The organism is Paracoccus aeridis (assembly GCF_004923205.2).
Lineage (GTDB): Bacteria > Pseudomonadota > Alphaproteobacteria > Rhodobacterales > Rhodobacteraceae > Paracoccus > Paracoccus aeridis.
The window spans coordinates 192,915-245,345 of the sequence record NZ_SELD02000066.1 but is presented as its reverse complement, the minus strand read 5'-3'; the positions used below and the strand labels follow the sequence as shown (position 1 = coordinate 245,345).

At 68.9% G+C, this 52,431-nt stretch carries 51 protein-coding genes and 2 tRNA genes (1 of these 53 cut by a window edge); 33 read left to right on the top strand and 20 right to left on the bottom strand.

Annotation, left to right across the window (positions count from 1 at the left end; genetic code table 11):
* The 3 genes from ELI80_RS15975 to ELI80_RS15965 all read left to right on the top strand — a co-directional run.
* On the top strand, positions 1-1,813 hold a 1,813-nt coding region (locus tag ELI80_RS15975; protein WP_236641541.1), incomplete at its 5' end, for a TnsB C-terminal domain-containing protein.
* A complete protein-coding gene (locus tag ELI80_RS15970) occupies positions 1,810-2,796 on the top strand; it encodes a TniB family NTP-binding protein (RefSeq protein ID WP_136653286.1) in 987 nt (328 codons plus the stop codon). The genes ELI80_RS15975 and ELI80_RS15970, both read left to right, overlap by 4 nt.
* Entirely contained in the window at positions 2,793-4,589 is a 1,797-nt protein-coding gene (locus ELI80_RS15965; protein ID WP_136653285.1) for a TniQ family protein, read from the top strand. Before ELI80_RS15970 ends, ELI80_RS15965 begins: the two co-directional genes overlap by 4 nt.
* 169 nt (positions 4,590-4,758) lie before the next feature.
* Here the strand turns inward: ELI80_RS15965 and ELI80_RS15960 are convergent.
* A tRNA-Lys gene (locus tag ELI80_RS15960) sits at positions 4,759-4,834 on the bottom strand.
* Between the two features lie 129 nt (positions 4,835-4,963).
* Between ELI80_RS15960 and dapF the strand changes: the two genes are divergently transcribed.
* Together dapF and mtaB are read left to right on the top strand one after the other, a co-directional pair.
* Positions 4,964-5,773 carry a diaminopimelate epimerase gene (dapF, locus tag ELI80_RS15955; RefSeq protein ID WP_161596492.1) on the top strand — a complete coding sequence of 270 codons (810 nt, stop codon included), beginning with the start codon at positions 4,964-4,966 and terminating at the stop codon, positions 5,771-5,773.
* The gene (gene mtaB / locus ELI80_RS15950) at positions 5,770-7,035 is read left to right on the top strand and encodes a tRNA (N(6)-L-threonylcarbamoyladenosine(37)-C(2))-methylthiotransferase MtaB (protein WP_136653283.1); all 1,266 of its coding nucleotides are present in this window, start codon (positions 5,770-5,772) and stop codon (positions 7,033-7,035) included. The genes dapF and mtaB overlap by 4 nt, the downstream gene beginning before the upstream one ends.
* Positions 7,036-7,159: 124 nt before the next feature.
* On the opposite strand, the gene ELI80_RS15945 is transcribed toward mtaB, so the two are convergent.
* Positions 7,160-8,251: an NADH:flavin oxidoreductase/NADH oxidase gene (locus tag ELI80_RS15945; RefSeq protein ID WP_136653282.1), complete on the bottom strand. Its 1,092-nt coding sequence runs from the start codon at positions 8,249-8,251 to the stop codon at positions 7,160-7,162.
* 100 nt (positions 8,252-8,351) lie between these two features.
* Between ELI80_RS15945 and ELI80_RS15940 the strand changes: the two genes are divergently transcribed.
* The 6 genes from ELI80_RS15940 (at position 8,352) to ELI80_RS15915 (ending at position 13,380) form a co-directional block, all read left to right on the top strand.
* Entirely contained in the window at positions 8,352-8,657 is a 306-nt protein-coding gene (locus ELI80_RS15940) for an ArsR/SmtB family transcription factor (RefSeq protein ID WP_136653281.1), read from the top strand.
* 123 nt (positions 8,658-8,780) lie between these two features.
* A complete protein-coding gene (locus tag ELI80_RS15935; RefSeq protein WP_136653280.1) occupies positions 8,781-9,023 on the top strand; it encodes an exodeoxyribonuclease VII small subunit in 243 nt (80 codons plus the stop codon).
* Between the two features lie 23 nt (positions 9,024-9,046).
* Positions 9,047-9,952: a polyprenyl synthetase family protein gene (locus ELI80_RS15930; protein ID WP_236641540.1), complete on the top strand. Its 906-nt coding sequence runs from the start codon at positions 9,047-9,049 to the stop codon at positions 9,950-9,952.
* A gap of 70 nt (positions 9,953-10,022) precedes the next feature.
* A complete protein-coding gene (dxs, locus tag ELI80_RS15925) occupies positions 10,023-11,933 on the top strand; it encodes a 1-deoxy-D-xylulose-5-phosphate synthase (protein WP_136653300.1) in 1,911 nt (636 codons plus the stop codon).
* 103 nt (positions 11,934-12,036) lie between these two features.
* Entirely contained in the window at positions 12,037-12,744 is a 708-nt protein-coding gene (locus ELI80_RS15920) for a VIT1/CCC1 transporter family protein (protein WP_236641545.1), read from the top strand.
* Positions 12,745-12,759: 15 nt separating this feature from the next.
* The gene (locus ELI80_RS15915; protein ID WP_136653279.1) at positions 12,760-13,380 is read left to right on the top strand and encodes a COG3650 family protein; all 621 of its coding nucleotides are present in this window, start codon (positions 12,760-12,762) and stop codon (positions 13,378-13,380) included.
* Here ELI80_RS15915 and ELI80_RS15910 read toward each other — a convergent pair.
* Both ELI80_RS15910 and ELI80_RS15905 read right to left on the bottom strand, forming a co-directional pair.
* Positions 13,377-14,243 carry an SDR family oxidoreductase gene (locus ELI80_RS15910; protein ID WP_136653278.1) on the bottom strand — a complete coding sequence of 289 codons (867 nt, stop codon included), beginning with the start codon at positions 14,241-14,243 and terminating at the stop codon, positions 13,377-13,379. The two genes, ELI80_RS15915 and ELI80_RS15910, sit on opposite strands and share 4 nt — an antisense overlap.
* Positions 14,240-15,217, bottom strand: coding sequence for an LLM class flavin-dependent oxidoreductase (locus tag ELI80_RS15905; RefSeq protein WP_136653277.1), 978 nt, complete (start codon positions 15,215-15,217; stop codon positions 14,240-14,242). Before ELI80_RS15905 ends, ELI80_RS15910 begins: the two co-directional genes overlap by 4 nt.
* Positions 15,218-15,348: 131 nt before the next feature.
* On the opposite strand from ELI80_RS15905, the gene ELI80_RS15900 reads away from it, so the two are divergent.
* The 3 genes from ELI80_RS15900 (at position 15,349) to ELI80_RS15890 (ending at position 18,778) form a co-directional block, all read left to right on the top strand.
* A complete protein-coding gene (locus ELI80_RS15900) occupies positions 15,349-16,833 on the top strand; it encodes an AMP nucleosidase (protein WP_136653276.1) in 1,485 nt (494 codons plus the stop codon).
* A gap of 217 nt (positions 16,834-17,050) precedes the next feature.
* Positions 17,051-17,356 carry an HU family DNA-binding protein gene (locus ELI80_RS15895; RefSeq protein WP_136653275.1) on the top strand — a complete coding sequence of 102 codons (306 nt, stop codon included), beginning with the start codon at positions 17,051-17,053 and terminating at the stop codon, positions 17,354-17,356.
* A 108-nt stretch (positions 17,357-17,464) separates the two neighbouring features.
* Positions 17,465-18,778 (top strand): MFS transporter, encoded by a 1,314-nt coding sequence (locus ELI80_RS15890; protein WP_136653274.1) that lies wholly within the window; start codon positions 17,465-17,467, stop codon positions 18,776-18,778.
* A 73-nt stretch (positions 18,779-18,851) separates the two neighbouring features.
* Here the strand turns inward: ELI80_RS15890 and ELI80_RS15885 are convergent, their stop codons facing one another.
* Positions 18,852-19,655: a response regulator gene (locus ELI80_RS15885; RefSeq protein WP_136653273.1), complete on the bottom strand. Its 804-nt coding sequence runs from the start codon at positions 19,653-19,655 to the stop codon at positions 18,852-18,854.
* 100 nt (positions 19,656-19,755) lie between these two features.
* Between ELI80_RS15885 and ELI80_RS15880 the strand changes: the two genes are divergently transcribed.
* From ELI80_RS15880 to ELI80_RS15870, 3 genes are read left to right on the top strand one after another with little or no spacing between them, the layout of a single operon-like run.
* Positions 19,756-19,896: a NepR family anti-sigma factor gene (locus ELI80_RS15880; protein WP_236641539.1), complete on the top strand. Its 141-nt coding sequence runs from the start codon at positions 19,756-19,758 to the stop codon at positions 19,894-19,896.
* A 2-nt stretch (positions 19,897-19,898) separates the two neighbouring features.
* Positions 19,899-20,486 carry an RNA polymerase sigma factor gene (locus tag ELI80_RS15875; protein WP_136653271.1) on the top strand — a complete coding sequence of 196 codons (588 nt, stop codon included), beginning with the start codon at positions 19,899-19,901 and terminating at the stop codon, positions 20,484-20,486.
* Between the two features lie 6 nt (positions 20,487-20,492).
* Positions 20,493-22,277, top strand: coding sequence for a histidine kinase dimerization/phosphoacceptor domain -containing protein (locus ELI80_RS15870; RefSeq protein ID WP_236641538.1), 1,785 nt, complete (start codon positions 20,493-20,495; stop codon positions 22,275-22,277).
* Positions 22,278-22,301: 24 nt separating this feature from the next.
* On the opposite strand, the gene ELI80_RS15865 is transcribed toward ELI80_RS15870, so the two are convergent.
* From ELI80_RS15865 to ELI80_RS15850, 4 genes are all read right to left on the bottom strand, one after another.
* Complete coding sequence (locus ELI80_RS15865; RefSeq protein WP_136653270.1) at positions 22,302-23,192, bottom strand: YihY/virulence factor BrkB family protein; 891 nt, start codon at positions 23,190-23,192, stop codon at positions 22,302-22,304.
* A gap of 61 nt (positions 23,193-23,253) precedes the next feature.
* Entirely contained in the window at positions 23,254-23,979 is a 726-nt protein-coding gene (dnaQ, locus tag ELI80_RS15860; RefSeq protein WP_136653297.1) for a DNA polymerase III subunit epsilon, read from the bottom strand.
* The gene (gene coaE / locus ELI80_RS15855; RefSeq protein ID WP_136653269.1) at positions 23,979-24,575 is read right to left on the bottom strand and encodes a dephospho-CoA kinase; all 597 of its coding nucleotides are present in this window, start codon (positions 24,573-24,575) and stop codon (positions 23,979-23,981) included. The genes dnaQ and coaE overlap by 1 nt, the downstream gene beginning before the upstream one ends.
* Positions 24,576-24,582: 7 nt before the next feature.
* Positions 24,583-25,446 (bottom strand): shikimate dehydrogenase, encoded by an 864-nt coding sequence (locus ELI80_RS15850; protein ID WP_136653268.1) that lies wholly within the window; start codon positions 25,444-25,446, stop codon positions 24,583-24,585.
* Positions 25,447-25,877: 431 nt separating this feature from the next.
* On the opposite strand from ELI80_RS15850, the gene ELI80_RS15845 reads away from it, so the two are divergent.
* The 7 genes from ELI80_RS15845 (at position 25,878) to ELI80_RS15815 (ending at position 33,101) form a co-directional block, all read left to right on the top strand.
* A complete protein-coding gene (locus ELI80_RS15845; RefSeq protein WP_136653267.1) occupies positions 25,878-26,327 on the top strand; it encodes a CopD family protein in 450 nt (149 codons plus the stop codon).
* A 145-nt stretch (positions 26,328-26,472) separates the two neighbouring features.
* The gene (rho, locus tag ELI80_RS15840; protein WP_136653266.1) at positions 26,473-27,744 is read left to right on the top strand and encodes a transcription termination factor Rho; all 1,272 of its coding nucleotides are present in this window, start codon (positions 26,473-26,475) and stop codon (positions 27,742-27,744) included.
* A 7-nt stretch (positions 27,745-27,751) separates the two neighbouring features.
* Positions 27,752-29,005 (top strand): tRNA uridine-5-carboxymethylaminomethyl(34) synthesis GTPase MnmE, encoded by a 1,254-nt coding sequence (gene mnmE / locus ELI80_RS15835; protein WP_136653265.1) that lies wholly within the window; start codon positions 27,752-27,754, stop codon positions 29,003-29,005.
* Positions 29,006-29,011: 6 nt separating this feature from the next.
* Positions 29,012-30,874: a tRNA uridine-5-carboxymethylaminomethyl(34) synthesis enzyme MnmG gene (gene mnmG / locus ELI80_RS15830; protein WP_136653264.1), complete on the top strand. Its 1,863-nt coding sequence runs from the start codon at positions 29,012-29,014 to the stop codon at positions 30,872-30,874.
* Positions 30,871-31,446: a 16S rRNA (guanine(527)-N(7))-methyltransferase RsmG gene (gene rsmG, locus ELI80_RS15825; RefSeq protein WP_136653263.1), complete on the top strand. Its 576-nt coding sequence runs from the start codon at positions 30,871-30,873 to the stop codon at positions 31,444-31,446. The genes mnmG and rsmG overlap by 4 nt, the downstream gene beginning before the upstream one ends.
* Positions 31,439-32,230 (top strand): ParA family protein, encoded by a 792-nt coding sequence (locus ELI80_RS15820; RefSeq protein WP_136653262.1) that lies wholly within the window; start codon positions 31,439-31,441, stop codon positions 32,228-32,230. Before rsmG ends, ELI80_RS15820 begins: the two co-directional genes overlap by 8 nt.
* Positions 32,223-33,101 (top strand): ParB/RepB/Spo0J family partition protein, encoded by an 879-nt coding sequence (locus ELI80_RS15815; protein ID WP_136653261.1) that lies wholly within the window; start codon positions 32,223-32,225, stop codon positions 33,099-33,101. Before ELI80_RS15820 ends, ELI80_RS15815 begins: the two co-directional genes overlap by 8 nt.
* A gap of 12 nt (positions 33,102-33,113) precedes the next feature.
* On the opposite strand, the gene hemW is transcribed toward ELI80_RS15815, so the two are convergent.
* The 3 genes from hemW to rph are packed head-to-tail and all read right to left on the bottom strand — an operon-like array spanning position 33,114 to position 35,600.
* Positions 33,114-34,274 carry a radical SAM family heme chaperone HemW gene (gene hemW / locus ELI80_RS15810; protein ID WP_136653296.1) on the bottom strand — a complete coding sequence of 387 codons (1,161 nt, stop codon included), beginning with the start codon at positions 34,272-34,274 and terminating at the stop codon, positions 33,114-33,116.
* 10 nt (positions 34,275-34,284) lie between these two features.
* Complete coding sequence (rdgB, locus tag ELI80_RS15805) at positions 34,285-34,890, bottom strand: RdgB/HAM1 family non-canonical purine NTP pyrophosphatase (RefSeq protein ID WP_136653260.1); 606 nt, start codon at positions 34,888-34,890, stop codon at positions 34,285-34,287.
* Entirely contained in the window at positions 34,887-35,600 is a 714-nt protein-coding gene (gene rph, locus ELI80_RS15800) for a ribonuclease PH (protein WP_136653259.1), read from the bottom strand. The genes rdgB and rph overlap by 4 nt, the downstream gene beginning before the upstream one ends.
* 89 nt (positions 35,601-35,689) lie before the next feature.
* Here rph and hrcA point away from each other — a divergent pair, with 89 nt between their 5' ends.
* The 8 genes from hrcA (at position 35,690) to cysW (ending at position 43,237) form a co-directional block, all read left to right on the top strand.
* Positions 35,690-36,739 carry a heat-inducible transcriptional repressor HrcA gene (gene hrcA / locus ELI80_RS15795; RefSeq protein ID WP_136653258.1) on the top strand — a complete coding sequence of 350 codons (1,050 nt, stop codon included), beginning with the start codon at positions 35,690-35,692 and terminating at the stop codon, positions 36,737-36,739.
* A gap of 3 nt (positions 36,740-36,742) precedes the next feature.
* On the top strand, positions 36,743-37,339 hold the full coding sequence (locus tag ELI80_RS15790; protein ID WP_136653257.1) for a nucleotide exchange factor GrpE: 597 nt from the start codon (positions 36,743-36,745) through the stop codon (positions 37,337-37,339).
* An 81-nt stretch (positions 37,340-37,420) separates the two neighbouring features.
* Positions 37,421-38,548 (top strand): S-(hydroxymethyl)glutathione dehydrogenase/class III alcohol dehydrogenase, encoded by a 1,128-nt coding sequence (locus ELI80_RS15785; RefSeq protein ID WP_136653256.1) that lies wholly within the window; start codon positions 37,421-37,423, stop codon positions 38,546-38,548.
* 80 nt (positions 38,549-38,628) lie between these two features.
* Entirely contained in the window at positions 38,629-39,279 is a 651-nt protein-coding gene (locus ELI80_RS15780) for an ATP-dependent Clp protease proteolytic subunit (protein ID WP_136653255.1), read from the top strand.
* Between the two features lie 241 nt (positions 39,280-39,520).
* Positions 39,521-40,564: a sulfate/molybdate ABC transporter ATP-binding protein gene (locus ELI80_RS15775; protein WP_136653254.1), complete on the top strand. Its 1,044-nt coding sequence runs from the start codon at positions 39,521-39,523 to the stop codon at positions 40,562-40,564.
* A gap of 21 nt (positions 40,565-40,585) precedes the next feature.
* Positions 40,586-41,584, top strand: a complete 999-nt coding sequence (gene cysP / locus ELI80_RS15770) for a thiosulfate ABC transporter substrate-binding protein CysP (RefSeq protein WP_136653253.1) — start codon at positions 40,586-40,588, stop codon at positions 41,582-41,584.
* A 22-nt stretch (positions 41,585-41,606) separates the two neighbouring features.
* The gene (gene cysT, locus ELI80_RS15765; protein ID WP_136653252.1) at positions 41,607-42,458 is read left to right on the top strand and encodes a sulfate ABC transporter permease subunit CysT; all 852 of its coding nucleotides are present in this window, start codon (positions 41,607-41,609) and stop codon (positions 42,456-42,458) included.
* Entirely contained in the window at positions 42,455-43,237 is a 783-nt protein-coding gene (gene cysW, locus ELI80_RS15760) for a sulfate ABC transporter permease subunit CysW (protein WP_136653251.1), read from the top strand. Before cysT ends, cysW begins: the two co-directional genes overlap by 4 nt.
* Positions 43,238-43,297: 60 nt before the next feature.
* Here cysW and ELI80_RS15755 read toward each other — a convergent pair whose 3' ends face one another.
* The gene (locus ELI80_RS15755) at positions 43,298-44,317 is read right to left on the bottom strand and encodes an LLM class flavin-dependent oxidoreductase (RefSeq protein WP_136653250.1); all 1,020 of its coding nucleotides are present in this window, start codon (positions 44,315-44,317) and stop codon (positions 43,298-43,300) included.
* A 224-nt stretch (positions 44,318-44,541) separates the two neighbouring features.
* On the opposite strand from ELI80_RS15755, the gene ELI80_RS15750 reads away from it, so the two are divergent.
* Entirely contained in the window at positions 44,542-45,327 is a 786-nt protein-coding gene (locus ELI80_RS15750; protein ID WP_136653249.1) for a hypothetical protein, read from the top strand.
* A gap of 23 nt (positions 45,328-45,350) precedes the next feature.
* Here the strand turns inward: ELI80_RS15750 and ELI80_RS15745 are convergent.
* The 7 genes from ELI80_RS15745 to fdnG form a co-directional block, all read right to left on the bottom strand.
* Positions 45,351-45,446: transfer RNA gene (locus ELI80_RS15745), tRNA-Sec, on the bottom strand.
* A 31-nt stretch (positions 45,447-45,477) separates the two neighbouring features.
* Complete coding sequence (gene selB, locus ELI80_RS15740; protein ID WP_136653248.1) at positions 45,478-47,394, bottom strand: selenocysteine-specific translation elongation factor; 1,917 nt, start codon at positions 47,392-47,394, stop codon at positions 45,478-45,480.
* Entirely contained in the window at positions 47,391-48,752 is a 1,362-nt protein-coding gene (gene selA / locus ELI80_RS15735; RefSeq protein ID WP_136653247.1) for an L-seryl-tRNA(Sec) selenium transferase, read from the bottom strand. The genes selB and selA overlap by 4 nt, the downstream gene beginning before the upstream one ends.
* Positions 48,752-49,669, bottom strand: a complete 918-nt coding sequence (gene fdhE / locus ELI80_RS15730; RefSeq protein ID WP_136653246.1) for a formate dehydrogenase accessory protein FdhE — start codon at positions 49,667-49,669, stop codon at positions 48,752-48,754. Before fdhE ends, selA begins: the two co-directional genes overlap by 1 nt.
* A 43-nt stretch (positions 49,670-49,712) precedes the next feature.
* Positions 49,713-50,399: a formate dehydrogenase subunit gamma gene (locus tag ELI80_RS15725; protein ID WP_136653245.1), complete on the bottom strand. Its 687-nt coding sequence runs from the start codon at positions 50,397-50,399 to the stop codon at positions 49,713-49,715.
* Complete coding sequence (gene fdxH / locus ELI80_RS15720; RefSeq protein WP_136653244.1) at positions 50,399-51,406, bottom strand: formate dehydrogenase subunit beta; 1,008 nt, start codon at positions 51,404-51,406, stop codon at positions 50,399-50,401. Before fdxH ends, ELI80_RS15725 begins: the two co-directional genes overlap by 1 nt.
* A protein-coding gene (gene fdnG, locus ELI80_RS15715; RefSeq protein ID WP_500048780.1) for a formate dehydrogenase-N subunit alpha crosses the window boundary here: on the bottom strand, positions 51,403-52,431 show its 3' end. 1,443 nt of this gene lie beyond the right edge of the window; only the last 1,029 of its 2,472 coding nucleotides appear in the window; its start codon lies off the right edge, out of view; the stop codon is at positions 51,403-51,405. The genes fdxH and fdnG overlap by 4 nt, the downstream gene beginning before the upstream one ends.

The window sequence follows — 52,431 nt, the reverse complement described above, 5'->3', positions numbered from 1 at the left end:
CGATCACTCCCTGAACCCGGCAGGGCAGTCAGGCCGGACGCTTACGCAGATCGCACGGTTCGCGCCTGAGGAACTGCGACGCGGGATATTCGATTTCACGGTTCCGAGCCCGAGTACGCTGCGCAGACACTACCGGATCTTCCGCGAGGCTGTGGGTGATGTGCTGGCACACAAGCCCAAGCAGCCCCGGGTGCACCACAAGCGCCGGGCGGCGTGTGCAGAGAGCCGCAGGCTAACCTACCAGTTGATACGAGAGGCACTCACACCCGAGACGCGGGGCATATCGGCGCCTTCGCGCGAGGTGGTCTCCCGCTTGCAGGAGATCAATAGTCAACGCCGCTCAGACCGGAAAGCGCCGCTCTACATCTATAGTCGGCGACAGGTCCAACGCATGATCGCCGGGTTGTCGGCCTTCGAACGAATCTGCGCCCAGGAAGGTATCGACAAGGCTCGGCACCGGTTCAGCTCATACCTGAGCGGTCCTGCGACGGTGTGCGTGCTCGAAACCGTGGAGATCGACGACTGGGAAGTCGACCTGATCACCCTGTTCAGGGACTTGGGACTCCTTTCGCTCCTCTCCGAAGACATAGTCGAGAAGCTTCCCGCCGGCAGGAGATGGGTATGCGTTGCGATCGACAGGGCATCGCGGTGTATCCTGGGTATCCGGATTGCTGCGACCCCGTCAGCAGAAGAATTCCGAAAGCTCCTGGAGATGGTGGTGTCTGACAAGACCGAGCTGGCGCGTGCCTGCGGCGCCAGCGGCACGTGGCATCAATGCGGCCGCCCGGTGATCATCGCGACAGACACTGGCGCCAGCTTCGTGGCGAGTGACTCAATCGAGCGCGTGATCGATCTGGGTTCCGCCCTCCAGTATGCGGCGGTCAAATGTGCCGAACTGCGCGCGATGATCGAACGTTGGTTCGGGACCCTCAACAGAACCCTGACACCTCGCCTGCCGGGGCACACCCAATCCAACCCGACAAAGCGTGGCGATTACGATGCCGAGGCGAATGCCTGCCTGGATGACGACGACCTGATCAGGATTCTGGTCTGCTACATCGTCGATGAATATCATCATACGCCTCACGACGGGCTGGGAGGGCAAACGCCCTCCAGGCGGTGGCGCGATCTGGAACAGGAAACCGGTTTCCTCCAGCCCCCGGTTGACCGCCTCACCCGCTGTGCCGCGCTCGGCATCGAGCTTCAGCTGCGCGTGGGCAAGCAAGGCGTCACTGTCTTTGGTAACCGTTACAGCTGTCCAGAGCTGCGAGACCATTACGCCACGGGCATGGACCGAAGCATGCGGGTTCGGATCGATACCGCCAACCTGGGCATGGTGGCCGTGGAGGTCGGCGGGAAATGGGTGCCCGCCAGGCCGCACACGAAGGACATGGAGGGGATCAGCCTGCCCGAGTGGGTCGAGGAGTGTCGCAGACTCCGCGAACGTTACAAGCATGAGGCCGAGTTGTCCGCCCATCTGCGGGCAAACGCTGCCCGCACGATCCGGGTGATCGCGTCGGACGCCCGGGCGAGGTTGCGTCGTCGAGAGGCGACCCCCTTTGGCCATTCGGTCGAGTACGTGCAGAAACTGCATAAAACCCTGTTCGAAGGGTTCCGCTTCCGGGACGAGATCGACACCCGGCTGGAGGAGGCTCCCGACGGCGTCGGCAGGGAGATCCTGCCAGCCACTGAGATCGAGGTGCCGACACCATCAGCCACCAGCATCCCGCTGAGCCTGCCGGACAAGGGGCAGGACGAGGACGAAGCTCCGATCCAACCTGACGACACCTGGCTTCTGGAGGACGGCCGATGACCGCGTCCCCCGATCGGATCGCCGAGGTTGCCAAGCTCGTAACAGGGTTGAAGGGCCGGCTGTTTCAGACGCCCACCTATCGCGAATTCCAGCAGGAGTTCGACTTCCTGCTGGCTCAGCGCCGGGCCAGTGCTGAGGACGGGCGACAACCGGAGGCGCGTGGCCTGCTCGTCGTCGCGCCGTCCGGCGCGGGCAAGACCACGCTCATCCGGAATGCGTTCCGGCAGCATCCGTCCGGCCTGCGCCTGCTGACCGATGACGACGAGCGTGCGGATGTGGTGAGCATGGCCGTGCCGTCGCCGGCGACACCAAAGGGAGTCGGTCTCAGCATGCTCGAGGCGCTCCGCTATCCGCTGCGTCGGGATCGCTCTGCCCATATCATCTGGCAGCTGGTAAAGGCGCAGTTCGCGCAGCGGCAGGTACTGTTCCTGCATCTCGACGAGGCGCAGGACTTCAGTCGGCACAACAACCGTGCCGACCAGCAGGCCGTTATCAGCACACTCAAATCGCTGATGCAGTCGCCGGAATGGCCCGTGGGCCTGATCCTCAGCGGGATGCCCGAACTGCTCGACCTGGTGAACATGGACCCTCAGCTCGCCCGGCGTCTGAAGCCCATCACGCACCGATCACTCAGCGTCAGTGTCGACGGGCCGATGCTGCTGTCTGCCCTTCGGCAATACGCATCCGTGGCCGGGATCACCGTCGACGATGAGCTTGCCCAGACGCGATTCATCAAGCGGCTGATCCATGCGGCGGATCATTGCTTCGGGATCCTCGTCGAACTGATCTGCGAGGCGATCGGTGAGGCATTGCTGGCGAACGCAGACAGCCTGTCTGTCCGGTCGTTCGCGACCTGTTTCGGCAAGCGCGCGGGCGTCCCCGACGGCCTCAACCCGTTCATAGCCGAGGACTTCCGCGCCCTTGATGTGCGCAGGCTGCTGCAGACCGAGCCTGGCCCCGGGCCGAAGGCAGGGCGCAGATGAGACTCGGTCTTCGCCTGCCCATCCTGCCCGGAGAGACGCTGCCGTCTTTCGTCTCAGCCCTCGCCGCCAAGAACGGGTCCTGCCACGCGCAGGATTTTTCCCAGGACATGGGTCTGTCATGGCGGCGAATCCTGCAACTCGATCCCGACACGGTTTGGGACCTGTCCGAACTGACGGGCATCGCAGTGCCGGACCTCGTCGCGCACAGCTTTGCGCCGGTGGGCGATGGCTTCTTCCGGTTCCGGGACCATGAGCTTCCCCTGTCCTCCCTCGATCGCTCGGCGCTCAGATACTGCCCGGTCTGCCTGGCCGACGATAGCGACCGGCATGGCAGGGGCTACGGGCGCGCGCTGTGGCAGATCGACCCACTTAGGGTCTGTCCGGATCACGGCACGCTCCTGGACGTGCTGCCTGCACCAACTTACCCGCGCTGTCCGCATGACTTCGCGGGTCGCCTCGGGGCGCTCGGCGCGCCAGGCCCAGTCAACCAGCCAGAGGAATTCGGACACGATGCCACGGACTTTATACGCTATATCAGGGCCCGGCTCTGTCAGGATACGAATCGGACAGGCCTTACTCTGCTGGATCGCCTTCCTGTCGATGTGGCTGCCCGCCTCTGTGAGAATTTGGGCATTCTGGTCACCTCGGGTCCGGATCCGCGGCCGCAGGCCCTGTCCGGCAGGGAGCGAGCCACTGCGGGCGGGTGCGGCTTCGCGATCTGTGCTCAGGGCAGCGATGCGTTGTCCGCTGCCTACGACACCGTGCGCAGGCGATCGACGAGCGACCGCGGCGGGTTCTACAGCGACTTCGGGTTCTTTGCTCGCTGGTTACAGAGGCTTTCCCATCCTGACCGGTATCGACCCGTCCTGGACCATTTCCGAACCTTCGTCTTCGACAACTATCCCCTGTCGCCCGGTCAGCAGGTGTTGGGCGAGACCTCCACCGAGCGGCGCTGGTTCACTTGGTCGGAGCTGGGCCGCGCCTACGGCCTCAGTACCGGCCGCATCACCCGCTTTCAGCACGCCGCCGGGATCGAAGGTGACGCGCTGCGGCGGGTGGCGCCGGATGCATATCATGCCGAACTGACGGCCCTGTCGTCCGGCCTCGACCGTAAGGCGGCGGCCCGGAGGCTGGACGTCCACCCGTCGGCAGTCGACGGTCTGGCGGAGGTCGGGCTGCTGCGGCACGGAATCGCGCTGCCAGGGCTGGACAAGCTGTTCCTGCCACACGACGTCGATGCCTTCTTCTCCGCAGTCAGCGTTCATGCTCAAGTGGTCGACACCGCGCCCAAAGGGTCCTTTCCGATCCGGCTGGTCTGCAATAAGGCCAAGGTGACGAGCGGTGATCTGCTGCGCGCGCAGATCGCAGGCCGGCTCAGAAAGACTTGCCGGCTGCGCGATCCTGACGGGATGCCGGGCCTGCTGTTCGACCTGTCCGAAGTGCTGGACCTGTTCGAAGGCAAGCCGCTGACCGGCCTGACACGCGCCGACCTCAAGGCACGGCTTCATGTCAACAGTTCCACCGTGAGCCTGCTGTTGAAAGAGGGGATGATCATGAGCCGGGAGGTGCGCCATCCCCGCTCGCGTCAGCCGCTGACGCTGGTCGAGCCGGCGGACCTGAGCAGGTTTCTTTCGAAACATCTCCCGCTCGGGCTGATCGCCCATCAACTGGGAACACAGGCGAAGCATGTCGCGGCACGGCTCGACAAGGCCACGGTGCGGCCGATTCCCCTGCCGGACCACTGCAGCAAGATCTATCTGCGTGACGCAGTAATCCCGGTCATCTCGATCTGATCACGGCTCAAGGCATCCGCCCCGTCGACGCGTTCGGCGGGGCGTTCGCACGCCCGCCGAACCCCACCCGAGCGGGGCCAAAGCCGCGTTGAGTTAATCTCGCGTGTCGTTTGAGATAGTTTCACGGTCGTTTGAGTTAACTACACGTGTCGCTTGACATGGGAGAAAGTGGTGAGCCCAACAGGATTCGAACCTGTGACCCACTGATTAAAAGTCAGTTGCTCTACCAACTGAGCTATGGGCCCATCACAGGCGGCTTCCTTAGTGGGGGTGCGCCGGGGGGTCAAGCGGAAAGTGGCGCGGGGCTGGCGGAATCGCCGGCGGGCGCGTATATCGCCGCGATGGACACATGGTCAGCTTCCGGCCTGCCCTTCATGAAGATGCATGGGCTGGGCAACGATTTCGTCGTGGTCGACCTGCGCGCGGGCGGGCCGCTGCCCGACGCTGCCCTGGTGCGGCGGATCGCGGACCGGCATTTCGGGGTCGGGTTCGACCAGCTCGCGACGATCCAGGCCGACGGGAACGCCGACGCGAAGCTGACGTTCTTCAACGCGGACGGGTCGGTGTCGGCGGCCTGCGGCAACGCCACCCGCTGCATCGGGCGGTTCCTGCTGGACGAGACGGGAAAGGCCGCGCTGCGGCTGCGGACCGACCACGGGGTGCTGGCGGTCGAGGATGCGGGCGGCGGCATCACCCGAGTCAACATGGGGCCGCCGGTGCTGGACTGGCAGGAGATCCCGCTTTCCCGCGACGTGGACCTGCTGCACCTGCCGATCGACGGCGACCCGGTCGCGACCGGCATGGGCAACCCGCACGTCACCTTCTTCGTCGACGATGCCGAGGGGTTCGCCGCGTTCGAGGCGTTCGGCGCCGCGCACGAGCACCACCCGCTTTACCCCCGGCGCACCAATGTCGAGGTGGCGCAGGTGATCGCGCCCGACACGCTGCGCGTGCGGATCTGGGAACGGGGCGTGGGCGTCACCTGGGCGTCGGGGTCGTGTTCCTGCGCGGCGGCCGTCGCGGCGGCGCGGCGGGGGCTGACCGGGCGTTCGGTCCGCGTGATCGTGGATGGCGGGGAACTGCAGATCGACTGGCGCGACGACGGCGTCTGGATGGCGGGGCCGACGGCGCATGTCGCGGACGGGGTCCTGCGCGCCGACTGGATCGCGGGAACGGGCGCATGACCGCGCAGCCGAAACCCCCGGTGCTGGCGACGCTCGGCTGCCGCCTCAACGCCTACGAATCCGAGGCGATGCGCGAGCTTGCGACCGCCGCGGGCCTCGACGGCGCGGTGATCGTCAACACCTGCGCCGTCACCGCCGAGGCGGTCCGCAAGGCCCGCCAGGAGATCCGCCGCCTGGCGCGCGAGAACCCCGGCGCCCCCGTCATCGTGACCGGCTGCGCCGCGCAGACCGAGCCCGAGACCTTCGCCGCCATGCCCGAGGTCGCCCGCGTCGTTGGCAACGCCGAGAAGATGCAGCCCGCCACCTGGGCCGGGCTCGCGGCCCCCGACCTGATCGGCGCGACCGAGCGGGTGATGGTCGACGACATCATGTCCGTGCGCGAGACGGCGGGCCACCTGATCGACGGCTTCGGCCGCCACCGCGCCTATGTGCAGGTGCAGAACGGCTGCGACCACCGCTGCACCTTCTGCATCATTCCCTTCGGCCGGGGAAACTCGCGGTCGGTCCCGGCGGGCGTCGTGGTCGAACAGATCCGGCGACTGCGTGACCGCGGCTTCAACGAGGTCGTTCTGACCGGGGTGGACCTGACGAGCTGGGGCGCGGACCTGCCGGGCCAGCCGCGGCTCGGCAACCTCGTGCGTCGCATCCTCAGGATGGTGCCGGACCTGCCGCGGCTGCGGATCTCGTCGATCGACAGCATCGAGGCCGATCCCGACCTGATGGAGGCGATCGCGACGGAAGCCCGGCTGATGCCGCATCTGCACCTGAGCCTCCAGCATGGCGACGACCTGATCCTCAAGCGGATGAAGCGCCGCCACCTGCGCGACGACGCGATCCGCTTCTGCGAGGACGCGCGCCGTCTTCGGCCCGACATCGTCTTCGGCGCCGACATCATCGCGGGCTTCCCGACCGAGACCGAGGCGCATTTCGACAATTCGGTGAAGCTCGTCCGCGACTGCGGGCTGACCTTCCTGCACGTCTTTCCCTACAGCGCCCGCAAGGGAACCCCGGCGGCGCGGATGCCGCGGGTGCCCGGCCCCGCGATCAAGGACCGCGCCGCCCGGCTGCGGGCGGTGGGCCGGGATGCGCTGCTGGCGCATCTCCGGGCGCAGGTCGGCGCGCGGCACGTCGTGCTGACGGAGGGACCTCGGCTGGGGCGGACCGGGCAGTTCACCGAAGTCTCGTTCGACCGCGACATGCCGGAGGGCGCGCTTGTCGACGTGACGATCGCCGGTCACGACGGGGCGCGGCTGACGGCCTGAGGTCGCCCGTTCGCGCGCGGGTCCGCGCCTCTGCTGCGGTCGCGGCGCCCCCCCGCAGACAAGGCGGGGTTCCTTGCGAGCCGGCAGACGCGGCGGGCCGGGCACGCGCCCGCCGCGACCGTGGTCAGCTGCGATAGCGTTGCAGCCAGTGCGCGTAAGGGGCGGGCAGCGTCGCGGGCGCGGCCTTGTCGACGCCGAGCTCCAGTGCCGCCTGATAGGGCCAGTGCGGGTTCGCCAGCAGCGGACGGCCCAGCGACACGAGGTCCAGCGTGCCGTCCTCGACCAGCCCGTTCGCCTGAGCGGCCCCGCTGATGAACCAGCTCGTCGTGGTGGGGATCGCGACCTCGCGGCGCACCCGCTTCGCGATCGGCGCCATCAGCGCCGGGCCCCACGGGATCTGCGCGGTCGGCGTGGTGAAGCCCATGCTCACGTCGATCAGGTCGATGCCTTCGTCCTTGAGGCGGCGCACCATGCGGATGCCGTCCTCGAGATCGTCCGATCCGTCGAATTCGGTCACGCCGAAGCGGGCGATCAGCGGCAGGTTCTCGGGCCAGACCTCGCGCACGGCCGCGACGGTTTCCACAAGGAACCGGGCGCGGCCGTCGAAGTCGCCGCCGTAGTCGTCGTCGCGCCTGTTGGACCAGGTGGAAAAGAAGCTCTGCCCCAGGTAGCCGTGGGCGAAATGCAGCTCCAGCCACTCGAACCCCGCGTCGCGCGCGCGGCGGGCGGCGGCGACGAAGTCGGCCTGAACGCGGGCGATGTCGTTCTTCGTCATCGCGCGGGGCACCCTGGGCAGGTTCGCGCCGTGCGCGACGGCCGACGGCGCGATGGTTTCCCAGCCGCGCGGATCGTCGTCGGCGATGTGGTCGTCCCCTTCCCACGGCCGGTTGGCGCTGGCCTTGCGCCCTGCATGGGCGATCTGGATGCCGGGCACCGCGCCAGCGTCCTTCATCAGGCGGACGATGCCGGCCCATGCCCCGGCCTGCTCGTCATTCCAGATGCCGGTGCAGCCGGGGGTGATCCGCCCCTCGGGCGAGACCGCCGTCGCCTCGACGATCACCAGCGCCGCGCCGCCGCGGGCAAGCCCCGCAAGATGCGCGCGGTGCCAGTCGTTGGGAAGCCCGTCTTCCGCGGAATACTGGCACATGGGCGACACGACGATGCGGTTGCGAAGCGTGGTGTCCTTCAGCTGGAAGGGCGTGAACAGCGGGGCCATCCTGGAATCCTTGTCCTGCGAGCGCGGACGGAGCCGCGTCATTCGATAGTTCGAAAATATTCGAACATTGAAGCGGGCACAACCCGTGCTATGATCCGGCATGCGCAAGATGAACCATCCCGCCATCGACGACATCGCGCTGTCGCAGGTGCTGCATGCGCTGAGCGATCCGGTCCGCCTTGACGTGGTGCGGACGCTCGCGCGGGACGGCGTTGCCAGCTGCTCGGCGCTGGACGGCGGACGGCCGAAGTCGAGCATGTCGCATCACTTCCGGGTCCTGCGCGAATCGGGACTGGTGCGGACGCAGACCGACGGCCCCGCCCACATGAACGAGCTGCGGCGCGAGGAGATGGACCGCCGCTTCCCGGGCCTTCTGGGCGCCGTTCTTGGCGCGCCGGCGGATTGAGCGCCCAGCCGATCGAGCGCCGGCCGCCGACGGCGGCGGTCGTGTGGCATCGCCTGCGGAACGTGGATATGATCGGCCGAACCGCGGCCGCTCGGGCCGCCGAGACCATCTGAGGAACTGCCCATGTCCGATCCCGAAATCGAGGCGATGTCGTTCGAGGACGCCATGAAGGAGCTTGAGGCGACGGTCGGCAAGCTGGAACACGGCGAGGCGACGCTGGAACAGTCGATCGCCCTTTACGAGCGCGGCGCGAAGCTGCGCGCGCATTGCGACCGCCGCCTGCGCGAGGCCGAGGAGCGGGTCGAGAAGATCACCATGGCGGCAAATGGCGAGCCGCAGGGAACCGTTCCCGTCGAAGGGCTTTGACCCTGCAAACGAGGACGCCGCCGATGGACACGGGCCTGCCCGCCCCGCTGACTTCCCGCATGGCCGAAGTGCAGGGCCAGGTCTCTGCCGCGCTGGACGCGACGTTGGATCTTCAGCCGCCGGGAGAGCTGACCGACGCCATGCGCTACGCCTGCGAGGGCGGCAAGCGCATCCGCGCCTTCCTGGTGCTGGAATCCGCGCAGCTGCACGGCGTCCCCGACGCCGCCGCGCTGCCGGTGGCGGAGGCGGTCGAGATGCTGCACGCCTACAGCCTGATCCACGACGACCTGCCCGCGATCGACAACGACGACCTGCGCCGGGGCCGCCCGACCTGCCACGTCCGCTTCGACGAGGCGACCGCGATCCTCGCCGGCGACGCGCTGCAGTCGCTAGCCTTCGAGCGGCTGGCCGATCCCGCCATCGGCGGCGCGGAGGCGCGGGTGGAACTCGTGCGCCGCTTCGCGCAGGCCGTGGGGGCGCGCGGCATGGTCTGGGGACAGATGCAGGACATCGCGGCGGAAACGGCGGCCTCGCCGCTCAGCCTCGATCAGATCGTGGCGCTGCAGGACGGCAAGACCGGCGCGCTGATCGGCTTCGCCGCGACCGCGGGCGCCGTGATCGCGCAGGCCGACCCGGCCCCGCTGGGCGAATACGCCCGGAACCTGGGTCTCGCATTCCAGATCGCCGACGACATCCTCGACGTGACCGGCACGCAGGAAACCACCGGCAAGCGGGTCGGAAAGGACGCGGCGGCGGGCAAGGCGACCTTCGTGTCGCGGATGGGCCTCGACCGCGCACGGACCGAGGCGCAGGCCATGGTCGACCGGGCCGAGGCCGCGCTTGAAGTTTATCAAGCCGCGGGCGGCCAGACGCGGGCGGCCGAAAACTTGCGGCAGCTGGCCCGTTTCGTTATCCACCGCCAGACGTGACGACGCGACCTTCGCGGGATGAAGCCACCCGAAAGGGGCACGCCACATGACCGACAACACCATCCAGCCCATGCCAGACCGCCCGGCGACGCCGGTCCTCGACCGCGTGTCGCTGCCCTCGGACCTCAAGGCGCTGTCGGACCGCGAACTGCGCCAGCTCGCCGACGAGCTGCGGGCCGAGACGATCAGCGCCGTGAGCGTGACCGGCGGGCACCTGGGCGCGGGGCTCGGCGTCGTGGAACTGACCGTGGCGCTGCACGCCGTCTTCACCGCGCCCCGCGACAAGATCATCTGGGACGTCGGCCACCAGTGTTATCCGCACAAGATCATCACCGGGCGGCGCGACCGCATCCGCACGCTGCGGACCGAAGGCGGGCTGTCGGGGTTCACCAAGCGCGCCGAGTCCGCCTATGACCCGTTCGGGGCGGGGCATTCCAGCACCTCGATCAGCGCGGCGCTGGGGTTCGCGGTCGCGCGCGACCTCGGCGGAGATCCGGGCGACGCGGTCGCGGTGATCGGGGACGGCGCGATGAGCGCGGGGATGGCGTTCGAGGCGCTGAACAACGCGGGCCACCTCGGCACCCGGATGATCGTGGTGCTGAACGACAACGAGATGTCGATCGCGCCGCCGACCGGGGCGCTGTCGAGCTATCTCACCCGGCTTTATACCCAGGGCCCGTTCCAGGAACTCAAGGCCGCCGCAAAGGGCGCGGTCGGGCTGCTGCCGCCCCCCGTGCAGGAAGGCGCGCGGCGCGCGAAGGAAATGCTCAAGGGCATGACCGTCGGCGGCACGCTGTTCGAGGAGCTGGGCTTTTCCTATATCGGCCCCGTCGACGGCCACGACCTCGACCAGCTCCTGCCGCTGCTGCGCACCGTGAAGTCGCGCGCCACCGGTCCGGTGCTGATTCACGCCGTCACGAAGAAGGGCAAGGGCTACGCCCCGGCCGAGAACGCCGCCGACCGGGGCCACGCGCGGGCCAAGTTCGACGTGGTCACGGGCGAGCAGGCGAAGGCGAAGTCCAACGCGCCGAGCTATACCGGCGTCTTCGCCAAGTCGCTGGTGAAGCTGGCCGAGACGGACGACAGGATCGTCGCGATCACCGCGGCGATGCCGGACGGGACCGGGCTCAACCTGTTCGCCGAGCGCTTCCCGCGCCGCTGCTTCGACGTGGGGATCGCGGAACAGCATGCCGTCACCTTCTCGGCCGGGCTCGCCGCGGGCGGGATGAAGCCGTTCTGCGCGCTGTATTCCACGTTCCTGCAGCGCGGCTATGACCAGGTGGTCCACGACGTCGCGATCCAGCGGCTGCCGGTGCGCTTCGCGATCGACCGCGCGGGCCTTGTCGGCGCGGACGGCGCAACCCACGCGGGCGCCTATGACGTGGGGTTCCTGACCAACCTGCCCGGCTTCGTGGTGATGGCCGCCGCCGACGAGGCGGAGCTGGTCCACATGGTCGCGACCGCCGCCGCGCTGGACGACCGGCCATCCGCCTTCCGCTTTCCGCGCGGCGAGGGCACCGGGGTGGAAATGCCCGAGCGCGGCACGCCGCTGGAAATCGGCCGCGGCCGCATCGTTGCCGAAGGGGCGCGGGTCGCGATCCTGTCCTTCGGCACGCGCCTGTCGGAAGTCATGCGCGCGCGCGAGGCGCTGGCCGCGCGCGGCATCGCGCCGACGGTGGCCGACGCGCGCTTCGCCAAGCCCCTCGACCGCGACCTGATCCTGCAACTCGCCCGCCACCACGAGGCGCTGATCACGATCGAGGAAGGCGCGGTCGGCGGCTTCGGCAGCCACGTGGCGCAGCTGCTCGCCGACGCGGGCGTGTTCGACCACGGGCTGCGCTTCCGCAGCATGGTCCTGCCCGACACCTTCATCGACCACGCCTCGCCCGAGGCGATGTACCGCGCCGCCGCGATGGACGCCCCGCAGATCGAGGCGAAGGTGCTGGAAGTGCTGGGCGTCGCGGTCGCCCGCCGGGCCTGACCAGGGCCCCGGGGTCGCGCCGCGGATTGCAAATCCGGCGCGGGCGGCGCATGGGTCGCGCCCTGCCCCGCCCGCGTCATGCTGATGGAGCCAGTCCTTGAGCATCCACACCCACCCGCTCGCCCATCCGCACGACCCGCACCGGATCACCCGGACGGGCTGGCTCCGCGCGGCGGTCCTTGGCGCCAACGACGGAATCGTGTCGATCGCGTCGCTCATCGTGGGCGTGTCAAACGCCAGCGCCGAGCCGCGTGCCGTGGTGGTCGCGGGGGTGGCGGGGCTCGCGGCGGGCGCGCTGTCGATGGCGGCGGGCGAATATGTCAGCGTCAGCTCGCAGATGGACATCGAGAAGGCCGACATCCGGCGCGAGAGGCGCTCGCTTCACAGCCAGCCGGACATCGAGCTGGAGGAGCTGGTGCGCATCTACGAGGCACGCGGGCTCGCGCCCGGGACGGCCCGGCTGGTCGCGGTGGAACTGACCGAACACGACGCGCTCGGCGCGCATGTCCGCGACGAGCTGGGCCTGACCGAGGTCATGGCGGCCCGCCCGATGCAGGCGGCGCTGGCGTCGGCGCTGACGTTCAGCGCGGCGGGCTCGGTGCCGCTGGCGGCGGCGCTGCTGGCGCCGCAGGGAAGCGTGGCGGTCGTGGTCTGGCTGGTCACGCTGCTGGCGCTGGCCGCTCTGGGCGCGATCGGCGCCATCGCGGGGGGCGCCCGGATCGGGCGGGGGATCGTCCGGGTGCTTGTCTGGGGCAGTGCGGCGATGGCAATCACGTCCGGGATCGGGCATGTTTTCGGCATCGCTGCCTGACGAGGGACACCGATCATGCGTGCAGTTCTTTTCGCCGCGGTGCTGGCCCTTTCCGCTTGCCCGGCCTGGGCGATCCAGGAATACACGCTGCCCACGCTGTTCGACGTGACCGGCGTCGCCGCGGGCGACAGGCTGAACATCCGCGAACGCCCCGACGCCTCGGCCCCGGTGATCGGCACCCTCGCCCCGGATGCGACGGGTGTCGAGGTCGTGGCCGAGCGGTCCGGCTGGGCGCAGGTCAACACGGCCGAGCGCCGGGGCTGGGTCAACGCCAAGTTCCTGCGCTACCGCACCAATGTCTGGGCCGACGGGCAGCTGCCGCCCACATTGCGGTGCCTCGGGACCGAGCCGTTCTGGGGCATCGAGATGCGGGGCAACGAGGTCGTGTTCTCATCCCCCGACGGGGGCGAGCAGGCGATGATGTTGCGTTCGGTGATGGACACCGGCGTGCCGCGAAGCCCGTTGCGCGGGCTGATCGCGGGCGACGACGCGGGGCGGATGACGGCGGTGATCCAGCCGCAGCTGTGCACCGACGGCATGTCGGATCGCGCCTACGGGCTGACCGCGACGGTGATCTTCGACGGGGCGCGGCAGGATCCGACGATGCTGACCGGCTGCTGCCGGATCGGAAACTAGGCCGGCGCCTCGGCCGCGAGGATCGCGGCCAGCCCGGCGCGGTAGTCGGGATGAAGCAGCCGCACGCCGAGCTCGTCCTTGATGCGGTCGTTTCGCACCCGCTTGCTTTCGGCATAGAAGCTGCGCGCCATCGGCGTCATCTCTGCGGTGTCGTAGTCCTGCGCGGGCGGCACCGGCACGCCGATCAGCCGGGCCGCGTGGGCGATCACGTCCTGCGGCGGCGCGGGGTCGTCGTCGCAGACATTGTAGACCACGCCGGGGTGCGGCCGCGCGATGGAGGCGGCGAGCACCTGCGCGATGTCCTCGGCATGGATGCGGGAAAAGACCTGCCCCGGCTTGACGATCCGGCGGGCGGTGCCCTTGCGGATCTTCTCGAACGGGCCGCTGCCGGGTCCGTAGATGCCGGCGAGACGGAAGATGTGGAGCGGCAGGCCCCGCGCCGTAGCCAACGCCCGCCACCCGGCCTCGGCCGCGACGCGCTGGCGGCCGCGTTCGGTCGTGGGGACGAGGTCGGAGCCTTCGTCCACCCAGCCGCCCGCGCGGTCACCATAAACGCCCGTGGTGGAAAGATACCCGATCCACCCCGCCGGGCTTGCGGCAATGGCGTCCCCCAGCGCGCGCAGCACCGGATCGCCGTCCGCCCCCGGGGGTACGCTGAGGAGGATCGCGTCCGCGCGCGCGAGATCCGCCCGCAAGCGGTCGTCCTCGCCCGGCCAGACCAGCGGCTCGGCCCCGGCGGCGGCGACGTCCGCCGCGCTCTTGCGGGTCGTGCCGGTGACGGTCCAGCCTTCGCGCACCAGCCGCCGGGTCAGGAACCCGGCGCTGTAGCCGTGGCCGATGGTGACGAGCCTTCGGCCGTTCACCCCATGACCTCGGCGGCGATGGCGAAGCTGCGAAGCCGCGCCTCGGGGTCGTGGATCATGCCGGTCAGGATCATCTCGTCGGGGCGGTAGCTGGCCGCGAACTCGTCCAGCTGGCGCTTGACCGACGCGGGCGATCCGACGGCGCTGACCCGCAGGGCGGCGTCGAGCGTCGGGTGATACTGCGCAGGCACCACCTGCGACAGGTCGTCGACCGGCGGCGGCAGCTTCCCCGGCGCGCCGGTGCGCAGGCGGTAGAAGCTCTGCTGCTGGCTCGTCCGCAACTTCCGCGCCGCCTCGTCGGTATCGGCGGCAAAGACGTTCACCGCCAGCATGAACCGCGGCGCGTCGCCCCACGGCCCCGGCTGGAAGCGGTCGCGGTAAAGCTGGACCGCCTGGTCCAGGTCGCCCGGCGCGAAATGCGAGGCGAAGGCGTAGGGCAGCCCCAGCGCCGCGGCGAGGCTCGCCCCGTAGAGCGACGAGCCGAGGATCCAGACCGGCACGTTGGTGTCCTGTCCCGGATGCGCCGCCACGGGCGCGCCCGCGCGTTCGGGGCCGAGGTAGCTCAGCAGTTCCACCACGTCGTTGGGGAAGTCGTCGTTGCGCGCCATGCCGCGGCGCAGCGCCTGCATCACCGCGCCGTCCCCGCCGGGCGCCCGCCCCAGGCCGAGGTCGATCCGCGGCCCGTGGATGGTGGCGAGCGTGCCGAACGCCTCGGCCACCGCCAGGGGCGCGTGGTTGGGCAGCATGATCCCGCCCGCGCCGACGCGGATCGTCCGGGTGTGGTCGGCGACGTGGCCGATCAGCACCGCCGTCGCGGCGCTGGCGATGCCGGGCATGTTGTGGTGTTCGGCCAGCCAGTAGCGCTTGTAGCCCTGCGCCTCGGCCGCCTGCGCCAGCCGGATGCTGTTTCGGATCGAGGTCGCGGCGTCCGACCCCTCGGACACGGGGGCCAGGTCGAGGATCGAGAGGTCCATGGAAGCTCCTTCGTTTGAAGGTCAGATAGGTTCGCGGCCGTCGTCTTGCCAGTGTCGCGCCCCGGTGCGACAGTCCGGACCCAACAGGCGGGCCGACCCGACGCGACCGCCTTGCGCGAAGGGGACTGTCCATGAACGGCATTTCACGTCTGCTGCCGGTCGAGACGCCGGAGCCGGTGGAGCGCGCCTTCTTCGACGAGCCGAAGGCCGCCGTCGCCCGGCTGGTCGAGCTTTACGACCGCGCCTCGCAGTTCCTGCTGGACAGGTTCCTGGCGACGCTGGGGGGTGCGCCGCCGCAGGCCCGATACCGCGCGTTCTATCCCGAGGTGCGGCTCACGACCTCGGTCCACAGCCAGACGGATACGCGGCTGTCCTTCGGCCATGTGGCGATGCCGGGCAGCTATGCGGCGACGATCACCCGGCCGGACCTGTTCCGCGACTACCTCGAGGAACAGATCGGCCTTCTGATCCGCAACCACGGGGTTGGCGTCGCGGTCGGCGACAGCGACACGCCGATCCCGGTGCATTTCGCGGTCGCCACCCGCAGCGACCTGAACGTGCCGCAGGAAGGCGTGCTGGGCTATTCGCTGCGGGACGTGTTCGACGTGCCGGACCTTGGGTCCATGAACGACGACATCGTGAACGGGATTGCCGGGCCGAACCCGGACGGAAGCTGGCCGCTCGCGCCCTTCACGGCGCAGCGGGTGGATTACTCTCTGGCGCGGCTGGCGCACTACACCGCAACCGCGCCCGAGCATTTCCAGGCCTTCGTGATGTTCACGAACTACCAGTTCTACGTGGACGAGTTCGAGGCCTTCGCCCGCCGCGCCCTGTCGGACCCGCAGAGCGGCTACACCGCCTTCGTCGGCCCCGGCAACAGCGTGCTGGAACGGCCCGAGGACGTGATCGTCACCGGCGCCAAGACGCCGCAGATGCCGGCCTATCACCTCAAGCGGGCGGACGGGAAAGGGATCACGCTGGTCAACATCGGCGTGGGCCCCTCGAACGCCAAGACCGCGACCGACCACATCGCCGTGCTGCGCCCCCATGCCTGGCTGATGGTGGGCCACTGCGCGGGGCTGCGGAACAGCCAGTCGCTGGGCGACTATGTCCTCGCCCATGCCTACCTGCGCGAGGATCACGTGCTGGACGACGACCTGCCCGTCTGGGTGCCGATCCCCGCGCTGGCCGAGGTCCAGGTCGCCCTGCAGGAGGCCGTGGCCGAGATCACGCAGCTTGACGGTTACGAGCTGAAGCGGATCATGCGGACCGGCACCGTCGCCACCATCGACAACCGCAACTGGGAACTGCGCGACCAGTCCGGGCCGGTGCAGCGGCTGTCGCAGTCGCGCGCGGTCGCGCTCGACATGGAAAGCGCCACCATCGCCGCGAACGGCTTCCGCTTCCGGGTGCCCTACGGCACGCTGCTGTGCGTCAGCGACAAGCCGCTGCACGGCGAGCTGAAGCTGCCCGGCATGGCGACCGACTTCTACCGCACCCAGGTCGCCAGCCACCTGCTGATCGGCGTCCGCGCGATGGAAAAGTTGCGCGAGACGCCCCTTGAACGGATCCACTCGCGCAAGCTGCGGTCGTTCCACGAAACCGCGTTCCTGTAGGTCGCGAACTCGGCGCGCCGCTTGATGTGGCCGCCAGGCATGGCAAGGTGCGGCTTGCAGCCGACCGGCGGATCAGGTCTTGAAAAATGCTTGAAGTGCTGGACAAAACACTGTGTAGCAGGGGAATGCCGGGCCCGGGGCCTCGGTGCCAGACAAACCCGAAGCCAAACAAACCCGAAGCCAGACAAACCCGAAGCGGGACAACAGGAGACGACCGATGGCCAACACCACCGCCGCCGCGAAACCGATGACCAAGACCCAGCTGGTCGCCGCGCTGGCCGACGAAATGGGCGGCGACAAGAAAACCGCCACCGCCGCGCTGGACGCGCTGCAGTCGGTCGTGGCGCGCGTCGTCGCCGAGGGCGGCTCTGTCGCGCTGCCGGGCATCGGCAAGGTCGCCTGCCGCACCCGCCCCGAGCGCATGGTCCGCAACCCGCAGACCCAGGAAATGATGCAGAAGCCCGCCGACAAGGTCGTGAAGGTCACGATCGCCAAGGCGCTGAAGGATTCCGTCAACGCCTGATCCGGGGCACACCGTCCCATGCGAGGGGCCGTGCCGGTTGGCGCGGCCCCTTTTCGTTTACACCGGCCGGCCGCGTTGCCCGGCGAACGCAAGGAAGGCCACGCGCGGATGAACACGACCGTCGACGAGGTGCTGGCCCAGGCCGGAGCGGGCAGGTTCCAGCGCCGGCTGATGATGATCTTCGGCCTGGTCTGGGCAGCCGACGCGATGCAGGTTGTCGCGGTGGGCTTTGCCGCCCCGTCCATCGCCGCGCAGTTCGGGCTGGGCGTGGCGCAGGCGGCGCAGCAGACCGGGACGCTGTTCTTCCTGGGCATGTTCGTGGGCGCCGCGCTGTTCGGGCGCATCGCCGACCGGATCGGGCGGCGCAACGTGCTGCTGCTGACGGTCGCCTGCGACGCGGTTTTCGGGCTGGCCTCGGCCTTCGCGCCGTCGTTCGAGGCGCTCCTGGTCCTGCGCTTCCTCACCGGCATGGCGGTCGGCGGCACGCTGCCCGTGGACTATGCGATGATGGCGGAGTTCCTGCCGCCCAAGAACCGCGGCCGCTGGCTTGTCTGGCTGGAGGGGTTCTGGGCTGTGGGCACGCTGATCGTGGCGCTGACCGCGTGGTACGCGGCCGCGTCGGGGGTCGCGGCGCCCTACCGGCTGATCTACATCGTCGCGGCGCTGCCGGCGCTGATCGGGATCTTTCTGCGGCTGTGGGTGCCGGAATCGCCCATGTTCCTGATCCGCACGGGCCGCGCGGACGAGGCGCGGCAGGTGCTGGACCGGGTGCGGGCCGCGAACGGCGTGGCGCCGATGCGCGCGGACGCCGTGCTGACGGTGCCCGTGCCTACGCCCGGCGAGGGGCTGTTCAGCGGCGGGCTGGCGCGCACGACCGTCGCCGTGATGGCGCTGTGGTTCCTCGTGTCGCTGTCCTACTACGGCGTGTTCGTCTGGCTGCCCGCCCGCCTCGCGACCGAGGGCTTCGGCTTCGTGCGCGGCTACGGCTTCCTGGTCGTGCTGGCGCTGGCGCAGCTGCCGGGCTACGCGCTCGCCGCCTGGGGGGTGGAGCGGATCGGCCGGCGCGCGACGCTGCAGGCGTTCCTGCTGATCTCGGCCGCGGGCTGCATGGCTTTCGTGCTGGCGGGGACGCCGGTCATGATCGCGGCCTCGCTGATCGTGATGAGCTTCGCTCTGCTGGGGACATGGGGCGCGCTTTACGCCTTTACGCCCGAGTTGTACCCGACGACCCTGCGCGGCACCGGGATGGGCACGGCGGGCGCCATGGCGCGGCTGGGCGGGATCGCCGCGCCCAGCCTGCTTCGCAGCGTAATCGAACGCGACTTCGGGCTGGCGATCGGGGTCTTCGCGGCGCTGCTGGTGCTGGCGGCGGCGGTCACGCTGCTGATCGGGCGCGAGACGCGGGACGCCTCGATCGTCTGACAGCGTTCCGGCAACGAAGAAAGCCGGCGCGCATCGCGGCCGGCTTCTTTCGTGTGGTCGGCAAGGGCGCGGGTCAGGCCGCGTTCATCCCCGCGCTCGACGCGAAGAACATCGCCTGGCTGACGGCCGAACGCACCTGCTCCTCGCTGTAGGGCTTGGAGATCAGGAACGCGGGCTCGGGCCGGTCGCCGGTCAGCAGCCGCTCGGGGAACGCGGTGATGAAGATCACCGGCAGGTTGCCGAGGCTGGTCATCAGCTCGTTCACCGCGTCGATCCCCGACGAGCCGTCGGCCAGCTGGATGTCGGCGAGGATCAGGTCCGGCTGGCGCTCGCCGGCAAGCTGGATGGCGGCCGAATGGGTGCGGGCGATGCCCGTGACCTCGTGCCCCATCGCCTGCACGATGCCCTTGAGGTCCATCGCGATGATGGTCTCGTCCTCGATGATCATCACGCGGCCGCGGATCGCGCGTCCCATCTCGTTCAGCGCGATCTGGACCAGCTCCTCGGCCTCGTCCTGGTCGATCTGCATGACCTCGCCGATCTGGTCGTAGCGAAGTTCCTCGATCGTGCGGAGCAGCAGCGCCTCGCGCGAGTTCGGCGTGAGTGTGCGCAGGTGCGACTGGGCCCGCGCCTCGCGCGAGGTCTGGTCGTCGGTTTCCACCGGCTGGCCCGAGCTCTGCCAGATCGCGTGGAAGGCGCGGAACAGCGAGATCCGCGTATCCTCGCCCGAGATCATGCTGCGATCGGCCAGAATGGCTTCCAGCGTCGCGGCGGCATAGTTGTCCCCTGCGCGCTGGGTGCCCGTCAGGGCGCGCGCGTAGCGTCGCAGGTAGGGCAGTTCGCGACCGATGGACTGGGCTAGATCTGCAGCTGACATTGACGCCTCAAATTTTGGTCGTTCCTCGGAACCTTCGGTGCTAACTAGCTGTTGGCAGACGCGCACACAAGATTTCCGGAAAGAAACCTAAAAAATGAACATGAGGCGTGAAGACAGTAAACGCGCCGCCTTGGAAAAGCAGATCGACGAGAATTTGCGGCGGGTGTACGAGCAGGACCAATCACAAGAGGTTCCGGACAGATTTCTCATGCTTCTCGAAAAGCTTCGCGGGCAGGAGTGACGATGGTGAAACCTGTGGTTGGTGACACGGAGGTCGTCAAGGCCGCCGATCCCAGAGGCGAGCTTGTCGAACACCTGCCTGCGCTGCAGGCATTCGCGCTTTCGCTGACTCGCGAAGGCGCAGCCGCCGACGACCTGGTGCAGGACACCATCGTCAAGGCATGGACCAACATGGACAAGTTCCAGGTCGGCACCAACCTGCGCGCGTGGCTGTTCACGATCCTGCGGAACACCTTCTATTCCGCCCGCCGCAAGACTCGGCGCGAGGTCAGCGACACCGACGGCATCCACGCCGCGCGGCAGGCGACGCGGCCGGAACATGACGGTCGGCTGGCGATGAACGACTTCCGGACCGCCTTCGCCAAGCTTCCCGACGAGCAGCGCGAGGCGCTGGTGATGGTGGGCGCGTCCGGCTTTTCCTACGAGGAAGCAGCCGAGATGACCGGCGTGGCCGTGGGCACGGTGAAGTCCCGCGCGAACCGGGGCCGCCGGCGCCTTGCCGAGCTGCTGCACCTGAAGGAAGGCGAGGAATTCGAGATGACGGACCGCGCCACCATGGCGGTGATGGCGAACAACCCCGTCTCACGGTAGCGTCCGGTGACGCGCCTGTCCGAGCAGCTTCAGTTCATGCGTGGACTCGGCTTCCGGCTGGGGATGCTGCTGTCGGTGGCAATCCTGCCGATCGGGCTGATTTCCGTCATGCAGACCCTGAACCTGTCGCAGGCGGCAGAGCGCGCGGCGGAACTGGCGTTGATGGGCCGCACCTCTTCGGCGGCGGCGGGCGAACGCACGCTTCTGCAAAGCGCGCTCGGGTCCGCCGAGGCGCTGGGGCCCGCGGTGATCGAGACGCTGGACGACCCCGAAGCCTGTTCTCGGATGATGGAGAACTTCGTCGAGAACAGCGCGAGCTTCGTCTTCGCCGGGTTCACGCCGCTGAACGGAATCTCGAACTGCACGTCAAAAAACGACGGGGTGCACGATGTCCGCTCGTCGCCGCATTATCGCGCGTTCCTGGACAATCCCGGCACCACCATCTCGGCCACTGAATCCGGGATCGTTTCGGGCCTTCCGGTCGTGATCGTGTCGCAGCCGCTGCTGCACGACAACGAATTGATCGGCTACATCGCGACTTCGGTATCGCAGGCGATGATGCGGGCGACGCACGATCCCATGAACCGGACCTCGTCGGCCATGATCGTGACGTTCACCAACCGGGGCCAGGTCATCTCGACCGACATGAGCCAGGGCCTGGTCGAGGAGATGCTGCCCCGGTCCTCGTCGCTGGAGACCCTGGCCAGCCGATCCGACACGACGTTCAGGGAAACCGCCGGAACCGGCGAGCGGCGGCTGTTCACCGTGGTCACGGTCGTGCCGGGGCTGGTCTATGCGCTGGGAAGCTGGAATCCGCAGTCCGCCGGCGTGGGCAACATCGCGCTGTCGCGCTTCACGGGCGTCCTGTTTCCGCTGGCCCTGTGGGCGGTGTCGCTGGCGGTGGCCTATTTCGCCGTCTTCCGGCTGGTGCTGCGCCATATCCGCGAACTGCGCGGGCAGATGCGGCGCTTCGCCATCGGCGACCGCCGCAGCCCACCCCCCGTCCTGACCGAAGCGCCGGCCGAGATCGCGGATGTGAGCCGCACCTTCCACGACATGGCGCGGATCTTGATCCGGGACGAGGCGGCGATGGAGGCTTCGGTCCAGGAAAAGACGGTGCTTCTGAAAGAGGTGCACCACCGGGTCAAGAACAACCTTCAGCTGATCGCGTCGATCATCAACATGCAGAGCCGCATGGTCAGCGACTGCGACGCGCAGAAGGTGCTGCGGTCGGTGCAGGACCGCGTCGCGTCGCTCGCCACGATCTACCGCAACCTCTACCAAGCCGAGCACCTGGATTCGGTCGAAGCGGACAAGCTGATTTCCGACATCATCAACCAGATGGTGCTGGCCTCGGTCCCGCCGGGGTCGGGGCTGGAGATCGAGACGCACCTGGACCATGTCACGCTGCTGCCCGACCAGGCCGTGCCGCTGACGCTGCTGACGACCGAGGCGTTCACCAACGCGCTGAAATACGCAGAGCCTGCGCAGGACGGGCGCTACCGGGTCTGCGTGTCGCTGACCCGGCAGCGGTCGGGCCATGCCGAACTGCTGGTCGAGAACTCCATCGGGCCGCACACCCGTGCGCCGGCCGACGCCAGCGGGCTGGGGCGGCAGCTGATCGAGGCCTTCGCGCTGCAGCTCGACGGCGAGGTGTCGACCGTGGTCGAGCCCGACTTCTACCGCATGAAGCTGGCGTTCCAGATGCAGGACAGCGTGGCGGCGGCGGGCGATGACGGCGCGCGGCGGGTTGTCCTGACCTCGGCGGCGCGGCGCGGCGCGCAGCACTGAAGCGGGAACCTCCGCGGCCGGCGTTCAGCCCTGCATCTGCGAGGCCGCCTTGCTGACCAGCGCTCGGGCGCGGCGGGCCGCCACCACGCGCCGGCGCCGCGCCAGTTCCACGTTGATGAGCGCGCCCAGCATGATGGAAAACCCCGCGAGGTAGAACCACATCAGCAGCGCCACCACCGCGCCGATCGAGCCGTAGATCCGGTTGTAGCTGTTGAAGCTGCCGAGATAGGCCGAGAAGGCGTAGGACGCCGCCGCCCAGGCGAGCGCCGCGAACAGCGCGCCCCAGGTGAGGATCGGCGTCCGGGGTGTCTGCACGTTGGGGCCGTAGCGGTAGATGATGCCGATCCCGATCACCACGATCAGGAACATCGCCCCCCACGGCGCGGCGCTGATCAGCCAGCTTCGAAGATAGCTGACCTCGAGCAGGTTCAGCGCCAGCGGCACGATCACGATGGTCGCAAGCCCCATCAGCACAACCCCCACGATGGCAAGCGTCAGCACGTAGGCCAGGATGAAGCCGAAGATGGTTGGGTGCGAGCGCACGCCGTAAGCGGCATTGAGGCCGCGGACCAGCGCATCGACGCCTGCGCGCGCCGCAATGGTCGCGATCAAAAACGAAATGAGCGAGGCCCAGCCGAGTTGCGTCCGGCCCCCCGACGTCAGGGCGTCCACCTGCGCGTGCAGGATCTGCGCCGCGCCGGGCGGCAGGAATTCGTCGATGACGGCGTAGTACTGGGTGATGATGGTCGGATCGAACCAAAGCCCCCACAGCGCGATGATCGCGGCGAGCCCCGGGAACACGGCGAACATCGCGTAGAAGGCGACGCCGGCTGCGATCAAGCTCATGTGGATCTTGTCCATCCGCTCGAACAGCGCGCCGATGAAGACCCAGATATCCTTGATCCGCTCGATCATGACGGCTCACATCCGTTCATGCGACAGCATCGCCGCTTTGCCGGCCGGACGCAACCGGCGGTCAGGCGGACGCTGCGGAAAGGCGCAGACCGAGCGTCTGCCAGAGCGCCTTGTCGCCCATCCGCGCGACGAAGGCGTCGTGCGCCTGCGCCTCGGCCTGCGTCAGCCGGGGCGGCAGCGGCACGGGCCGGGCGCGGCGCGGGGTCATGACGAGGATGACGCCGTCCGCGCCCGCCGCCTGGGCCATCGGTGCGTCCAGCACCAAGTCCGGCTGGCGGCCGCCGATGAGCTCAAGATAGACTTCGGCCAGAAGCTCGCTGTCGAGGAGCGCGCCGTGAAGGTCGCGGCCGGAATTGTCCACGCCGAAGCGGCGGCAGAGCGCGTCGAGCGACGCGGGGGCGCCCGGAAACTTCTGCCGCGCCATCGCCGCGGTGTCGAGCGCGCGGCCGGGCCGCAGCTCGGGCCGCCTGCAGCGGCGCAACTCGGCGTTGAGGAAGCGGATGTCGAAGTCGGCGTTGTGCGCGATCAGCCGCGCGTCGGGGCCGACGAAGTCGAGGAAACGGTCCGCGACCTCGGCGAAGCGGGGCTTGTCGCGCAGGAAATCGTCGCCGAGGCCGTGGATCGCCTGCGCCTCGGCCGGCATGGCGCGTTCGGGGTTCAGGTAGACGTGGAAGCGCTCGCCGGTCGGCAGGTGGTTGATCAGTTCGATCGCCCCGATCTCGACCACGCGGTCGCCGGTGGCGGGGTCGAAGCCCGTCGTTTCGGTGTCGAAGACGATTTCGCGGATCATGCGTGCGGCCGTCGGCTGAGGATGTCGAGGCAGATGGAATCCACCGCCGCCGCCGCCGCGTCAAGACTGTGCGACGGGATGATCCAGTCGGCGCGGGCGCGGCGATCCTGGTCGACAAGCTGGCGCGACAGGATCAGGTCCAGCGTTTCGTCGGTCATGCCGGCGCGGGCCAGGACGCGGGCGCGGCGCGTGGCCTCGTCGGTGCTGACGACGGCGACGCCGTCCATCTGCGCCTCGGCCCCGGTTTCGTAGAGCAGCGGGATGTCGAGGACGACGATCGGCGCACGGGCATTCTCGCGCAGGAAGGCGGCGCGATCCTGCCGAACCAGCGGGTGGACAATAGTTTCCAGCGTCTTGAGGCCTGTCGGATCGATCATCAGCGCCGCCTTGAGTACGGCGCGGTCGATCGCACCATCCACGACAGAACCCGGGAAGGCCTGACCGACCGGAGCCACCGCCGCGCCACCGGGGGCATAGAGGCGGTGCACGGCGGCGTCGGCGTCCCAGACCGGGTGGCCGCGTTCGACGAACATCGCGGCGGCGGTGGACTTGCCCATCCCGATGCCGCCGGTCAGGCCGAGGACGAAGCTCATCGCGTGCTCACGGGCCGCTCGCGAGCACGGCACGGCGCAGGTCGTCGTCCACGTCGGGGCGGCGGCCGAACCAGCGCTCGAACCCCGGCGCGGCCTGGTGGAGGAGCATGCCGAGGCCGTCGACCGTGCGGCACCCGCGCGCCCGCGCCTCGGCCAGAAACGCCGTTTCGAGCGGGTTGTAGACGAGGTCGGTTACGAGCGCGCCGGGGGACAGCGCGTCGAGCGGGACGCGGAGCGGCGGCTTGCCCACCATGCCCATCGAGGTCGCGTTGACTACGGTGACCGCGCCGTCGAGCATGTTGCCGGCTTGCGCCCAGTCATAGACGACGATCCGGGCCCCGAACTCGGCCCGAAGCTGATCGGCGCGCAGGCGCGTGCGGTTGGCGATGCGGATTTCGGGCACCTGCGCCTCGAGCAGCGCGGCCACCACCGCGCGGGCGGCACCGCCGGCGCCGATGAGGGCGGCGGGGCCGTGTTCGGGGGCCCAGTCGGGCGCGCGCTGGCGCAGGTTGGCCATGAAGCCGTAGCCGTCGGTATTGTCGGCGTGAAGCCGCCCGTCGGGACGGAAGATGAGCGTGTTCGCGGCGCCGATCAGCGCCGCGCGATCGGTCACGACGTCAGCCAGCGCCAGCACGGATTCCTTGTGCGGGATGGTGACATTCACGCCGACGAAGCCCGCCTTCGGCAGCGCATGCAGCACCTGGCCCAGATGTTCGGACAGCACCGCCATGGGGACGTAGGCGCCGGCGATGCCGTACCGGCGCAGCCAGTGCGCGTGAAGCGCGGGCGACCGCGACTGCGCCACGGGCCAGCCGATCACCCCCGCGAGGGGGATCGATGCAATGGGTTTGTGCGTGTCCGTGTCGTGCATCTGGCAGGAAGATCAACTCTCTGCCCAATCATGGCCCGGCGCTTTGCACGCGGGCAAGCACGACCTGTCTGCAACCCTGTGGAAAAGCGGTTGTGAGGCTTCGGGACAACGCATCCTGCGGTTCTGGCGGCCAGATTACGGGCAATCCGGGGCGGTCCGGGTGACGGTTTTGCACCACGGGATAAGCTGGATCACGCAGAAGACGAGGCCGGGGAAAGGATGATAATGCACAAGGCCATTTCTGAGTTAATGTACTGATTTATAATCTGTTTCACGTGAAGCGACCGAACTATCCACATTTTATCCACACACGGACAAACTTGTGAAGAAAGAGGGCGGGAGAGGATGATCCAGACTCCCACAGGCCCTATCACATCATCTTCCTTTATCTTCTCTCTTCATATTAAGAAGACCCTGAAGGAGCGCTGCCCGTGTCCGATTTCCTCGCCATCGCCTATCCCTGGGTGAAGTCGCTGCATGTCATGGCGGTCGTGTCGTGGCTGGCCGGGCTGTTCTACCTGCCCCGTCTGCTCGTCTATCACGCCGAACGTGGTACCCACGGGGGCGAGCCGGTGGCATCGTTCCGGATCATGGAGCAGAAGCTGCTGCGGCTGATCATGAACCCGGCGATGATCGCCACATGGGTTGCCGGGCTTGCGCTGGTCTTCACGCCGGGAATCGTCGACTGGTCGATGATTTGGCCATGGACCAAGGCCGCGGCGGTGCTGGGGATGACGTGGTTCCACCACTGGCTCGCCTCGCAGCGCAAGATCATGGCGACGAAGCCTGCGCCCCTGTCCGGCCGCACCTACCGGATGATGAACGAGCTGCCCACGCTTCTGATGGTCGTCATCGTCCTGTCGGTGATCGTGAAGTTCTGACGCTGTTTGACTCAGGGCTTTGTCTGGACTATAGCCGACTGACCCGCCGTCCGGCGGAGTTCTTCATGACACATTCTGTGGTCCGATCCGGCGTCCGCCTGTGCGCGCCTGTCCTGCGGGATCGTTCGACCCATTGGTGACCGAAATGAGCGACGAACGGCTTAACCTGTCCGACCTGAAGGCCAAGACTCCGGCCGATCTTCTGTCCATGGCCGAGGAGTGGGAGATCGAGAACGCCTCGACTATGCGCAAGGGCGAGATGATGTTTTCGCTTCTCAAGGAGCATGCCGAGGAAGGAATCGAAATCGGCGGCGACGGTGTGCTGGAAGTCGTGCAGGACGGTTTCGGCTTCCTGCGCTCGACCGAGGCGAACTACCTGCCCGGCCCGGATGACATATACGTGAGCCCCGACATGATCCGTCAGCACAGCTTGCGGACAGGCGACACGGTCGAAGGCGTGATCCGCGGCCCGGGCGAGAACGAGCGCTACTTCGCGCTGACCAAGGTCGAGAAGATCAACTTCGAGAGCCCGGAGAAGGCGCGCCACAAGGTCGCCTTCGACAACTTGACGCCGCTATATCCCGACGAACGGCTGAAGATGGAATTCGAGGATCCGACCGCGAAGGACCGCTCGGCCCGGATCATCGACCTGGTGTCGCCGATCGGCAAGGGCCAGCGCAGCCTGATCGTCGCGCCACCGCGCACCGGGAAAACCGTTCTGCTTCAGAATATTGCGCATTCCATCGCGCGCAACCACCCGGAATGCTACCTAATCGTGCTGCTGATCGACGAGCGCCCCGAGGAAGTCACCGACATGCAGCGGTCGGTCAAGGGCGAGGTCGTGTCCTCGACCTTCGACGAACCTGCGACGCGTCACGTGGCAGTGTCGGAGATGGTGATCGAGAAGGCCAAGCGCCTGGTCGAGCACAAGCGCGACGTGGTGATCCTGCTCGACTCGATCACCCGACTGGGCCGCGCCTTCAACACCGTCGTCCCCTCCTCCGGGAAGGTGCTGACCGGCGGCGTCGATGCGAACGCCCTGCAGCGGCCGAAGCGCTTCTTCGGCGCGGCGCGGAACATCGAGGAAGGCGGTTCGCTGACCATCATCGCGACGGCCCTGATCGACACCGGCTCGCGGATGGACGAGGTGATCTTCGAGGAGTTCAAGGGCACCGGCAACAGCGAGATCGTGCTGGACCGCAAGGTCGCCGACAAGCGCGTGTTCCCGGCAATGGACATTCTCAAGTCCGGCACCCGGAAGGAAGAGCTCCTGGTGGACCAGAAGGACCTGCAGAAGACCTATCTCCTCCGCCGCATCCTGAACCCGATGGGCACGACGGACGCGATCGAGTTCCTGATCTCGAAGCTGAAGCAGACGAAGAACAATGCGGAGTTCTTCGATTCGATGAACGCCTGAGGGTGTCGTGGACACGATCCACGCCGAATCGACACCGCCGGGACGGGGCGGCATTTCTGTCGTTCGGGTCACCGGCCCGGCAGCGCGTGTCATTGCCGAGGATCTCGCAGGCGCGCTGCCGCGGGCGCGGTTCAGTTATCTGCGGGCGGTCCAAGATGGCGACCGGCTGATCGACCGCGCGCTGCTGGTGCGGTTCGACGCCGGCGCGAGCTTCACCGGCGAGGAGGTGGTGGAGTTTCACCTGCACGGCGCGCCGATCATATCGCGCCTGCTGCAAGGCGCCTTGCTGGCGCGGGGCTCGCGTCCGGCGATGCCCGGTGAGTTCACCCAGCGCGGGTTCCTGAACGGCCAGCTCGATCTGTCCGAAGCGGAGGCGCTGTCGGATCTGCTCGCTGCGGAAACGGAGGCACAGCACCGGCTGGCCATGGAAGTGGCCGGCGGGGCGCTGCACGGCTGGGCGGCGGACCTTCGGGCGCAACTGGTCAGGGCCGGTGCGCTGATCGCGGCGTCGATCGACTTTGCTGACGAGGACGTGCCGGATGCGGTGCCCGGCGAGGTGTTCGACATTCTCTTGGAAGTCCGTGGCCGGATCTCCGATCAGCTGGACGGCTTTCCTGCTGCCGAGCGGGTCAGGGCGGGATTCGAGGTTGCGCTGATCGGCCCGCCGAACGCCGGAAAATCATCGCTCCTGAACGCCATCGCCCGTCGCGAGGTGGCATTGGTGACCGAAATCGCGGGCACGACGCGCGACGTCATCGAATTACGGACGGATCTGCGCGGGTTGGCGGTGACGTTCCTGGACACGGCCGGGCTGCGCGACACGCAGGACGTGGTCGAGCGGATGGGAGTCGCCCGTGCAACCGAGCGGGCAGCGGCTGCCGATCTGCGGATACATCTGTCCGACGCGGGCTTACCCGTTGATGCCCTGCTGAAGCCCGACGATCTTGTAATCCGGTCAAAGGCGGATCTTGGCGGGGGCGACGTGTCGGCCCTTTCTGGCCAGGGGGTGTCCGCGTTGCTGGATAAGGTTCACGGCGTCCTGCGAGAGCGCGCCGCGCCTGCCGGGATCGTATCGCGCCAGCGTCAGGCCGACGCGCTGCGGCGGGCGGCGGAAGTACTTGCTTGCGACGCAGACACCCCGCCGGAGATCATCGCCGACGCCGTTGCCATTGCCACGCGATCGCTGCGCGAGATGGTTGGCGAAGTGGGTGTCGAGGACTATCTTGACGAGGTATTCTCGTCGTTCTGCATCGGAAAGTAGTTTCACGTGAAGCAAAGCTATGACGTCATCGTCGTCGGCGGTGGTCACGCCGGGGTCGAGGCCGCCGCAGCCGCAGCCCGGATGGGGCGCGCGACCGCGCTTGTCACGATGCGGGCGGACGACATCGGCACCATGTCCTGCAACCCGGCGATCGGTGGCTTGGGCAAGGGCCATCTGGTGCGCGAGGTCGATGCGCTAGGCGGGTTGATGGGGCTTGCCGCCGATGCCGCCGGGATCCAGTTTCGCCTGCTTAACCGCCGCAAGGGACCCGCCGTGCAAGGGCCCCGCGCCCAGGCGGACCGCGGTCTGTACCGCGCGTCGGCACAGCGGCTTGTTGCCGCGCAGCCGGGCCTCGACGTGGTGCTGAGCGAGGTTGCCGCGTTGCGTCGCAGCTTCGGCGTAGTCACGGGCGTCTCGCTTGCCGACGGGGCGGAGCTGGGCGCGGCGGCCGTCGTCATCACGTCGGGGACGTTCCTCAACGGCGTGATCCACTTGGGCGACGTGAGCCGCCCCGCGGGCCGTTGGAACGGCCCGACGTCTCAGGGGCTTGCCGCCGACCTTCTGGGACTCGGCCTTCCGATGGGCCGCCTGAAGACCGGCACCCCGCCTCGTCTGTCCCGTGCCAGTATCGATTGGAACTCCCTCGACCAGCAACCCGGCGACGACGAGCCGGTGCTGTTTTCCTACCTGAACACCGCCACGCAGGCGCCGCAGATCAGCTGCGCTATCACCCACACGAACGACCGGACCCACGCGGTAATCCGCGACAATCTCGAGAAGTCCGCGATGTATGGCGGCCATATCGACGGGATCGGCCCCCGCTACTGCCCGTCGATCGAAGACAAGGTGGTGCGCTTCGCCGACAAGGAGTCACATCAGGTGTTCCTTGAACCCGAGGGCTGGGACACCGACGTCGTCTATCCGAACGGCATCTCCACCTCGCTGCCAGAAGACGTGCAACTCGCCTACGTGCGGACCATGCCGGGCCTCGAGGGCGCGGTGATCCTGCAGCCGGGCTACGCGGTGGAGTACGACTTCGTCGATCCGCGCGCGCTTACGGCCGGGCTGCAGGTCAAGTCGGTGCCTGGCCTGTTCCTCGCCGGCCAGATCAACGGCACCACGGGCTACGAGGAAGCGGCGGCGCAGGGTCTCGTCGCCGGCATCAACGCGGCCAGGGTCGCGACGGGTGAGCAGGCGGTCATCTTCTCCCGCGCCAGTAGCTACATCGGCGTCATGATCGACGACCTGACCACGCGTGGGGTGACGGAGCCTTACCGGATGTTCACCTCGCGGGCGGAGTTCCGGCTGTCGATACGCGCGGACAATGCCGACCAGCGATTGACCCCGATGGGCCGCGATCTCGGCCTCGTGGACGACATGCGCTGGCAGGTCTATCGCGACAAGATGGACCGCTACGACGCCGCCCGGACCATTGCGGAACAGCGCCTGTTGTCACCCACGGAACTTGCCGCTGCCGGCATTCCGGTTCGCCAGGACGGGCAGCGCCGTAGCCTGTTCAGCCTGCTCGGCCTTCCGGACATCGGCACGTCCGCCGTGGCCGCACTGGATCCCGACCTCGCCGGCGTCACCCCTGCGACGCTTCAGCAGCTTCGCAACGATGCGCTTTACGCGCAGTACACCGACCGGCAGCAGCGTGAGGCCGACAGCCTCCGCCGGGAAGAAGCCGAAGTCATCCCGGACGATTTCGACTACGCGGGCGTATCAGGCCTGTCCAACGAGCTCCGGCAAAAGCTGGAGCGGCATCGCCCACAGTCGATTGCTCAGGCAGGCCGGATCGAAGGGATGACCCCCGCGGCGCTCGCGCTGTTGCTCGCTCTTGTCCGGCGCGGCAAGCGCGCCGTCGCATGAATGCTTCATGTGAAGCACAGCTGCGCGGTTACGCCGACCTGATCCAGCGGTGGAACCCTGCGATCAACCTTGTGGCGCCGTCGACCCTGAATGACTTGTGGAACCGCCACATCGTCGACAGCGCGCAGCTTGCGGATCTTGCACCTGCCGCAGGAACCTGGCTCGACATCGGCTCCGGCGGCGGTCTTCCGGGGGTAGTCGTGGCGATCTGCCGACCCGACCTCGCGGTGACGCTTCTCGACTCTGACGCCCGGAAAGCCACGTTCCTGCGCACCTGCGTCCGCGAACTCCAACTTCCGAATTGCCGCGTGAAGACCGATCGGATCGAGCGGCATCCCCCCGCCGGCGTCGATCACGTCAGCGCCCGCGCCCTTGCCCCGATGCCCAAGCTGATGCCATATGTCGTGCGGCATCTCCGGCCCGGCGGCACCGCATGGCTCATGAAGGGCGAAAACTGGAAGGCAGAGGTCGAATCCGTGAACACAAGCTGGCATTTCGACCTTCGCGAACATCCCAGCCGCACCCAGTCCGGCGCCGCGATCCTCGAGCTGACGGACATCCGGCATGGCTGATCCCTGCATCGTCGCGATTGCCAACCAGAAGGGGGGCGTCGGAAAGACCACGACCGCCATCAACCTCGGCGCGGCGCTGGCCGAGCTTGGCCAGTCGGTCCTCCTCATCGATCTCGACCCGCAGGGGAATGCTTCGACCGGCGTCGGGGTCGATCCGAAGGACCGGACGCCCAGCAGCTACGACCTCCTGAGCGGCGAGACGACGGTGGCCGAAGCCACCCGGCCGACCAGCATCGAGCGGCTTTCCATCGTGCCGGCCAATTCCGACCTGTCATCGGCGGATATCGACCTCTCGGCGCGCAGCAGCCGCACGCAGCTGCTGAAACAGGCGGTGCGCGAAGCCCGGGCCAACGTCGTGCTGATCGACTGCCCGCCCGCGCTCGGCCTGCTGACCCTCAACGCGATGGTCGCGGCAGAGAGCGTGCTCGTCCCCCTGCAGGCCGAGTTCTACGCGCTCGAAGGGTTGTCGCAACTCCTCCTCACCGTGCGCCAGGTCCGCCAAGCCGCGAATCCCGACCTTCGGATCGAAGGCGTGCTGCTGACGATGTCCGACAGCCGCAACAATCTCGCAGTCCAGGTCGAGGCGGATGCCCGCCAGACCCTGGGCGACCTGGTCTTCAAGACGGTCATTCCCCGCAATGTGCGCGTGTCGGAATCGCCCTCGTTCGGACGACCCGTGATCCACTACGACCCGTCTTCCAAGGGCAGCACAGCATACCGCGCCGTCGCGAAGGAGTTCGTGGCGCGACGCAAGGCACTGAAAAGGCAGGCGAAACATGGTTGACCGCAAGATCGACAAGCGCGGGCTCGGCCGCGGTCTTTCGGCCCTCATGGCCGACGTGGCGCTGGCGCCCGACAGCCCCGCCCCGCAGACGCAACGGATCGCGATCGAGCAGCTGATCCCCAACCCCGACCAGCCGCGCCGGGATTTCAAGCCCGAACTCCTGCAGCAACTCGCGGACTCCATCCGCAACCGCGGCGTGCTGCAGCCGCTGATCGTGCGCCCGCATCCCGACGGCGGAGGCCTTTACCAGATCGTCGCCGGCGAGCGGCGCTGGCGCGCGGCCCAGATCGCGCAGCTGCACGACCTGCCGGTGATCGTCAGCGATCTCAGCGACCCCGAGGTGCTGGAAGTCGCGATCATCGAGAACATCCAGCGCGCCGACCTGAACGCGATCGAAGAAGCTGCCTCCTACCGCCAGCTGATGGACCGCTTCGGCCACACCCAGGAAAAGCTGGCCGAGGCGCTGAACAAGAGCCGCAGCCACATCTCGAACGTGCTGCGCCTGCTGAACCTGCCCGAACCTGTGCAGGCGATGCTGCGCGACAGCACGCTGAGCGCCGGTCATGCCCGCGCGCTGATCACCGCCGATGACCCCGTCGGCCTCGCCCGCAAGGTGGTCGAACGTGGCCTGTCGGTACGCGAGACGGAACAACTCGTCCGCGACCAGTCCGCGTCGAAGCCCGAGCGGTTGCCGCCGCGTGAAAGCACCAAGGACGCAGACACGCGCGCGATCGAAAGCGACCTGACGGCGCAATTGAAGATGCGGGTGCGGATCGACCACGCCGGCCATGACGGCGGGCGCGTGACGATCACCTACCGCGACCTCGACCAGCTCGACCGCCTGTGCCAGATGCTCGGCGGCACGGCCTGACGCAGGGTCCGACTACGGCGCCAGTTCGCGCAGGATGGCGTTGAGGACGAGCCGCCCGGTCCGCGTCGCCCTGATCCGCCCACCGTCCACCTGAACCAGCGCAAGATCCAACAGCGACTCCACTGCCGCGCCATCCAACGGGGCGCCGTTCAGGGCCGCAAAGCGGGCCATGTCCATCCCCTCGACCAGCCGCATGGACATCAGCAGGTACTCGACCGCCTGATCGTGTCGTGCCAGTACCTCCCGCGAAAGCTCGCCCGAACCCCGCTGCTCGACCGCCCCGAGCCACGCCTCAGGGGCGCGCAGTGCCTCGGTCCCGACGCGGGTTCCGGGCAGGGTCAGCCGACCGTGCGCCCCCGGTCCGATCGCCGCCCAGTCGCCCTGCCGCCAGTACGTCAGGTTGTGACGGCTTTCCGATCCCGGCCGCGCATGATTTGAGACTTCATAGCCCGGATATCCGTGTTTTTTGCAAATGTCCTGCGTTTCCAGATACATATCACCTGCGATATCATCGTCCGGTATATCGCGCAGCCGGCCCGCCGCGTGTCGCGCACCAAAGGCCGTGCCCGGCTCGATGGTCAGCTGGTACAGCGACAGATGATCGACCGCCATCTCCAGCGCCTCGGTCAGCTCGCGCCGCCACGCCGCGGCGTCCTGCCGCTGGCGCGCATAGATCAGGTCGAAACTGACCCGCCCGAACGCGTTGCGCGCGATGTCGAACGCCGCCCGCGCCTCTGCCGCGCTGTGCATCCGCCCCAGCCGCCGCAGGTCGTCGTCGTTGAGCGCCTGCACCCCCATCGACAGCCGGTTCACGCCCGCATCGGCATAGCCGCGGAACCGCCCCGCCTCGACGCTGGTGGGGTTGGCCTCCAGCGTGATCTCGACGTCGTTGGCAAGCGGCCAGGCGGCGCGCGCGGCCTCGATCACTCCGGCCACCGTTTCCGGCGCCATCAGCGATGGCGTGCCGCCGCCGAAGAAGATACTGCCCAGCACGCGCCCCGGCACCTCGGCCGCCAGCCGCGCGATCTCGGCGCGATAGGCCGCCAGCCAGCGCGGCTGGTCGACCGCGGCCGCGACATGGCTGTTGAAGTCGCAATAGGGGCACTTGGCCGCGCAGAACGGCCAGTGGACGTACAGCGCGAAGCCGCCCGCCCGCCAGTCCTCGGCCGGCATGGGCGCGGCGTCAGCCAAGGACCGCCCGCAGCTTCTCGAACGCATCGGCACGGTGGCTGATGCGGTTCTTTTCCTCGGCCGTCATCTCCGCGAAGGTCCGGTCATGCCCGTCCGGGACGAACATCGGGTCGTACCCGTGCCCCAGCGCGCCCCGTACCGGCCACACGAGCCGGCCGGGCGCGATCCCCTCGAACACCTCTTCGTGCCCATCCGGCCACATCAGCAGGAACGTCGCCCGGAACTGCGCGGCGCGCGGCTCGGGCGCGCCCCTTGCATCAAGCTCGGTCCACGCCCGGGTCATCGCCTGCATGAAGTCGCGCCCGGCGCCGGTTTCCGCCCAGTCCGCAGTATGAACGCCCGGCGCCCCGTCCAGCCCGTCGATGCAGATGCCGCTGTCGTCGGCGAGCGCGGGCAGCCCGGTCGCCTTCACCGCCGCCGCCGCCTTGATCCGGGCGTTGCCGACGAACGAGGTCTCCGTCTCCTCCGGCTCGGCAAGCCCCATCTCGGCCGCGCCCACGACCTCGATCCCGTGCGGCGCGAACAGCGCGCGCATCTCGTCCAGCTTGCCCGCGTTGTGGGTCGCGACCAGCAGCCGCCGCTCGCTCAGCGTCCTCATGCGATCGCGGCCTTCTGCGCCTCGACCAGGCGCCCCACGCCAAGCTCGGCAAGATCGAGCAACTGGCCCATCTCGGCCCGGCTGAAGGCGGACCCTTCCGCCGACATCTGCACCTCGATCAGCCGGCCCGCGCCGGTCATCACGAAGTTGCCGTCCGTGCCCGCGACGCTGTCCTCGGGATAGTCGAGATCCACGACCGGCTGCCCGGCATAGATCCCGCAGCTCACGGCTGCGACGTGGTCGACCAGCGGGTCTGTCGTCACCATCTTCGCCGCGATCAGCTTGTTGACCGCCAGCCGCAGCGCGACCCAGCCGCCGGTGATGGACGCGCAGCGCGTGCCGCCATCGGCCTGCAGCACGTCGCAGTCGATCACGATCTGCCGCTCGCCAAGCGCGCGCCGGTCGACGCCCGCCCGCAGCGCGCGCCCGATCAGGCGCTGGATCTCGACCGTGCGCCCGCCCTGCTTGCCGGCCGCCGCCTCGCGCCGGTTGCGGCTGGTGGTGGCGCGCGGCAGCATCCCGTATTCGGCCGTGACCCAGCCCTGGCCCGAGCCCTTCAGGAACGGCGGCGCCTTGTCCTCGATGGTGGCGGAACACAGCACGTGGGTGTCGCCGCAGCGGATCAGGCACGACCCTTCGGCATGCCGCATCACGCCGGTTTCAATTGAAATCGGGCGCAGTTCATCTAGATTCCGGCCAGAGGGGCGCATGGATCGTCCTTTCAGGGTGTTGCCCGTCAGATACAGGTCCGCCGACCCCATCCGCAACCCTCCCGGCCCGCGCGCGCCATGGCATCCTCATGATCCAGCCCGACCTGCTGTCCGACCTGAACGACCGCTCGCGCGAGGTTTTCCGCCGCGTGGTCGAGGGTTACCTTGAAACGGGCGAGCCGATCGGGTCGCGGACGCTGACCCGGTCGATGGCGGTTTCGGCCGCGACGATCCGCAACGTCATGCAGGATCTGGAATATCTCGGCCTTCTCGACAGCCCGCACGTCTCGGCCGGGCGACAGCCGACGCAACTCGGCCTCCGCCTGTTCGTGGACGGGCTGATGGAGATCGACCCCGTCGCCCCCGCCGACCGGGCCCGCATCCAGGAGACGCTGGGCGACGACGACCCCGACACCTCGGTGATGCTGGACCGCGTCAGCACCGCGCTGTCGCACCTGACCCACGGCGCGTCGCTGGTGCTGATGCCCAAGCAGGAAGCCCCGGTCCGCCACATCGAGTTCGTGAGCCTCGCCCCGGACCGGGCGCTGGTGATCCTCGTCTTCGCCGACGGCCGCGTCGAAAACCGCGTCTTCACCCCGCCCGTGGGCCAGACCCCCAGCTCGATGCGCGAGGCCGCGAACTTCCTCAACGCCCAGGCCGAGGGGCGGACGCTCGCGGAACTGCGCGCGACCCTCGGGGATGCCGTGAACGCCAACCGCCAGCAGATCGACGCGCTGGCCGGGGAACTGGTCGCGGCGGGCCTTGCGCTGTGGGAATCGGACGAGCGCGATCCGCGGCTGATCGTGAAGGGCCGCGCGAATCTCCTGCCCAGCGAGGCGGCCGATCTCGACCGCATGCGGGTGCTGTTCGACGAACTGGAACGCAAGCGCGACATCGCCCGCTTTCTGGAACTGGCCGAGGGCGGCGACGGCGTCCGCATCTTCATCGGCTCCGAAAACAAGCTTTTTTCACTTTCGGGTTCCTCTCTCGTTGTTTCGCCCTATATGAACGCGGATCGAAGAATTGTGGGTGCTGTGGGCGTGATCGGCCCGACGCGGCTGAATTATGGCCGCATCGTGCCCATCGTGGATTACACCGCTCAGCTGATCGGCCGGATATTGTCGGGCCGAAAGGGGTAGACGATGAACGACAAGCCGAACGGCCATATCGACCTTGACGCGATCGAGGAGGGGTTCGCCGCCGATGCCGACACCGGCCCGGATCCGCTGGCCACGCATCCGGCCGACGACGACCGCATCCTCGCGATCGAGGCCGAGCGTGACGACTACCGCGACCGCTTCATGCGCGCGCTCGCGGATGCCGAGAACGCCCGCAAGCGCGCCGACAAGGACCGCCGCGAGGCCGAGAATTATGGCGGCTCGCGCCTCGCGCGCGATCTCCTGCCGGTCCACGACGCGCTCAGCCGGGCGCTCGCCGCCGCGACCGACCGCACGGATGCGAACGCCGCGCTGATCGAAGGCGTGGAACTGACGCTGCGTGAACTCACCAACGTGTTCACCAAGCACGGCATCACCGTCATCAGCCCCGGCACCGGCGACCGCTTCGACCCGCAGCTGCACGAGGCAATGTTCGAGGCGCCGGTCCCCGGCACCCGGGCGGGCGACATCATCCAGGTCATGGCGAACGGCTTCATGCTGCACGACCGGCTTCTGCGCGCCGCGCAGGTGGGCGTGTCGTCCACCCCCGTCTCGGCAGCCGCCGCACCCGTCCAGAAGTGACCCTGCCCAGAACTGACCCCGGTTGAACCTGCCGCGCGGCTGCGCCAGTCTGGCGCGGCCACCCGCGTAAGGAGCCGCCGGATGAGAACTCGCGCCGCAGTCGCACTTCAGGCCGGTCAGCCGCTCGAGGTGATGGACGTGGACCTCGATGGGCCCAAGCCCGGCGAGGTCATGGTCGAGATCAGGGCGACCGGCATCTGCCACACCGACGAATTCACCCGCTCGGGCGACGACCCCGAGGGGCTGTTCCCCGCGATCCTCGGCCACGAGGGCGCGGGCATCGTCGTCGAGGTCGGCCCCGGCGTCACCTCCGTCCGCCCGGGCGACCACGTCATCCCGCTTTACACCCCCGAATGCCGCCAGTGCGCGTCGTGCCTGTCGGGCAAGACCAACCTCTGCACCGCGATCCGCGCGACCCAGGGGCAGGGGATGATGCCGGATGGGACCTCGCGCTTCTCCATGCTCGATGGCACCCCCATCCACCACTACATGGGCTGCTCGACCTTCTCGAACTTCACCGTGCTGCCGGAAATCGCGGTCGCGAAGGTCCGCGAGGACGCGCCGTTCGACAAGATCTGCTACATCGGCTGCGGCGTCACGACCGGCATCGGCGCTGTCATCAACACGGCCAAGGTCGAGATCGGGGCGAAGGCCGTCGTCTTCGGGCTGGGCGGGATCGGCCTCAACGTGATCCAGGGCCTGCGGCTCGCGGGCGCCGACATGATCATCGGCGTCGACCTGAACGACGACAAGCGCGCGATGGCCGAGCGTTTCGGGATGACCCACTTCATCAACCCGCGGAACGTCGAAAACGTCGTGCAGGAGATCGTGGAGCTGACCAGGACCCCGTTCGACCGGATCGGCGGCGCGGATTACAGCTTCGACGCGACGGGCAACGTCAAGGTCATGCGCGACGCGCTGGAATGCACCCATCGCGGCTGGGGCCAGTCGATCATCATCGGCGTGGCGCCTTCGGGGGCCGAAATCTCGACCCGGCCGTTCCAGCTTGTCACCGGGCGGATCTGGAAAGGGACGGCCTTCGGCGGCGCGCGCGGGCGCACGGACGTGCCGCGGATCGTGGACTGGTACATGGACGGCAAGATCGAGATCGACCCCATGATCACGCACACCATGCCGCTGGCCGACATCAACCGCGGGTTCGACCTGATGCACGCGGGTGAATCCATCCGCTCGGTGGTCATTTACTGATCCTTGAGGGATGCTTAGGTAACCATGCAGCGGGGCCGGTTCGCGCCGTGCCCCCGCCGCGCCAATGAAAGGATGCCCCGATGCTGCACCCGCTTCCGCCCCACAGGCTTGATGACGACGATCCCGACGAGGAACAGGACGAGCCGCGGAAGGACGACGAGAAGGGCGAGGATCTGGGCCTTCCGCAAAGCCCCGCGATCGACAAGCTGTACTTCCGGTCGCGCACCGTCATCGTGGCGGGCACGATCAACGACAAGCTGGCGCAGCGCACCGTCTCGCATCTCCTCGCCCTGGCCGAGGACAACGACAAGCCGATCAACGTCCTGATCTCGTCGCCTGGCGGGCACGTCGAATCCGGCGACATGATCCATGACGTGATCCGCTTCATCCGGCCCACCGTGCGGACCATCGGCTCGGGCTGGGTGGCGAGCGCGGGCGCGCTGATCTTCGTTGGCGCGAAGCAGGAAAACCGCTTCTGCCTGCCCAACACGCGCTTCCTGATCCACCAGCCGTCCGGCGGGATCGGCGGGACGAGCTCGGACATGATGATCCAGGCGGAACAGCTGCGTCTGATGCGCGACCGGCTGAACCAGATCTTCGCCGATGCGACCGGCCAGTCGGTCGAGCGGATCGCGGCCGATACTGAGCGGGACTTCTGGCTGAACACCCAGGAAGCGATCGACTACGGCCTGCTGAGCAAGGTCATCCGGACCGTGGACGACCTGAAGTGACAGGGCAGGGCGGGCCTGCGGGTCCGCTCTTCTTCCCTGCAGCGGAAAAGACCCTCGTTCCTTGGCGCCGCGGCTTCACCGGAAGCTTTTCCCGAAGCCGCGCTGGCTGGTCGACGTCCTTTCCAAGGCTCCTGCACCCTGGTGGAAGCACGTTTTCCGCCCGCGGCGCCCGAGCCGCCCCCGTTCCTTGCCGCCTCGGCTGCCGCTCTCTAGATGGGCCTGACACCCGGAGAAGGCGGCCATGACCATCCAGATCTCGCAGCTTCACAAGAGCTTCGGCCAGACCGAGGTGCTGCGCGGGATCGACCTCACCGTCGCGGATGGCGAGCTGGTGGCGCTGCTCGGGCCCTCGGGATCGGGCAAGACCACGCTTCTCAAGATCATCGCAGGGCTGGACTGGCCGGATGCGGGCCGGCTCGACGTTGACGGGCAGGACTGGCTGCGGCTTGCGGCGCAGGATCGCCGGATCGGCTTCGTGTTCCAGAACTACGCGCTGTTCCCGCACATGACCGTGCGCGACAACATCGCCTTCGGCCTGACCGTGCGCCCGCGCGCCGAGCGCCCGGGACGCGCGCAGATCGCCCGCAAGGTCGACGAGCTGCTGGGCTTTCTCCAGATCGAGGCGCTCGGCGGCCGCTACCCCGCGCAGTTGTCCGGCGGCCAGCGGCAGCGTGTCGCGCTTGGCCGCGCGCTCGCGATCGAACCCACGGTCCTGCTGCTCGACGAACCCTTCGGCGCGCTCGACGCCGCGGTCCGCCGCGACCTGCGGCGCTGGCTGCGTGGCGTCCACGACGCGACCGGCACCACGACGATCTTCGTGACCCACGACCAGGAGGAAGCGTTCGAGCTTGCCGACCGCGTCGTCGTGATGGACCACGGCCGGATCCAGCAGATCGGCGATGCCGCGACCATCCACGACGCGCCCGCCACCCCCTTCGTCGCCGATTTCATGGGCGCGACCGTCGCCTTGCCCGTGACCGTCCGCGGCGGCAGCGTCGCCGCCCCGGGCGTCGATGCCTCCCGCGTCGTGGCGCCCGGCCTGCCCGACGGTCCCGCGCGTCTGTTCGTCCGCCCCGAGGATCTCGTGCCCGTTCCCGACCCCGCAGGGCCGTGGACCGTCGCCTCGATCTCCAACACCGGCTCGCAGCTGCGGCTGGTCTTGGCCGACGCGTCCGGCGCCGAGGTGCCCGCCGACCTGCGCCGCCGTCACCCGGCAGCCCAGGGCCTGTCGCCCGGCGCCCGCGTCCACCTGCGGCCCGAGGCCGCCTCCGTCTTTCCCGTCTGAACCGCCTGAAAGGGACCATCGATGAAACTCGCCGCCTTCAAGGCCGCCGCCGTCGCGCTGGTGCTGGCCGTGTCGCCCGCCTCGGCCCAGGACCGGCTGCTGAATGTCAGCTACGACGTCAGCCGCGAGCTGTTCGAGAAGCTGAACCCCGTTTTCGCGCAAGCCTGGAAGGCCCAGTCCGGCCGCGACGTGACGATCGAGCAGTCGCACGCGGGGTCGTCCAAGCAGGCGCGGTCGATCCTCGAGGGGCTGCCCGCCGACGTCGTGACCTTCAACCAGGAAACCGACGTCGAGATGCTGGCCAAGGGCGGCATGGTGGCCGAGGACTGGCGCGCGGCGTTCCCCAACAACGCCTCGCCCTATTACTCGATGCCCGCCTTCCTCGTCCGCGAGGGCAACCCGAAGAACATCAACAACTGGTCCGACCTCGCCCGCGATGACGTTCAGGTGGTGTTCCCGAACCCGCGCACCTCGGGCAACGGCCGCTACACCTACCTCGCTGCCTACGCCTTCGCGCTGCGCGAGAACGGCGGCGATGCGGAGGCCGCGCAGGCGTTCGTCCGCAAGATCATGGAGAACGTTCCCGTGTTCGATACCGGCGGGCGCGCCGCGACCCAGACCTTCGTGGAACGCGAGATCGGCGACGTGCTGGTCACGTTCGAGACCGAGACCCGCCAGATCGCCGCGCAGTACGCCGACCGCGGCCTTGTCGCGGTGACGCCGCCGGTCAGCCTGTTCTCGGCCTTCCCGGTCGCCGTCGTGACCGAGAACACCGACAGGAACGGCACCACCGAGCTGGCAACCGCCTATCTCAACTGGCTCTACTCGCCCGAAGCGCAGCGCATTCTCGCCGAGAACGGCAACCGCGTAAACGACGAGACGGTGAAGGCCGAGTTCGCAGACAAGTTCCCGCAGGTCGAGCTGCTGACGGTCGAGGACGTGTTCGGCGGCTGGGACAAGATCCAGTCCGAGCACCTGGCCGTGGGCGGGATCCTCGACAAGGTCTTCGTCAACCGCTGAGACCAGTCCGAAGGCCCAACCGATGTCCCTCGCCTCTGCCCCGCCGGTCCGGGCGCGCGCCGTCCTGCCGGGCTTTCGCCTGACCTTCGGCACGACGCTGCTGTACCTGACGGTAATCGTGCTGATCCCCATCATCGCCCTTGTCATCGAGGGCGCGGGGATCGGCCCGGCGCGGCTGTGGGACATCGTCTCGGCCCCGCGCACCCGCGCGGCGCTGCGGATCACCATCACGGCGGCGGCGGTGGCGACCGTCATCAACGCGGTCTACGGCCTGCTGATGGCATGGGTGCTGGTCCGCTACCGCTTCCCGGGGCGCGGGTTACTGGACGCGCTGATGGACATTCCCTTCGCGCTGCCCACCGCCGTGGCGGGCCTGTCGCTGACCGCGCTCTATTCCGCGAACGGATGGTTCGGGGCGGTGCTGGCGCCGATGGGCATTCAGGTGGTGTACACGCTGGGCGGCATCATCCTCGCTATGTCGTTTACCTCGATCCCCTTCGTCGTCCGCGCCGTGCAGCCGGTGCTCGAGAAGCTGGACCCCGCGCTCGAGGAAGCCGCCTCCAGCCTCGGCGCGAGCGGCTGGACCACGTTCCGCCGGGTGATCTTCCCGGCCATCATGCCGGCGTGGCTCGGGGGCGTCACGACGTCCTTCGCCCGCTCGCTGGGCGAATTCGGGGCGGTCGTCTTCATCGCCGGCAACCTGCCCTTCAAGACCGAGATCGCGTCACTTCTCGCCTATATCCGGCTGGAGGAATACGACTACGAAGGCGCGGCCGCCGTGGCGTTGGTCCTGATGGTGCTGGCGCTGGTGCTGCTGTTCCTGTCGAACCTCGTCCAGATCCGCGCGGCACGCTACGGCGCGGTCACGGCATGACGCGGGCGCTTCTGATCGGGCTGGCGGTGGTGACAACGGCGATCTTCGTCGTCGTGCCGCTGGTCTACATCTTCGTGCAGGCGCTGGGGGCCGGGTGGTCGGCCTATGCCGCGAACATCATGCACCCGCTGACGCTGCACGCGATCTGGATGACGACGCTCGTCGCCGTGATCGTGGTGCCGGTCACCGTCGCCTTCGGCATCGGCGCGGCGTGGCTTCTGTCGAAGTTCCAGTTTCGCGGCCGCGGCCTGCTGATCACGCTGATCGAGCTGCCCTTCTCGATTTCCCCGATCATCGCGGGGATCTGCTACCTGCTCCTGTACGGGCGGCAGGGCTGGCTGGGCGGCTTCCTTGCGCGGCACGACCTCGACGTGCTGTTCGCGCTGCCGGGCATCGTGATGGTGACGATGTTCGTGACGACGCCCTTCGTCGTGCGCGAGGTGCTGCCGCTGATGCAGGCGCAGGGATCGGACCAGGAACAGGCGGCCGTGACGCTGGGGGCGAGCGGCTGGCAGCTGTTCCGCCGGGTGACGCTGCCCAACATCCGCTGGGCGCTGCTGTACGGCGCGGTGCTGGCGACAGCGCGCGCGGTTGGGGAATACGGCGGTGTCGCGATCGTTTCGGGCAGCATCCGCGGCAAGACCAACACCCTGCCGCTGCATGTCGAGCTGCTGTTCAACGACCTGAACGCGGCCGGCGCCTTCGCCGCGGCTACGGTGCTCACGATGATCGCGCTGGTGGTCCTGGTCGCGAAGACCGTTCTGGAACATCGCCGCTAGGCCTGCCGGCGCGTCGGCCGATCAGATCGCCATCGACGCGGACGCCGCGTCCCCTCGACCTCAGCGCCAGCCGAGCGCGGGCGCGACCTGCGTCAGGATCGCTTCCAGCGCGTGGATGTTGTAGTCGACGCCAAGCTGGTTCGGGATCGTCAGCAGCAGCGTGTCGGCCTCGCGGATCGCCTCGTCCCTTTCAAGCTGCCTGACCAGTTCCTCGGGCTCTGCCGCGTAGCTGCGTCCGAACACCGTCCGCGTGTTGTCGATGATCCCGATCTGGTCGCGGTCGCTGCGCTGGCCCCCCAGCAGCTGTCGATCCCTGTCGTTGACCAGCGCGAAGATGCTGCGGCTGACCGACGCGCGCGGCTGGCCCTCATGCCCCGCGGCCTTCCACGCCTGCCTGAACAGCCTGATCTGGCGCGCCTGCTGGATGTGCAGCGGCTCGCCCGATTCGTCGGTCTTCAGGGTCGAGCTCTGCAGGTGCATTCCCAGCTGCGCCGCCCAGACGGCGGTCGCGTCCGATGCGGCGCCCCACCAGATCCGGTCCCGCAGCCCGGCCGAGAACGGCTCCAGCCGCAGAAGGCCCGGCGGGTTCGGGAACATCGGGTGGGGCGAGGGCGCGGCGAAGCCTTCGCCTTCCATCAGCTTGAGAAACGTCTCCGTCCGGCGGCGGGCCATGTCGGCATCGGTCTCGCCCGGCTCAGGCGCGTAGCCGAAGTGGCGCCAGCCCTCGATCACCTGCTCGGGCGACCCGCGGCTGAGACCCAGCTGCAGCCGCCCGCGAGAGATCAGGTCGGCCGCGCCGGCATCCTCGGCCATGTAGAACGGGTTTTCGTACCGCATGTCGATGACGCCGGTCCCGATCTCGATCCGGCTGGTGCGGGCGCCGATGGCCGCCAGCAGCGGGAACGGCGAGGCGTGCTGCCGGGCGAAGTGATGGACCCGGAAATACGCGCCGTCGAGGCCCAGCTCCTCGGCGGCGACCGACAGGTCGATCGACTGAAGCAGGTTGTCGGACGCCGACCGGGTCTGCGACTGCGCGGCCGCCGACCAGTGGCCGAAGGACAGAAAGCCGATCTTCTTCATGGTTCGGTTCCTCGTCAGGTCGACAGGCCCAGGTAGATACGACGGTGTCGAAATGTAGCGCCGGCGGCATCAGGGATGTGTCATAAATCTGACATCACCCTTGCGGATTGGAACTGTCAAAACGGCAAAGCCGTTTCACTTGCAATGCTTTGATGCGAAGGTTGGTTAACGCGCCGGTCCGATCGTCGAAGGCGCGGCCGCACGTCAGAAGGGGGACAAACGCAATGCCCGGCACCCGGTTTCACCAGATCGCCTGCGCGGCGTTGGCCGCCATGTCGCTGACGGCGGTATCGTCGGGCGCGCAGACGGTTGCGCCGCCGACGCACGCCGCGCCCGATTCCGGCACGATCCCGCAGGTCTCGTCCACGCCGGGGGAGACCGGGGCAACCAACGTCCAGCCGGGCGCCGCGCAGATGGAGCCGGTGCAGACGCCGACCCCGCCCGCGACGCAGGACGCGCTGGCGACCCCGACCCTTACCGATCCGAACGCCGCCGCAGCGGCCGCGCCAAACGCTGCCGCCGCGCCAAATTCCGCCGCTGGCACTTCCACACCGGCGCAGGCCGATCCGCAGGCACAGCCCGACCCGCAGGCGCTGGCCGCCGCGCAGTCGCAGGCTGCCGCCGCATTTGCAGGAACCGTGCAGGGCAAGTCGCAGGTGGGCGAGCCCCTGTCGCCCCAGGAAGTCGCGGCGGTAGCCGCCGCGCCGGCGCTGAAGCCCGTTTACGTTCCTCGCACCACGCCCGAAGGCAACCCGGCGTCAAGCCAGTCGCTGGAACCCGCGGCCGGCAACGTGGACCAGGCACGGCCGGGATCAAGCAACAGCATCTCGACCGCCGCGACGGAACCGCAGCCCGCCACGGCCGACGGGACCGCGCCGGGCAACTCCGGCTCCACCGGCTGGTCCGGGGGCACCGGCGGGTCGATGATCGGGACGAGCCCCTCGGGCGCGGTGCCGCAGTCGAAGACGTGGCAGCCGCCCACCGCGCGGGGCCTCGGCCTCACCGGCTGACGTGACGGCACCCGCCGGCGCGGTGGCGGAGGAGAATGGGAGTCGAACCCACCCGGGACAGGCTCGCTGCCCCAACCGGATTTGAAGTCCGGCCGCCCCACCGGGGACGATTCTCCTCCTCACGCGCCGCGCCGTCGCACCTCGGGGCGGTCAGTCCGCGAACATGTCCGCCCGGTGGGGGTTGATGCGGCGCAGGTCGGCCCGTCGCATTGTTACCCCCTGGCGGTCGAAGAAGTCGAGGATCTCGATCGCGACCTTGCGCCCGTTCATGACCCGGTCGCGGAACGCGGCGGCGGTGACCCAGCCATCCGGGGCGGCGGCCTGAACCTCGGCGATGATTCGGGCCATCTCGGCCGTGGTGTCGCGCAGGAAGAAGTGGTCGGGCCGGATCTGGTCGAGCTGCCCCCGCCGCGCGGCCATCCGCAGGACCCGGCGGACCTCGGCCTCGGGCACCTCCATCGCGGTCGCGAAGTCGCGGACGCGGGGCGGGCGGAAGCGGTCGTCGCCGCCGAGCTGCGGAAGGATCCGGTCCAGCAGCGCCTGCTCGGCGGGCGTCATCCGGACGGCATGGCCCGGAAGCCGCACGAAGCCCCCTTCCACCACCACGGCGCCTGCGAGAACTTGCGTGCCCAGGAATGCGGCAAAGCCCGCCTTCGGCAGGCGCGGCGTCAGCGCGAGCCGCAGCCGCTCGCGGCCCATGCCCTGAAGCTCCGGGTTTTCGGCATGGAATGCGCCCAGCGTGGAGGTCAGCGCCGCTTCAAGGTCGCGCAGCGTGCCCGGAAGCAGCGCGAGCCTGCCCGCGCCGGTGTCGATCGTCGCGACGCCGCCGGCCAGCGCGTCCTCGGTCTCTGCAGGCAGCGCGCGGTCGCGGGCGAACGCGGCCAGGTCGACCAGACCCGGCGGGATGGCGAGAAGCGCGGCCAGCGCCTCGTCGTCGTTGGCCAGGCCCTGCGCCGCGATCACCTGCAGCCGCGCGGGCGTGCGGCGGTGGCGGGCGGGGGCGCGCAGGTCGCGGAAGGTGCCGCCGCCGATGGTGCGCCGGGCCGAGACGTCGCGCAGGATGAAGCGTTCGCCCACCGTTGCCGCGATCGGCCGGTCCAGCACCAGCTGAACCGGCCCGGACCCGCCCGGTCGCAGGCTTTCGCCCAGCGGCACGATCCGCGCCCCTGCCTCGGCCGCGCCCACGTGCAGGCGGGCGGGAAACCATGTGGTGATCGGCTTCGGCTCGGTCCCCAGGACGTGCAGCATCGCGTCGATCCGGTCGGTCGGCGCGTGTAGGGCCGGATCACCCGCCACGTCGCCCCTTCCGACGCTGTCCGGGTTGATCCCGCCGCCTGCAAGGTTGATCGCGCAGCGCTGCCCGGCCAGCCCTTCCTCTGCCGCGCGGTTCTGCGCGTGGATCCCCCGCACCCGCGCCCCGAGCCCCGGGGGAGAGATCGTCACCATGTCCCCCACGGCCACCCGGCCCGACTGCACGGTCCCGGTCACGACCGTGCCCGTGCCCTTCAGCGTGAAGCTGCGGTCGATCGCCATGCGGAAGCGCCGGTCCAGGCCGCGCGCGCCCGTCGCGGCCTCGGCGGCGACCAGCGCGGCGCGCAGCCCGTCCAGCCCTTCGCCGGACACGACCGATACCGGGATCACCGGCGCCGCGGCCAGTGCCGTCGGCGCGAGCAGGTCGCTGATCTGGTCCTCGACCTCTGCCCGCCGCCCGGGCCCGGCGAGGTCGGCCTTGGTCATCGCGACGATCCCGCGCGTGATCCCCAGCAGATGCAGGATTGCCAGATGCTCACGCGTCTGCGGCATCACCCCGTCGTCCGCGGCGACGACCAGCAGCGCCAGGTCGACGCCGCCCGCGCCCGCCAGCATCGTGTGGACGAAGCGTTCGTGCCCCGGCACGTCCACGAAGCCGGTCACCGCGCCGCCGCCCAGGTCGGCATAGGCGAAGCCCAGCTCGATGGTGATGCCGCGCGCCTTTTCGGCCGCGAGCCGGTCGGTGTCCACGCCGGTCAGCGCGCGGACGAGCGCGGTCTTGCCGTGGTCGATGTGACCCGCCGTTCCGACGATCATAGGTGCGACAGGCTGCCCAGCAGCGCCCCGTCGCCCGGCAGGCAGCGCAGGTCGAGGATCAGCGCGCCGTCGCGGATGCGGCCGATCACGGGGACGGGCAGGGCGCGCAGGCGCGCGGCGAGATCCTCGGGCACCGATCCCCGGTCGCCCGACAGGGCGAGCCCGGCGGAAGGCAGCGCCTCGACCGGCATCGCGCCGGATCCGATCTGGCTCGCGCACGCGACGACTTCGACCCGGATGCCGGACAGCATCGCCCGGACGGGCGCCACCAGCCGCGCGGCCTGCGCGGCGATGTCGTCGCGCGTGCGGGTCAGCAGCCGCAGCGTGGGCAGCCGCTCTGCCAGCCGGTCGGGATCACGGTAGAGCCGCAGCGTCGCCGCGACCGCCGCAAGGCGGATCTTGTCCAGCCGCAGCGCACGCTTCAGCGGGTTGCGGTTGATGCGCCCGACCAGGTCCGCGCGGCCCACGATGAAGCCCGCCTGCGGCCCGCCCAGAAGCTTGTCGCCCGAGAAGGTCACGAGGTCCGCACCCTCGGCCACCGCCTGCCGCACCGTGGGTTCGGCCGGAAGGCCCCAGCGCGTCAGGTCCACCAGCGTGCCCGAGCCGAGGTCGTTGACCAGCGGCACCCCCGCCGCACCCGCGATCCCCGCCAGGTCGGCTGCGGGGACGGCGGCGGTGAAGCCCTCGATCCGGTAGTTCGACGGATGCACCTTCATCATCAGCGCGGTGCGCTCGGACACCGCGTCCCGGTAGTCGCGCGGGTGGGTGCGGTTGGTCGTTCCGACCTCGACCAGCCGGACACCGGCGCGGGCCATGATGTCGGGGATGCGGAAGGCGCCGCCGATTTCCACCAGTTCGCCGCGCGACACGATCGCCTCGCGCCCCTCGGCCAGCGCGTTCAGGACCAGCAGCACGGCGGCCGCGTTGTTGTTGACGACGGTCGCGGCCTCGGCCCCGGTCAGTTCGCACAGGAGGTCGCGGACATGGTCGTCGCGCTCGCCGCGGCTGCCGGTGGACAGGTCGTATTCCAGCGCCGCCGGATGCCGCATGGCGTCGACGGCGGCCTCGATCGCGGCTTCGGCCAGCAGCGCGCGGCCCAGATTGGTGTGCAGGACCGTCCCGGTCAGGTTCAGGACCGGGCGCAGGCCGCCGCCGCCCGTGTCCAGGCGCGAGGCCGCATCCGCGACCAGCGCATCGGCGTCCGGGACCGCGGCGCCGGCGCGGGCGGCGTCGCGCGCGCCCGCCAGCGCCGCCCGCAGCGCGTCCGTCGCGGCCGCGCGGCCATGATGGTCCACCAGCCCGCGCGCCGCGCCGGCGAGCAGCCGGTCCACGGACGGCAGGTCGCGCAAGGACCCCATCAGTAGCCGATCAGGAACGGGTTCACGCCGCCGCGCCGCCACGTCCCCCCGCGCATCAGCGCGTCGAGGCCGAGCGTGCCCACATCGTCCGCCACCGGGTCGAGCGCCGGGTTCTTCGTCTGCAGCATCTGCTTCACCCACGAGCCGCATTCGTCGCAGGTCTCGGCCCGCACCGTCGCCTCGCCGGTGCCGTCATCGACCGACTGCAGGCCGATCCCCTTGGTGGACCCGCAGCAGAGGCACTTGACCCGCACCTCGTTCCACAGCGTCTGGCAGCAGGAACAGGCCGCGTAGCGCGTGCCCTCGGCCCCCTGGACGCCGGTCACGACAGAGGATGCCGGGCGGCCGCCGCACGCCGGGCAGACGCCGGTGCGGATCGGAACCAGCTGCCTGGCGTCGAGCGTGGCCGCGATCCGCGCAAGATGGACCTGCACGGCGGCGGCGGCAAACAGGTGCGGCGCGGGGCTGTCGACGGGGATCGCGTCGTCCAGCACGTTGCCCAGGAGCCAGCGACGGTCGTCGGGCGTGGCCGCCGCCACTGCGTCCAGCGCAAGGCGGGCGGCGGCGGGCATTTCGATCCCGGCCGCCTCGCGGCACAGCGCGGACAGGGTGTCGTCCAGAAGCGGCTCTGCGCCCGCATCATGCCGGTCGATCGGCGGCATGCGCGATGCGCGGGCCAGCGCCACGCGGTCCGAAGGCACCGGCGTCGGCGCGGGCAGGTCGGCGGCAAGCCGCGCCTGCACCCGTGCCAGGTCCGCGAGAAAACGCAGGTAGGGGCCGAGGTTCGACCCTTCGGCCAGCACGTCGAAGCGCGCCGCGCGCTGGCCGAACAGCCGCTCGGGGCGGGGCAGGATGGCAAGCGGCGGCGTGGGAACGCCGCCGATCATGCCGGGATCGGGTTCTGCGACCTGCGTCATGTTCCCTCGCGCGGCGTCATCGGTTCGTCACGGCCGCAGGGGGTCACTCTGCCGGATCGGTGCGCTGGCGTCCAGCAAGCTCCCGGAACCATTTGCGGTGGTGGCGGAAGGCCCAGCCGCCGGTCACGGTGCCCTGGGTCATCGCCGACAGGGTGCCGCGGGTCCAGATCGCGGCGAAGACGTGCAGGATCAGCGTGAGGATCGTGAGCACGGCCGAGACCGAATGGACCATCAGCGCGATCCGCCGGGTTTCCACCGAGACGATGTCGGGGAAGAACTGGTACCAGATCATGAACCCCGTCACGATCAGGACCACGATCAGCCAGAACATCGCCCAGAACACGAACTTCTGGCCGAAGTTGTACTTGCCGAGCTCGGGCAGCTTGTCCTCGTCGCCCTTGACCACGGACCTGATGTTGCGCGCCCAGACCGCGTCCTCGCGCCGGAACAGGTTGTGGCGCACCAGCTGCACGAACAGGATCATGAAGCTGATGAACAGGGCGATGCCGATGAACGGATGGACCCAGCGCGTCGGCTGGCCGCCGCCGAACAGCGCCGACAACCAGTAGAGCGACGGGTCGAACAGCGCGAAGCCCGACAGCCCCAGCAGGATCAGCGTGGTCGCGGTGAACCAGTGGTTCAGCCGGGTGAACCCGCCGTAGCGACGGACCGACACCGGGTCGCGGCTGAGGATGCGGTCGCCCGGTTCGGAGTAGCGTCGTCCTGCCATCAGGCGTCCTTTCCTTCGCCGCTTCCCTCGCCGCCCGGGATCGCGGCGGCGCGGTCCACCAGATCCTCGGCGTGGCGTTCATCCTCGGGCTCGACCGAGACGCGGCTGAACAGCCCCATCGCCACGCTGCCGATCGCGGCAAGCCCGATCGCGGCCAGCCCCGCGGTCTTGGTCGGGCCCTTCCAGCTCTTGACCACGCCCGCGATCTGCGGATCCTCGGGCAGGTCGTTGTAGATGCCGGGCTTGTCGGCGTGGTGAAGGACGTACATCACGTGCGTCCCGCCGACGCCCTGCGGGTCGTACAGCCCGGCGTTGTCGTAGCCGCGCGACTTCAGGTCCTCGACCCGCTCGGCGGCAAGGGCGGTCATGTCGTCCTTGGTGCCGAAGGTGATCGCGTGGGTGGGGCAGGCCTTGGCGCAGGCCGGACCCTGGCCCACGGCCACGCGGTCGGAACACAGCGTGCACTTGTAGGACCGGTGATCGACCTGGCTGATGCGCGGGATGTCGAACGGGCAGCCGCTGACGCAGTACCCGCAGCCGATGCAGTTCTCGTGGATGAAGTCCACGATGCCGTTGGAATACTGCACGATCGCGCCGGGGGCCGGGCAGGCCGTCAGGCAGCCCGGATCGGCACAGTGCATGCATCCGTCCTTGCGGATCAGCCATTCGAAGTCGCCCGTTTCCGGGTTGTCGTATTCGGCGAACCGCATCAGCGTGAACATGTCGGGCGTGAGGTCGTGCGGGTTCTCGTAGACGCCCACGTTCACCCCGATCTCGGGATGGGTGTCGTTCCATTCGACGCACGCCGACTGGCACGCCTTGCAGCCGATGCACTTGCTGACGTCGATGAGCTTGGCCACCGGCGTCAGCGCGGTCGGGTTTTCGGCCACCGGCCCGCCGGCCGAGGACCGCACCACCGCGGCCTGGCCCAGGTTGCCCTGGACCGGCTGCACGGGCGGGTTCGCGGTGGCGGTGCGGGGGCTGTCCACGTTGGTTGCGATGGTCACGAGACGGCCTCCCCCACGGCGGGTTCGATATTGACGAGGAACGCCTTGAACTCGGGCGTTTCCACGTTCGCGTCACCGATGAACGGCGTGAGGCTGTTCGGCCCCCAGCCCTTCTTCGCGGCGCCGACAAAACCCCAGTGCAGGGGGATGCCGACGACGTGGACGGGCTTGCCGTCGCAGATCAGCGGCTTGATGCGCTTGGTGACCAGCGCCTTGGCCCAGACTTCGCCGCGCTTGGACCAGACCCGCACCCGGCTGCCCTTGGCGATGCCCCTTTCGGCAGCCAGCTGTTCGCTGATCTCCACGAAGAACTCGGGCTGCAACGAGGCGTTCACCACGTTGTGCTTGGTCCAGTAGTGGAAATGCTCGGTCAGGCGGTAGCTGGTGGCGACGAACGGGAACTCGGTGCTGTCGCCCAGCCGCGCCACGTCGGATTCGAAGACGCGCGCCACCGGGTTCCCGCGCATGGCCGGGTTGAACACGTTGGCCATCGGGCTTTCGAACGGCTCCATGTGGGTCGGGAACGGCCCGTCCCGCATCAGCCCGCGCGAGAACAGGCGCGACACGCCCTCCTGGTTCATGATGAACGGCCCGACCTCGCCCGGCTTCGCGGTGGGCGAGATGTCGGGCACGTCGTAGCCCGTCCACTTCGCGCCGTCCCACCAGACCAGGCGGCGGCTGTCGTCCCACGGATTGCCGTCCAGGTCCGACGACGCCCGGTTGTAGAGGATGCGCCGGTTGAGCGGCCAGCTCCACGTCCAGTTCGCATAGGCGCCGGTGCTGTCGGGATCGGAGTTGTCCCGCCGCGCCATGTTGTTGCCGTTCTCGTTCCACGAGCCGGAATAGATCCAGCACGCGCAGGCCGTGGATCCGTCGTCGCGCAGCTGGCTGAAGTTCAGCACCTGCTGACCCGCCTGCACCAGCGTCTTCGACGGGTCGGCGGGGTCTGAAAGGTCGCTCAGCGCGCGGCCGTTCATTTCCTTCGCCAGCTCTTCGGGCGTGGGCTCGTTCGCGTCGGCATAATC

What these genes read in the sequence shown, in the direction of transcription:
- ELI80_RS15970 (WP_136653286.1), top strand. Translation starts at nt 1,810, where the DNA reads ATGACCGCGTCCCCCGATCGGATCGCCGAGGTTGCCAAGCTCGTAACA.
- ELI80_RS15965 (WP_136653285.1), top strand. Translation starts at nt 2,793, where the DNA reads ATGAGACTCGGTCTTCGCCTGCCCATCCTGCCCGGAGAGACGCTGCCG.
- dapF (WP_161596492.1), top strand. Translation starts at nt 4,964, where the DNA reads ATGAAGATGCATGGGCTGGGCAACGATTTCGTCGTGGTCGACCTGCGC.
- mtaB (WP_136653283.1), top strand. Translation starts at nt 5,770, where the DNA reads ATGACCGCGCAGCCGAAACCCCCGGTGCTGGCGACGCTCGGCTGCCGC.
- ELI80_RS15945 (WP_136653282.1), bottom strand. Translation starts at nt 8,251, where the DNA reads ATGGCCCCGCTGTTCACGCCCTTCCAGCTGAAGGACACCACGCTTCGC.
- ELI80_RS15940 (WP_136653281.1), top strand. Translation starts at nt 8,352, where the DNA reads ATGCGCAAGATGAACCATCCCGCCATCGACGACATCGCGCTGTCGCAG.
- ELI80_RS15935 (WP_136653280.1), top strand. Translation starts at nt 8,781, where the DNA reads ATGTCCGATCCCGAAATCGAGGCGATGTCGTTCGAGGACGCCATGAAG.
- ELI80_RS15930 (WP_236641540.1), top strand. Translation starts at nt 9,047, where the DNA reads ATGGACACGGGCCTGCCCGCCCCGCTGACTTCCCGCATGGCCGAAGTG.
- dxs (WP_136653300.1), top strand. Translation starts at nt 10,023, where the DNA reads ATGCCAGACCGCCCGGCGACGCCGGTCCTCGACCGCGTGTCGCTGCCC.
- ELI80_RS15915 (WP_136653279.1), top strand. Translation starts at nt 12,760, where the DNA reads ATGCGTGCAGTTCTTTTCGCCGCGGTGCTGGCCCTTTCCGCTTGCCCG.
- ELI80_RS15905 (WP_136653277.1), bottom strand. Translation starts at nt 15,217, where the DNA reads ATGGACCTCTCGATCCTCGACCTGGCCCCCGTGTCCGAGGGGTCGGAC.
- ELI80_RS15900 (WP_136653276.1), top strand. Translation starts at nt 15,349, where the DNA reads ATGAACGGCATTTCACGTCTGCTGCCGGTCGAGACGCCGGAGCCGGTG.
- ELI80_RS15895 (WP_136653275.1), top strand. Translation starts at nt 17,051, where the DNA reads ATGGCCAACACCACCGCCGCCGCGAAACCGATGACCAAGACCCAGCTG.
- ELI80_RS15890 (WP_136653274.1), top strand. Translation starts at nt 17,465, where the DNA reads ATGAACACGACCGTCGACGAGGTGCTGGCCCAGGCCGGAGCGGGCAGG.
- ELI80_RS15885 (WP_136653273.1), bottom strand. Translation starts at nt 19,655, where the DNA reads ATGTCAGCTGCAGATCTAGCCCAGTCCATCGGTCGCGAACTGCCCTAC.
- ELI80_RS15880 (WP_236641539.1), top strand. Translation starts at nt 19,756, where the DNA reads ATGAGGCGTGAAGACAGTAAACGCGCCGCCTTGGAAAAGCAGATCGAC.
- ELI80_RS15875 (WP_136653271.1), top strand. Translation starts at nt 19,899, where the DNA reads ATGGTGAAACCTGTGGTTGGTGACACGGAGGTCGTCAAGGCCGCCGAT.
- ELI80_RS15865 (WP_136653270.1), bottom strand. Translation starts at nt 23,192, where the DNA reads ATGATCGAGCGGATCAAGGATATCTGGGTCTTCATCGGCGCGCTGTTC.
- coaE (WP_136653269.1), bottom strand. Translation starts at nt 24,575, where the DNA reads ATGAGCTTCGTCCTCGGCCTGACCGGCGGCATCGGGATGGGCAAGTCC.
- ELI80_RS15850 (WP_136653268.1), bottom strand. Translation starts at nt 25,446, where the DNA reads ATGCACGACACGGACACGCACAAACCCATTGCATCGATCCCCCTCGCG.
- rho (WP_136653266.1), top strand. Translation starts at nt 26,473, where the DNA reads ATGAGCGACGAACGGCTTAACCTGTCCGACCTGAAGGCCAAGACTCCG.
- rsmG (WP_136653263.1), top strand. Translation starts at nt 30,871, where the DNA reads ATGAATGCTTCATGTGAAGCACAGCTGCGCGGTTACGCCGACCTGATC.
- ELI80_RS15820 (WP_136653262.1), top strand. Translation starts at nt 31,439, where the DNA reads ATGGCTGATCCCTGCATCGTCGCGATTGCCAACCAGAAGGGGGGCGTC.
- ELI80_RS15815 (WP_136653261.1), top strand. Translation starts at nt 32,223, where the DNA reads ATGGTTGACCGCAAGATCGACAAGCGCGGGCTCGGCCGCGGTCTTTCG.
- hemW (WP_136653296.1), bottom strand. Translation starts at nt 34,274, where the DNA reads ATGCCGGCCGAGGACTGGCGGGCGGGCGGCTTCGCGCTGTACGTCCAC.
- rdgB (WP_136653260.1), bottom strand. Translation starts at nt 34,890, where the DNA reads ATGAGGACGCTGAGCGAGCGGCGGCTGCTGGTCGCGACCCACAACGCG.
- rph (WP_136653259.1), bottom strand. Translation starts at nt 35,600, where the DNA reads ATGCGCCCCTCTGGCCGGAATCTAGATGAACTGCGCCCGATTTCAATT.
- hrcA (WP_136653258.1), top strand. Translation starts at nt 35,690, where the DNA reads ATGATCCAGCCCGACCTGCTGTCCGACCTGAACGACCGCTCGCGCGAG.
- ELI80_RS15790 (WP_136653257.1), top strand. Translation starts at nt 36,743, where the DNA reads ATGAACGACAAGCCGAACGGCCATATCGACCTTGACGCGATCGAGGAG.
- ELI80_RS15785 (WP_136653256.1), top strand. Translation starts at nt 37,421, where the DNA reads ATGAGAACTCGCGCCGCAGTCGCACTTCAGGCCGGTCAGCCGCTCGAG.
- ELI80_RS15780 (WP_136653255.1), top strand. Translation starts at nt 38,629, where the DNA reads ATGCTGCACCCGCTTCCGCCCCACAGGCTTGATGACGACGATCCCGAC.
- ELI80_RS15775 (WP_136653254.1), top strand. Translation starts at nt 39,521, where the DNA reads ATGACCATCCAGATCTCGCAGCTTCACAAGAGCTTCGGCCAGACCGAG.
- cysP (WP_136653253.1), top strand. Translation starts at nt 40,586, where the DNA reads ATGAAACTCGCCGCCTTCAAGGCCGCCGCCGTCGCGCTGGTGCTGGCC.
- cysT (WP_136653252.1), top strand. Translation starts at nt 41,607, where the DNA reads ATGTCCCTCGCCTCTGCCCCGCCGGTCCGGGCGCGCGCCGTCCTGCCG.
- cysW (WP_136653251.1), top strand. Translation starts at nt 42,455, where the DNA reads ATGACGCGGGCGCTTCTGATCGGGCTGGCGGTGGTGACAACGGCGATC.
- ELI80_RS15755 (WP_136653250.1), bottom strand. Translation starts at nt 44,317, where the DNA reads ATGAAGAAGATCGGCTTTCTGTCCTTCGGCCACTGGTCGGCGGCCGCG.
- ELI80_RS15750 (WP_136653249.1), top strand. Translation starts at nt 44,542, where the DNA reads ATGCCCGGCACCCGGTTTCACCAGATCGCCTGCGCGGCGTTGGCCGCC.
- selB (WP_136653248.1), bottom strand. Translation starts at nt 47,394, where the DNA reads ATGATCGTCGGAACGGCGGGTCACATCGACCACGGCAAGACCGCGCTC.
- selA (WP_136653247.1), bottom strand. Translation starts at nt 48,752, where the DNA reads ATGGGGTCCTTGCGCGACCTGCCGTCCGTGGACCGGCTGCTCGCCGGC.
- fdhE (WP_136653246.1), bottom strand. Translation starts at nt 49,669, where the DNA reads ATGACGCAGGTCGCAGAACCCGATCCCGGCATGATCGGCGGCGTTCCC.
- ELI80_RS15725 (WP_136653245.1), bottom strand. Translation starts at nt 50,399, where the DNA reads ATGGCAGGACGACGCTACTCCGAACCGGGCGACCGCATCCTCAGCCGC.